Origin of the sequence: Mycobacterium sp., assembly GCF_046091765.1 — a bacterium.
Taxonomy (GTDB): domain Bacteria; phylum Actinomycetota; class Actinomycetes; order Mycobacteriales; family Mycobacteriaceae; genus Mycobacterium.
Genome location: NZ_JBJTCF010000106.1, coordinates 1 through 43,096 on the forward strand (window position 1 = coordinate 1; position 43,096 = coordinate 43,096).

The 43,096-nt window shown below is 71.6% G+C and carries 31 protein-coding genes and 1 pseudogene; 12 read left to right on the plus strand and 20 right to left on the minus strand.

From position 1 onward, the window contains the following. Positions 1–379, plus strand: a pseudogene (locus ACKOB8_RS11505) (hypothetical protein); the annotation flags it as partial. Here ACKOB8_RS11505 and ACKOB8_RS11510 read toward each other — a convergent pair. Together ACKOB8_RS11510 and ACKOB8_RS11515 are read right to left on the minus strand one after the other, a co-directional pair. After that, positions 361–1,440, minus strand: coding sequence for an acyl-CoA dehydrogenase family protein (locus ACKOB8_RS11510; RefSeq protein WP_526377345.1), 1,080 nt, complete (start codon positions 1,438–1,440; stop codon positions 361–363). The pseudogene ACKOB8_RS11505 and the gene ACKOB8_RS11510 sit on opposite strands and share 19 nt — an antisense overlap. After that, a complete protein-coding gene (locus ACKOB8_RS11515) occupies positions 1,437–2,606 on the minus strand; it encodes an acyl-CoA dehydrogenase family protein (protein ID WP_526377346.1) in 1,170 nt (389 codons plus the stop codon). The genes ACKOB8_RS11510 and ACKOB8_RS11515 overlap by 4 nt, the downstream gene beginning before the upstream one ends. Positions 2,607–2,640: 34 nt before the next feature. On the opposite strand from ACKOB8_RS11515, the gene ACKOB8_RS11520 reads away from it, so the two are divergent. Continuing rightward, a complete protein-coding gene (locus ACKOB8_RS11520; protein ID WP_526377347.1) occupies positions 2,641–3,099 on the plus strand; it encodes a MaoC family dehydratase in 459 nt (152 codons plus the stop codon). Between the two features lie 4 nt (positions 3,100–3,103). On the opposite strand, the gene ACKOB8_RS11525 is transcribed toward ACKOB8_RS11520, so the two are convergent. Both ACKOB8_RS11525 and ACKOB8_RS11530 read right to left on the minus strand, forming a co-directional pair. Then, entirely contained in the window at positions 3,104–4,576 is a 1,473-nt protein-coding gene (locus ACKOB8_RS11525) for an aldehyde dehydrogenase (RefSeq protein ID WP_526377348.1), read from the minus strand. A gap of 5 nt (positions 4,577–4,581) precedes the next feature. Continuing rightward, positions 4,582–5,355 carry a class I SAM-dependent methyltransferase gene (locus tag ACKOB8_RS11530; RefSeq protein WP_526377349.1) on the minus strand — a complete coding sequence of 258 codons (774 nt, stop codon included), beginning with the start codon at positions 5,353–5,355 and terminating at the stop codon, positions 4,582–4,584. A 43-nt stretch (positions 5,356–5,398) separates the two neighbouring features. On the opposite strand from ACKOB8_RS11530, the gene ACKOB8_RS11535 reads away from it, so the two are divergent. Further along, entirely contained in the window at positions 5,399–6,565 is a 1,167-nt protein-coding gene (locus ACKOB8_RS11535; protein WP_526377350.1) for a glycosyltransferase family 4 protein, read from the plus strand. Here the strand turns inward: ACKOB8_RS11535 and ACKOB8_RS11540 are convergent. Then, positions 6,549–8,228, minus strand: a complete 1,680-nt coding sequence (locus tag ACKOB8_RS11540) for an MmpA family trehalose lipid delivery protein (protein WP_526377351.1) — start codon at positions 8,226–8,228, stop codon at positions 6,549–6,551. The genes ACKOB8_RS11535 and ACKOB8_RS11540 overlap by 17 nt on opposite strands. After that, positions 8,225–9,418: a cell envelope lipid trafficking protein PgfA gene (pgfA, locus tag ACKOB8_RS11545; protein WP_526377352.1), complete on the minus strand. Its 1,194-nt coding sequence runs from the start codon at positions 9,416–9,418 to the stop codon at positions 8,225–8,227. Before pgfA ends, ACKOB8_RS11540 begins: the two co-directional genes overlap by 4 nt. A gap of 144 nt (positions 9,419–9,562) precedes the next feature. Between pgfA and ACKOB8_RS11550 the strand changes: the two genes are divergently transcribed. Continuing rightward, positions 9,563–10,687, plus strand: a complete 1,125-nt coding sequence (locus ACKOB8_RS11550) for an acyltransferase family protein (protein ID WP_526377371.1) — start codon at positions 9,563–9,565, stop codon at positions 10,685–10,687. On the opposite strand, the gene ACKOB8_RS11555 is transcribed toward ACKOB8_RS11550, so the two are convergent. Genes ACKOB8_RS11555 through ACKOB8_RS11570 form a run of 4 tightly spaced genes read right to left on the minus strand, consistent with a single transcriptional unit; the run spans position 10,653 to position 17,514 of the window. After that, positions 10,653–12,161 carry an AMP-binding protein gene (locus ACKOB8_RS11555; RefSeq protein WP_526377353.1) on the minus strand — a complete coding sequence of 503 codons (1,509 nt, stop codon included), beginning with the start codon at positions 12,159–12,161 and terminating at the stop codon, positions 10,653–10,655. The two genes, ACKOB8_RS11550 and ACKOB8_RS11555, sit on opposite strands and share 35 nt — an antisense overlap. After that, complete coding sequence (locus ACKOB8_RS11560; protein ID WP_526377354.1) at positions 12,161–13,138, minus strand: phosphotriesterase family protein; 978 nt, start codon at positions 13,136–13,138, stop codon at positions 12,161–12,163. Before ACKOB8_RS11560 ends, ACKOB8_RS11555 begins: the two co-directional genes overlap by 1 nt. Continuing rightward, positions 13,095–17,315, minus strand: coding sequence for an alpha-(1->3)-arabinofuranosyltransferase domain-containing protein (locus ACKOB8_RS11565; protein WP_526377372.1), 4,221 nt, complete (start codon positions 17,313–17,315; stop codon positions 13,095–13,097). Before ACKOB8_RS11565 ends, ACKOB8_RS11560 begins: the two co-directional genes overlap by 44 nt. A gap of 25 nt (positions 17,316–17,340) precedes the next feature. Continuing rightward, a complete protein-coding gene (locus ACKOB8_RS11570; RefSeq protein ID WP_526247907.1) occupies positions 17,341–17,514 on the minus strand; it encodes a DUF2613 family protein in 174 nt (57 codons plus the stop codon). Positions 17,515–17,659: 145 nt separating this feature from the next. On the opposite strand from ACKOB8_RS11570, the gene ACKOB8_RS11575 reads away from it, so the two are divergent. Together ACKOB8_RS11575 and ACKOB8_RS11580 are read left to right on the plus strand one after the other, a co-directional pair. Next, a complete protein-coding gene (locus tag ACKOB8_RS11575; protein ID WP_526377373.1) occupies positions 17,660–18,814 on the plus strand; it encodes a glycoside hydrolase family 3 N-terminal domain-containing protein in 1,155 nt (384 codons plus the stop codon). After that, a complete protein-coding gene (locus tag ACKOB8_RS11580; protein ID WP_526377355.1) occupies positions 18,815–19,450 on the plus strand; it encodes a TetR/AcrR family transcriptional regulator in 636 nt (211 codons plus the stop codon). Here the strand turns inward: ACKOB8_RS11580 and ACKOB8_RS11585 are convergent. Both ACKOB8_RS11585 and ACKOB8_RS11590 read right to left on the minus strand, forming a co-directional pair. Next, a complete protein-coding gene (locus ACKOB8_RS11585; protein WP_526377356.1) occupies positions 19,447–20,280 on the minus strand; it encodes a MaoC/PaaZ C-terminal domain-containing protein in 834 nt (277 codons plus the stop codon). The genes ACKOB8_RS11580 and ACKOB8_RS11585 overlap by 4 nt on opposite strands. A 1-nt stretch (position 20,281) precedes the next feature. Continuing rightward, entirely contained in the window at positions 20,282–21,634 is a 1,353-nt protein-coding gene (locus tag ACKOB8_RS11590) for a 3-oxoacyl-ACP reductase (RefSeq protein ID WP_526377357.1), read from the minus strand. A gap of 25 nt (positions 21,635–21,659) precedes the next feature. Here ACKOB8_RS11590 and ACKOB8_RS11595 point away from each other — a divergent pair, with 25 nt between their 5' ends. After that, positions 21,660–22,958 carry an acetyl-CoA C-acetyltransferase gene (locus ACKOB8_RS11595; protein WP_526377358.1) on the plus strand — a complete coding sequence of 433 codons (1,299 nt, stop codon included), beginning with the start codon at positions 21,660–21,662 and terminating at the stop codon, positions 22,956–22,958. 4 nt (positions 22,959–22,962) lie between these two features. Here the strand turns inward: ACKOB8_RS11595 and ACKOB8_RS11600 are convergent, their stop codons facing one another. Both ACKOB8_RS11600 and ACKOB8_RS11605 read right to left on the minus strand, forming a co-directional pair. Then, positions 22,963–24,171 carry an alpha/beta hydrolase family protein gene (locus ACKOB8_RS11600; RefSeq protein ID WP_526377359.1) on the minus strand — a complete coding sequence of 403 codons (1,209 nt, stop codon included), beginning with the start codon at positions 24,169–24,171 and terminating at the stop codon, positions 22,963–22,965. A gap of 34 nt (positions 24,172–24,205) precedes the next feature. Further along, entirely contained in the window at positions 24,206–26,041 is a 1,836-nt protein-coding gene (locus ACKOB8_RS11605) for an acyl-CoA dehydrogenase C-terminal domain-containing protein (protein WP_526377360.1), read from the minus strand. Positions 26,042–26,375: 334 nt separating this feature from the next. Between ACKOB8_RS11605 and pks2 the strand changes: the two genes are divergently transcribed. After that, complete coding sequence (gene pks2 / locus ACKOB8_RS11610) at positions 26,376–32,666, plus strand: sulfolipid-1 biosynthesis phthioceranic/hydroxyphthioceranic acid synthase (RefSeq protein ID WP_526377361.1); 6,291 nt, start codon at positions 26,376–26,378, stop codon at positions 32,664–32,666. A gap of 3 nt (positions 32,667–32,669) precedes the next feature. Here the strand turns inward: pks2 and ACKOB8_RS11615 are convergent, their stop codons facing one another. Continuing rightward, positions 32,670–33,896: an MFS transporter gene (locus ACKOB8_RS11615; RefSeq protein ID WP_526377374.1), complete on the minus strand. Its 1,227-nt coding sequence runs from the start codon at positions 33,894–33,896 to the stop codon at positions 32,670–32,672. Positions 33,897–34,056: 160 nt separating this feature from the next. Between ACKOB8_RS11615 and ACKOB8_RS11620 the strand changes: the two genes are divergently transcribed. Further along, on the plus strand, positions 34,057–34,950 hold the full coding sequence (locus tag ACKOB8_RS11620) for an oxygenase MpaB family protein (RefSeq protein WP_526377362.1): 894 nt from the start codon (positions 34,057–34,059) through the stop codon (positions 34,948–34,950). Here the strand turns inward: ACKOB8_RS11620 and ACKOB8_RS11625 are convergent. From ACKOB8_RS11625 to ACKOB8_RS11635, 3 genes are read right to left on the minus strand one after another with little or no spacing between them, the layout of a single operon-like run. After that, positions 34,947–36,089 carry an alpha/beta hydrolase family protein gene (locus tag ACKOB8_RS11625; protein WP_526377363.1) on the minus strand — a complete coding sequence of 381 codons (1,143 nt, stop codon included), beginning with the start codon at positions 36,087–36,089 and terminating at the stop codon, positions 34,947–34,949. The genes ACKOB8_RS11620 and ACKOB8_RS11625 overlap by 4 nt on opposite strands. A 28-nt stretch (positions 36,090–36,117) precedes the next feature. Beyond that, positions 36,118–37,032: a hypothetical protein gene (locus ACKOB8_RS11630; RefSeq protein WP_526377364.1), complete on the minus strand. Its 915-nt coding sequence runs from the start codon at positions 37,030–37,032 to the stop codon at positions 36,118–36,120. Continuing rightward, on the minus strand, positions 37,029–38,735 hold the full coding sequence (locus ACKOB8_RS11635) for a DUF5631 domain-containing protein (RefSeq protein WP_526377365.1): 1,707 nt from the start codon (positions 38,733–38,735) through the stop codon (positions 37,029–37,031). The genes ACKOB8_RS11630 and ACKOB8_RS11635 overlap by 4 nt, the downstream gene beginning before the upstream one ends. 114 nt (positions 38,736–38,849) lie before the next feature. Between ACKOB8_RS11635 and ACKOB8_RS11640 the strand changes: the two genes are divergently transcribed. Then, positions 38,850–39,497, plus strand: coding sequence for a L,D-transpeptidase family protein (locus ACKOB8_RS11640; protein ID WP_526377366.1), 648 nt, complete (start codon positions 38,850–38,852; stop codon positions 39,495–39,497). Between the two features lie 6 nt (positions 39,498–39,503). On the opposite strand, the gene ACKOB8_RS11645 is transcribed toward ACKOB8_RS11640, so the two are convergent. Then, a complete protein-coding gene (locus ACKOB8_RS11645; RefSeq protein ID WP_526377367.1) occupies positions 39,504–39,968 on the minus strand; it encodes a nuclear transport factor 2 family protein in 465 nt (154 codons plus the stop codon). 61 nt (positions 39,969–40,029) lie between these two features. Here ACKOB8_RS11645 and ACKOB8_RS11650 point away from each other — a divergent pair, with 61 nt between their 5' ends. Together ACKOB8_RS11650 and ACKOB8_RS11655 are read left to right on the plus strand one after the other, a co-directional pair. Further along, positions 40,030–41,277, plus strand: coding sequence for a hypothetical protein (locus ACKOB8_RS11650; RefSeq protein ID WP_526377368.1), 1,248 nt, complete (start codon positions 40,030–40,032; stop codon positions 41,275–41,277). Between the two features lie 88 nt (positions 41,278–41,365). Further along, positions 41,366–41,806 (plus strand): Rv0313 family protein, encoded by a 441-nt coding sequence (locus ACKOB8_RS11655; RefSeq protein ID WP_526377369.1) that lies wholly within the window; start codon positions 41,366–41,368, stop codon positions 41,804–41,806. On the opposite strand, the gene ACKOB8_RS11660 is transcribed toward ACKOB8_RS11655, so the two are convergent. Beyond that, positions 41,724–42,833, minus strand: coding sequence for a PE-PPE domain-containing protein (locus ACKOB8_RS11660; RefSeq protein WP_526377370.1), 1,110 nt, complete (start codon positions 42,831–42,833; stop codon positions 41,724–41,726). The two genes, ACKOB8_RS11655 and ACKOB8_RS11660, sit on opposite strands and share 83 nt — an antisense overlap. Between the last annotated feature and the right edge of the window lie 263 nt (positions 42,834–43,096).

Genomic DNA, 43,096 nt, shown 5'->3' on the forward strand with positions numbered 1-43,096 from the left:
GTTCGGCGGCAGCGGGGGCCGCGGCGGTAACGGGGCGGCCGGGGCGATCGGTCAGGCCGATGGCGCCGCCGGAGCGGGCGGGGACACCGGACTCTTCTCGGTGTGGGGCAGCGAGGGGACCGGTGGTGTCCCCGGCGACACCGAAGGCGATCCTGGCGGCGATCCCGGCGGCGACCTCGTGGGACCGGACGAGGGCGACCTGGAGGGATTGACCGGTCTCGGCGAGGCCGACGCCGGGGCACTGGCCAGGGACAGGGGCTACGTGGTCCGGGTCGTCGCGCGCGACGGCGAGTTCTACCAGGTGACGATGGACTATCGCTACGACCGCATCAACTTCGTGATCGAGAACGGGATCGTCGTTCAGGCCAGCATCGGCTGACCGACGATCACGTCCCACGGGTCGGCGGCGGAGAGCGCCATCCGGCCCAGTCGGCACGCGTAGTGCGCGGTGTCGCCGAACTCGTCCATCCAGCTGCGCGCCCGCATGGTGGCCAGCCACAGCCGGTGCTCGATGGTCGCCCCGATCGCGCCGTGGAGTTGATGCGCCGAGGTGGCCACCCGGGGCACCACCTGACCGAGGGTGACTTTGGCCACCGTGACCGCGTAGTCCGCCTGCGGGCTGGCGAACCCGTGCTCGGTGGCGGCGGCGACCGCCAGTTCGGCTGCGGCCCGGGCCCGTTCGACCTCTCCGGCCATCGTCGCCAGGGTGTGCTGGACGGACTGGAACGCACTCAGCGGCCGGCCGAACTGCTCGCGTTCGCGGGTGTGCGCCACCGAGAACTCGACCGCCGCGTCCAGGGCGCCGACCGCCTGCATGCACCGCGCCCACGCGCCGCGTCGGATCAGTTCGACGGTGCGGCCCTCGACATCGGTGAAATCCGCCACCGCCCGGTCGACGGTGACGCTGTCGCGGGGCTCTCCACCGCCGTTATGGCCGGGCTGGATCGACAGTTCGGCGGGATCGGCGACGGCCACCCGCAACAGTTCCCCGTCGCGCACCGCCAGCACCACGGCATCGGCGACTCCCGCGTAGGGCACGGCGGTCAGGGTGGCTGTGAGGCGTCCGCCGGCGGGGGAGGCCTCGCCCAGGGCCAGCGTCACCGGACCGGACTCCGGCACCGCGAGGCCGGCCTGCGCCGCCAGCCAGCAGCCCAGCAGGTCGGTCTCGGCCAACGGCACCGTCACCGCGTGGCGGGCCAGGCAGCGCAGGATCAGCGCGACTTCGGTGGGGCCGCCGCCGGATTCGGCCGTGCTGTCCAGACGGGTCAGACCGGACTCCTCAAGATTGCACCAGGCATCGCGGTCGAAGGCGTCGGGAAGCGAGCGGTGCCCGATCCGGGCGTCGAAGGAGCGCGCACCGATGTCACCCACCAGCGCCCGCAGGTCGCCCAGATCGTCGTCGGGAGCGGTGAAGACGCCGCCGCGCAACGCGGTGCTCACCGCAGCCCCATGCCCCTGGCCACCATGCCGCGCAGCACCTCGTTGGTGCCGCCGCGCAACGTGAACAGCGGCGCGTGCAGCCGCGCCACCTCCACCAGTGCCGCCACCTCCGCCCGGTCCTCGCCGGCGCGAGCGAAGCTCAGCAGCGCGGCGGCGAGTTCGACCGACTCCTGCTCGAAGCGGGTGCCCAGGTCCTTGACCAGAGCCGCCTCGTTGACCGGGGCGTGCCCGTCGGCGAGCGCCCGCGCGACCGACACCGACAGCTGGCGCAGCGAAATCAGTTGCGCGAGAATCTCTCCCACCGCCGCCGCGGTGTGATCGGCCACATCATCCTGGGCGGCCAGGAGTCGCACCAGTGCGGTGAGCAGCGGCGCGGTGCTCAGGATCCGCTCGGGCCCGCTGCGCTCGACCGACAACTCGGTGGTCACCTGCCGCCATCCGTCGCCGATCTCGCCGAGCACGTTGTCGTCGTCGATGAACACCTCGTCGAAGTGGACCTCGTTGAAGTGGTGTTCCCCCGACATCAGCACGATCGGGCTGATGTCGATCCCCGGCGAGTCGGTCGGCACGATGAACTGGCTGAACCCGGCGTGCCGGTGTGCGGCATCCGGCGCGCCGGTGCGGGCCAGCACCACGATCTGGTGCGCCAGGTGCGCGCCGCTGGTCCACACCTTGGTGCCGGACAGCACCCAGCCGCCGTCGGTGCGGGTGGCCCGCGCGGCGGCGGCCGCCAGGTCCGATCCGGCCTGCGGCTCGCTCATCCCGATCGCCGAGAAGTACCGGCCCGCGGCGATCTCCGGCAGCAGCCGGCGGCGCTGTTCCTCGGTGCCGTAGGACAGCAGGCCCGGACCCACCTGCCGGTCGGCGATCCAGTGCGCGGCCACCGGCGCCCCGCAGGCCAGCAACTCCTCGGTGACCACGTAGCGGTGCAGGTGGCCCAGCCCGCGCCCGCCGTACTCGGGCGGGATGGTCAGGCCGAGGAACCCGGCCGCACCCAACCGGGCGCTGAACGCCTCGTCCCAACTGGACAGCCACGCATCAGCCTTCGGCTGCCAGCCGAACTCCGCGCGATCGGCGACCAGGAACTCCCGAAGCTCCCCGCGCAGTTTCGCCAACTCCGCGTCGTTGGCGCACAGCGCGGCGAAGTCGTCCTGCTGCGGGTGCATGATGGGGATCATATTCCGCTGACGGGAGCCGAACATGAAGGTGATCAACTCCATCGACGAAGCCCAGGCGCTGCTCGGCACCGAACTCGGCGTGAGCGACTGGATGACGATCGACCAGCAGCGGGTCAACGATTTCGCCGAGGTCACCGGCGACCGCCAGTGGATCCACATCGACGTCGAGCGGGCCAAGGCCGAGAGTCCCTACCGGACCCCGATCGCGCACGGGTTCCTGACCCTCTCGCTCATCCCCGCGTTGAGCAAGGACAACTTCAGGTTCGGCAACGCGAAGATGGCGATCAACTACGGACTGAACAAGGTGCGCTTCCTGGCGGCGGTCCCGGTGGGGGCGCGCATCCGGGTGCGCTCGGAGCTGGCCGACGTCACCGCGGTCGATGCCGGCACCGTCAACCTGACCGTGCGCCACACCGTCGAGATCGAGGGCGCCGACAAGCCCGCCGCGGTCGCGGAGATGATCGCGCGGGTGCTGTTCTGAGCCCTCAGCTCGCCGGGGTGTAGCCGAACGGCAGCAGCACGCTCTTGTGCAGCACGTACTCCTCGATGCCCTCCAGCCCGTTCTCCCGGCCGATGCCGGAGTTCTTGAAACCGCCGAACGGCGCGCCCGGGTCGAACGCGTACATGTTCACCGCGTAGGTCCCGGTGCGGATCTTCGAGGCGATCTCGACGGCCTTGTCGTAGTCGGTGGTCCACACGCTGCCGGCCAGGCCGTACTCCGAATCGTTGGCGATGCGGACCGCGTCCTCCTCGGTGTCGTAGGGGATGATCGAGAGCACCGGCCCGAAGATCTCCTCCTGCGCGATCGTCATGGCGTTGTCGACGTCGGCGAACACCGTCGGCTGCACGTAGTAACCCGAATCCAGGCCCTCCGGCCGCCCGCCGCCGGTGACCAGCCGGGCACCCTCCTCGACGCCCTTGGCGATGTAGCCCTCGACGCGCTTGCGCTGCGTCTCGCTGATCAGCGGTCCGATCATCGCGCCCGGGTCGTCGGGCAGGCCGACCGGCATCCCCGCCGCCGCGGCGGACACCTTGGCCACCACCTCGTCGTAGCGCGACCGCGGTGCCAGGATCCGGGTCTGGCCCACGCAGGCCTGCCCGCTGTTCATCAGCCCGGAGAAGATCAGCATCGGCAGGGTGGCGTCGAGATCGGCGTCGGCGAGGATGATCGCCGCCGACTTGCCACCGAGTTCCAGCGTGCACGGCTTGAGATGTTCGGCGGCGCGCATGCCGATCTCGCGGCCCACCGAGGAGCTGCCGGTGAAGGTGAGCTTGTCGATGTCGGGGTTGGCGGTCAGCGCCCGGCCGGTCTCCGGGCCGCCGGGCACGACCGACAGCACACCCTCGGGCAGGCCCGCCTCGGCGAACACCTCCGCCAGCGCGTTGGCGCACAGCGGGGTCTCGGAAGCCGGCTTGAGCACCACGGTGCATCCGGCCAGCAGCGCGGGCCCCAGTTTGTTGCACGCCAGGAACAGCGGCACGTTCCAGGCCACCACCGCGCCGACGACACCGACCGGCTCGCGCACCACCAGGGTCTGGCCGTAGATGCCGTCGCGGATGTCGCGCCAGGTGAACTTGTCCGCCGCACTGGCGTAGAACTGCAGCCCGGACACCGAGGCGCCGTACTGCATCATGTCGATGATCGTCGGCGGCTGGCCGGTCTCGCTCCTGAGCAGGAACTTGAACAGGTCGGCGCGGTCCTCGATCAGTTTGACCGCGTTGGCGATGACGGCCTGCCGTTCCTGCGGGGTCATCCGCGGCCACGGGCCGGAGTCGAAGGCGGCGCGGGCCGCCGCGCACGCCTCGTCCACGTCGGCGGTGACCGCCAGCGGAACCCGGCCGACGTATTCGCCGGTGGCCGGTGAGTGCACCTCGATGACCTCGGAGGTCGACGGTTCGACCCACCGGCCGCCGATGAAGAGCTTGTCGTACTCGGTCTTGTAGGCCGTCTGTGTCATGGCTGTCACACTACCGACGGCGAGAGCACCAGGACCAGATTGCTCACCAGGAACTCGCGCACCCCGGGTACCGACGTCAGCCACCACGCCCACCGGGGGTGGTAGCGGGGGAACGCCGCGACCAGGGTTCCGGTGCCCGCCGCCCACCGCAGGCCCTCGGCCGCCGACACCGCGAACAGCGACGACCCGTAGTCGTTCTTCGGCCGGTGGCCGTGGCGGCGGGTGTAGCGGTCGGCCGCGCGGGCGCCGCCGAGGTAGTGCCACAGCCCGGTCTCGTGGCCGCCGAACGGGCCCAGCCACACGGTGTAGGACAGGATCGCCAGCCCGCCCGGCCGGGTCACCCGCAGCATCTCCGCGCCCAGCTGCCAGGGCTGCGCGACGTGCTCGGCGACATTGGAGGACAGGCACACCTCGACGCTGTGGTCGGCGAACGGCAGCGCCAGTCCCGAGCCGCGCACGAAGCTCCCCGGCCCGTGCGCCACGGTCCGGCCGGCGGCGTGCATCTCCGTCGGGTCGGGTTCGACGCCGACGTAGCGCCAGCCGGCATCGGCGAACGCCGCCGCGAAATAGCCGGGCCCCCCGCCGATGTCGAGCACGGTCAGCCCACGCACGTCGCCGGGATGTCGCGCCCGCCACAGGTCGGTGACCAGCGCGGCGGTGTCGGTGGCCAGCGCGCCGTAGAACCGGGCCGGGTCGGATTGTTCGAACCGGAACGCGGCCAGCAGCCGCGCCGAGCGGCCCAGCGTCGCCCGTCGCGCGAACAGGTCGGTGGCGGACACCGTGTCCACTGTAAGAGTCCGGCCGCACGATAGGGTTGCCCGAATGTCTGGTCCGTCCGCGCCGGTGCGCTCGGTGTTGCTGCTGTGCTGGCGCGACACCGGGCACCCCCAGGGCGGTGGCAGCGAAACCTATCTGCAGCGCATCGGGTCCCAGCTGGCCGCGGCCGGTCTGCGGGTCACCCTGCGCACCGCGCGCTATCCGGGGTCCGCGCGCCGTGAGGTGGTCGACGGCGTCGAGGTCAGCCGCGGCGGGGGCCGGCACACCGTCTACCTCCGCGCCGGGCTGGCGATGGTGGCCGCCCGGTTCGGCCTGGGACCGCTGCGGCGGGCACGCCCGGACGTGGTCATCGACGCCCAGAACGGGGTGCCGTTCCTGGCGCGGCTGGCCTACGGGCGCCGCGTCGTGGTGCTGGTGCACCACTGCCACCGCGAGCAGTGGCCGGTGGCCGGCCGGCTGCTCGGCCGGTTCGGCTGGTTCATCGAGTCACGGTTGTCCCCGCGGCTGCACCGTCACAACCAGTACGTGACGGTCTCGCTGCCCTCGGTCCGTGATCTCGCCGACCTCGGGGTGGACGGCAGTCGGGTCGCCGTCGTGCGCAACGGACTCGACGACGCGCCGCCCGCCACGCTGTCCGCCGCCCGCTCGGCCACCCCGCGGGTGCTGGTGCTCTCCCGGCTGGTCCCGCACAAGCACATCGAGGACGCCCTGGAGGCGGTCGCCGTGCTGCGCCAGCGGGTGGCGGGCCTGCACGTGGACATCGTCGGCGGCGGCTGGTGGCTCGAGCGCCTGGTGCAGCATGCGGCGCAACTGCACATCTCCGACGCGGTGACGTTCCACGGCCACGTCGACGACACCACCAAACACGCTGTGGCGCAACGCTGCTGGGTGCATGTGCTGCCCTCGCGCAAGGAGGGCTGGGGGCTGTCGGTGATCGAGGCCGGTATGCACGGCCTGCCGACGATCGGCTACCGGTCCTCCGGCGGCCTCAACGACTCAGTCGTCGACGGCGTCACCGGGATCCTGGTCGAGGACCGCGCCGAACTGACCGACCGCCTCGAGCAACTGCTGGGCGACCCGGTGCTGCGCGCCGAACTCGGCGCCAAGGCCGCCGCGCGCAGCCGCGAGTTCTCCTGGCCGCAGAGCGCCGCCGCGATGCGCGCCGTGCTGGAGTCGGTGCACGCCGGCTCCCGGGTCAGCGGCGTCGTCTAGCGAGCAGCCCGGCCGCGCCGAGAGCGCCGGCGGACCCCAGCAGCAGTCCCGCCCACACCAGATGCGCCAGCAGCACCGCCGTCCGCTGCGGCGGCGTGGGGTCGGCCCGGGGATCGGGGACCCGGTAGAGCGCCAGGTCGCCGTCGCGGTAGACCTGCGGCAGCCGGGTCAGTTGTTCGCCACCCTCGGCGACCACCCAGCCGACCCCGGCGGCAGCCAGTGCGGCCGGGTCGGCGCCGTCGATCAGCAGCTGCTGGATCCGGCGGGCCCGGGTGCCCTCGCCCGCCACGGTGCGCCCCGCGACCACCAGGTCGCCGGTGGACAGCACGTCGGCCCGCAGCCAGCGGGGCAGCGGGTCGAGCACCGGCGCCGGCCCGGCCCACGCGAAGCGGCGGACGATGTCCGGCGGCAGCACCGCGACGGTGTGCGGGTCGGCGTTGACGGCCGCGGCGACCGCGCTCCAGCCCGGCGGGTAGTGCACCGGGCGCAGCTTCCCGCCGACGCCCCAGGCGAGGTCGGGCAGCACGGCGATCACCGCCGCGCAGAGCAGCGCGGCCGCGACCGGCGGGCGCAGCCGGGCGCGCAGCGTCACCAGCGCGCCGGCCCCGGCCAGCGCGTAGCCGGGCATCGCGGCGGCGACCCATTTCTGGCCGTCGCGCAGCACCGCCAGCCCGGGCACGGCGTCGACGGCGCGGGCCAGCAGGGCCAGTCCGGGTTCGGTTGCCAGCGCGGCGGGCAGCAGGACGCTCGCCGCGGCCAGCGCCAGGAACGGCACCGCCGCCGGGCGCCGAATCAGCGCCGGCACCCCGAGGCCGACGACGGCCAGCACCACCAGCGTGGCGGGCAGCGCGAACAGGGTGGTCCGCGACAGCGGCACCGCGTCGGCGTTCCAGATCCCGCCGAGACCGGCCAGGCTGCCCAGCACGCCCAGGCCCGGCTCGGCCCGCGCCGCGAACGCGGCCAGCCCGTCGCCGGACTGCGGCGAGTCCAGCGCGGCACCGAGCAGCGCGGCGCTCAGCCACGGCAGCGCGGCCAGCGCCGCGAGGCCCAGCGTCCCTGCCGCGCACCGCGCCCGGGGCAGGCCCGGGCCGGGCACCGCGACGGCGCTCAGCGCGACGATCGCCGCCAGGATCAGCCCGGTGGGTGTCAGCCCGGCCAGCGCGATCCAGAACGCCAGCGCCGCCCACGCCCGCCACCGGGGCCGCGCGGTCGGCTCGGTGCGCATCCGCACCACGACCGCGGCCACCCACGGCAGGCAGCCGTAGCCCAGCAGCAGGCTCCAGTGGCCCTGCAGCAACCGCTCCGCGACGAAGGGGTTCCACACCCCCAGCGTGCAGGCCAGCAGCTGGCCGGGCAGCCCGCCCTGCGGCAGCACCAGCCCGGCGAGTCGCCCCGCACCCCAGCCGGCCAGCAGCAGTCCGGCGATCAGCAGCGTCTTGACCACCACGCCGCCGTCGACCAGCGCTGAGAGCGCGGCCACCGCGAAGTCCTGGGGTACCGCGCGCGGCGCGGCTTCGGCGACGCCGAGCGCGGCGTCGGTCAGATACGACCGCGGGGTGGAGACGGCGTCGCGCACCACCAGGTAGCCGGGCGCCGTCAGCGGCGCGGTCACCGCGATCGTCAGCGCAGCGGCGTAGGCCGGCAGCACCCCCCGAGGCGTCACCGGCCGGGAGGCGGTGGCTCCGGTCGCCGGGTGGGGATCTTCTCCGTCACCGCCTGCGCGGCGGGCATCGGGCCGGTCTCGTCCTTGCCGAACAGTCCCAACTCGATGTCGTCCTGGCCCTGCTCGCCGAGCACCGTCTCGACGCGGGTGCTGAACAACCCGAGCAGGGTCCCGCCGACCAGGGCGACCACCCCGGCGGCGGCAAGACTGATCGGCAGGATGCGCGACCACAGCGCCAGCCGGTCGCGTTCGTCGCGGGCCGCCGCGACCTGGGACTCGACGGTCTGCTCGGTGGAGGTCACGGTGTAGTCGGCCACCGCGACCTCGGGCGTGAGCGGATCCCGCGCGTAGTAGTGGTTGGCGCGCTCCTTGACCCGAACGATGGTGCCCGACACCGGATCCACCCAGAAGGTGCGCTGCGCGGCGTAGAAGCGGGTCATCGTGATGGATTCCTCGGGGTCGCCCTCGACGCCCCACAGCGACGCCGGCGCGGTGACCTCGCCGTCCTCGTTCTTGTCGTAGAGCGAGGCGTACTTGATCGGCTCGACGAGCTTGCCGTCGGCGTCGTAGCCGACGTTCTGGGTGAAGCGGTAGGTGGTCAGTCCGTTGACGTCGTCTTCGCCGTCGTAGTTGGCCTCGAAGGCCTTCTGCGCGATCGGATCGAAGTACGGGTAGGACTTCTTCTCGGTGTAGTAGGGGAACCGGTAGGACAGGCCCTCGTGCGGTAGCGCGATGCTGGTGGCCGGTTTGTCGTCGGTGATGGTCCGCGGCCGCTGCAGCGACCCGCTGGGGCGGTCGGCGTCCGACACCGCCTCGGCGGTGCGCCGGTCGAGGGTCACGGTGTCGACCATCGCCAGCAGCAGTCCGTTGTCCTGCTGCTTGTCGCTGCGCCGGACGCTGGTGCCGACCTGGAAGGTCACCACCTCGGCGTTGGCGGGGGTCTCGACCGTCATCGCCTGCTGGGAGACCATTGGGACGTCGGGGTCCACCACGTACTTCTCGCCCAGCAGCGAGGCGGGGTCGAGGGCCGCTCCGCTGCCGGTGCTGGACAGCGTCTGGTCGATGTCGAGCGGGATCTTGGCGATCTTGCCGGAGGTGTAGGTGGACAGCAGCAGCGCGGCGATGAGCAGCGCGGCTCCCAGGCCCAGGATGCCGCATGCCGCGAGACGCAACGTGCTTGCGCGGTTCACGCTGCCCGGGCCTCCTTCCGCTCGCCGGTAAGCCGGTCTGACCCTAACAGCACAGGCTGGGGCACACTGGCTGCTGTGTCCGGCGCGCAACCCAGGCCAGAACCGGTCGGCGGGACCCGCGGCTTCCTGCCCGCCGTCGAAGGCATGCGCGCCTGCGCGGCGATGGGGGTGGTGCTGACCCACGTCGCGTTCCAGACCGGAATCTCGGGCGGGGTGCACGGCCGGCTGCTGCACCGGTTCGATCTGGCGGTGGCGGTGTTCTTCGCGCTGTCCGGGTTCCTGCTGTGGCGCGGTCACGCCGCCGCCGCCCGCGGGCTGCGGCACCGCCCGCCGACCGGGCACTACCTGCGCTCGCGGCTGGTTCGCATCATGCCGGGCTACCTGGTGGCTGTGGTGGTGATCCTCACCCTGCTGCCCGAGGCCAACCGCGCCAGCCTGACGGTGTGGCTGGCCAACCTCACCCTGACCCAGGTGTACGTGCCGCTGACCCTGACCGCCGGGCTGACCCAGATGTGGAGCCTGTCGGTGGAGGTCAGCTTTTATCTGGCGCTGCCGATCCTGGCCCTCGCGGCCTCCCGGCTGCCGGTGCGCGCGCGGGTCCCGGCGATCGCCGCGGTGGCGGTGGCCAGCCTCGGCTGGGGGCTGCTGCCGATCCACACCGCGGAGGGGGTGAACTTCCTGAACTGGCCGCCGGCCTACGCGTCCTGGTTCGCCGCCGGGATGCTGCTGGCGGAGTGGACCGTCAGCCCGCTGGGCTGGGCGCACCGGCTGGCGCGCAACCGGTGGGCGGTGGCCGCCGTCGCGGTGGTCGCCTACCTGATCTCGGCCTCGCCGCTGGCCGGGCCCGACAATCTGGTGCCCGCGACGCTGAGCCAGTTCGTGGTGCGCACCGCGATGGGCGCGATCGTCGCCTGGGCGCTGCTGGCCCCGCTGGTGCTCGACCGTCCCGGCACCGAGCACCGCATTTTGGGCAGCCCGCTGATGGTGACGCTGGGCCGGTGGTCCTACGGGCTGTTCGTCTGGCACCTGGCCGCGCTGGTGATGGTGTTCCCGATGGTGGGCACGTTCATGTTCAACGGCGACCTGCCGGTGGTGCTCGTCCTGACCCTGGTGCTGGGCTACGCGATGGCCGCGGTCAGCTACGCGCTGATCGAGTCGCCGTGCCGCAACGCGTTGCGGCGCTGGGAGTACCGGCGGGGTTCCGGGCATCCCGTCCCGCCGCTGGACAGCTCGGTCACCGACGCGCCGGAGCCTGCGGTGGCCCGCTGAGCCGCGCGATGACCTCGTCGCGGACCGCGCTGCGCCGCGCCTTGCCGGCGTCGTCGCGCAGCGGGGTGTCGACGAACTCCACGCTGCGCGGCACCTTGTACTGCGCCAGCCGCTCGGCCACGAACGCCTGCACGCCGGCCTGGTCGAGGCCCTCGGCCTGGACCAGCGCGTGCGGCACCTGGCCGAGGTCCTCGTGCGGAACCCCGACGACCAGGCAGCTCAGCACGGCGGGATGCTCGGCGAGGGTGTTCTCGATCTCTGCCGGGTAGACGTTGCGGCCGCCCACCGTGAACATGTCGACGCGGCGGTCGGCGAGATAGAGGTAGCCGTCGGCGTCGAACCAGCCCAGGTCGCCGAGTGAGTCCCAGGCGCCCAGCGCGTCGGGGCGTTGTTTGGCGGTGCTGCCGATGTAGCGGTAGGTGGGACTGGACCCGGGGCGCGGCCGCAGGTAGACCTCCCCGACCACGCCGGGCGGACATTCGTTGCCGTCGTCGTCGAGCACTGTCATCTCGCCGGAGACCACCCGGCCCACCGAGCCGCGCCGCTGGAGCCACTCGGTGCCGCTGATGAACGTCAGCGCCTGAAGTTCGGTGCCGCCGTAGAGTTCCCACACCGTCTCCGGGCCGAGGATCTCGATCCAGGCCTCCTTGACCGACGGCGGGCAGGGCGCGGCCAGATGCCACAGCCGGCGCAGCGAGGACAGGTCGTAGTCACCGGCGCGGTAAACCGGCAGCAGCCGCTGCAGGATGGTCGGCACGCAGGCCAGGTAGTTCACCCGGTGCTCACCGATCAGCCGCAGGAACTCATGCGCGTCGAAGCGGGGCATCAGCACCAGGTGCTGGCCGGTCAGCAGGGCGATGCTGGCGGAGGTGAACCCGGTGTTGTGGCTCAGCGGCACCGGCACCAGGTGGGTGTCGGTGGGCAGGTTGCCCATCATCTCCGCGACCAGTCCGCCGTCGTAGCGGCCGTCGACGCCGGCCTCGATCAGTTTCGGTCGCCCGGTGCTGCCGCCGGAGGCCATCGACTTGACCGACGGCGAGACCGCCGGCGGCAGCGGCGCATCCGACACCTGCGGCCCCGGCGTGAAGTCCCCGGGCACCGAGGCGACGATGCCGCGCGGGTCGGGCCGGCCGACCAGCAGCGCGCGCGGCCGAAGATCGAGCAGACCGGCGTACTCGGCGTCGGGCAGCCGCGCCGACAGCGGCTGGGGCACCGCGCCCAGCTTCCAGACCGCGATCGTGGCGGCCACCCACTCGATCGAGTTGGGCAGCGCGATGGTGACGTAATCTCCCTGTCGCACACCGAGTTCGGCGTAGGCGCGGGCCAGACGATTGGTGGTCGACTCCAGTTCGGCGCGGGTCAGTGTGCGGCCGTCGCAGGTCAGCGCGGGCCGGTCCGGATCCTCGGCGGCGAGCTGGCCGAGCCGGGTGCCGATCGGCGGGATGTCGGCGCGAGGGGGAACCCGGCCCCGCATCAGTAGGCGCCCTGCACCGAGAAGATGTTGCGCGGATTGTCGACCAGCATCGTGGTGATCTGCTCCTCGGTGACACCGCGCTCGCGCAGCGCCGGCAGCACGTCGTTGTGGATGTGAAGGTAGTGCCAGTTGGGCAACACCACCGGCAGCGCGGCCTCCGGCAGCCAGTCGATGTAGCAGGACGCGTCGTGGGCGAGGACCAGTTTGGACGCGTGACCGCGTTCGCACATCCTGGCCACCGTGTCGACGCGCTCGGCAAAGCTCAGGATGTTGTCCAGACCGAACCGGTCCATGCCCAGGTACGAGCCGGCCGCCACCAGTTCCTCCAGGTAGTCCAGGTCGGTGGTGTCCCCGCTGTGCCCGATGATCACCCGGCTCAGGTCGACGCCCTCCTCGGCGAACACCCGCTGCTGCTCCAGGCCGCGCCGGCTGTGCGCGTGGGTGTGGGTGGTGATCGGCACCCCGGTGGCGCGGTGGGCCTGGGCGACCGCGCGCAGCACCCGCTCGACGCCGGGGGTCAGCCCGGGTTCGTCGGTCGCGCACTTGAGGATGGCCGCGCGCACCCCGGTGTCGGCGATGCCCTCGGTGATGTCGCGGACGAACATCTCCACCATCGGCTCCGGCCCGTTGAGCGCGGTGCCCGGTCCGGAGAAGTGGAAGTACATCGGTACGTCGTTGTAGGTGTAGACGCCGGTGGCCACGACGATCTTCAGCTCGGTGCGGGCCGCGATCCGGGCGATGCGCGGAATGTAGCGCCCCAGCCCGATCACCGTCGGGTCCACGATGCTGTCCACGCCCGCGGCCTTGAGGGCGTTGAGCTTGTCGACCGCGCTCTGCTCGCGGGCGTCGTCCTCGCCCCAGCCCTCCGGGTAGTTGTCCATGATCTCGGGGGACAGCACGAAGACGTGTTCGTGCATGAGCGTGACGCCCAGATCAGTCGTCGCGATCGGGCCGCGTACCGTCTCGACTTCGGCCATCGCGGTCAACCTTACGCGGAAGCGCGGCCAGCACGGCCACGGCGATCAACGCCGGAAGCTGCACCCAGGGTGAGTGGCCGAGGTAGCCGTCGACCGAGCGCCACGGGTAGCGCGACAGCAGGGCCCCGGCGAGGATCAGCGCGCCCGGCACCACCGTGAGGATCAGCCGGTCGGGTGCTCGCAGCCGGGACGCGAGCGCCAGCGCGCCGCCGAACACGACCGCCCCGACCGCCCCGGAGATCAGTGCGCCCACCACCAGCAGCCCGGCCGCGGCCGCCAGCCGCGGCGCCCACGGCCGCGGCGGCGGACCCGGCGGCGCCCGCCGGCCGCCCACCGCGGCGAGCAGGGCCAGCACCGGAAGCAGTGCCAGGCCCGCGAAGATCCCGGTGCGGTAGGCGGCGTTGGCGAGAAAGCTCAGCGTGATCTCGCCCGGCGCGCCGGCGGGCACCACCCAGCCCTGCTGCCAGCCGTTGACCGCGACCGCCGTCAGCGTCGCACCGTCGGGGGTGCGCGCGACCCAGCCGGGGTTGACGCTCTCGGGAATCACCAGTACCCGCGCGCGGGCCGACCTGCCGACGCTGAGCCCCCTGCGGTCCGGCGTCCAGTCGGTGATCGCAGCGGGAGTGGTTGTCGCCGTGCGTAATTTGGCCGCGAGCGGACCGCCGAGGTCGATGCCGTCGGCGATGAAGGCCGGGCCCGGACTGATCAGCAGCTCCTGGTCTCCGGCCGGCAGCGCGATCGGGGTGGCGTCGCAGGGCCGCGCCACCAGCGGCGTGGCGTCGAGCAGGTCGGCCACCGTGGCGGTGACCGAGGTCTGCACGAAGCGCCCGGACACCGCGACCACCGGTCCCTGCCCGCAGCCGATCTCAAGGATGCGGGAGCGATTGGCGGCCGCGTCGGCGGGGGCGATCGGCGCACCGTCGGCGCCCAGTGCGCTGAGCTCGGCCAGCCCCGGAGGCTTGAGCTGATCGAAACCCAACGCGGTCCGGTCGATGACGTCCACCCAGTCCAGCAGGCTGATCCGGACGGTGTCGGTCACCCGCGGACGCAGCGCGACCGTCTGGGCCCCGGTGTTCTCGCCGTCCTCCAGCCGGCGCACCTGCGGTCCGTCACCGAGGTCGATGGCGACCAGCCGCGGGTGGGCCGGCAGTGCCGAAGCACTCGGCGTCAGCCGCAGCGCCGTCACCGCGGCCGCACGGGGCAGCCGCAGCGTCAGCGTGGGTGCCGAGCGGTGCTGGACCACGCCCTGCGGTGCGGTCCACGCGGTGCGCGGATCGCCGTCGGCCGCGGCGTACGCCGAGCCCTCGACGTCGATCAGGTCGGCATCCCCGGACGCGGTGGTGGTGCCGGGCTGGGTGATCAGTTCGGCCAGCCGCGGACCCTGCCGGGCGCGCACCCACACCGTGGGGTCGACCTCGATCGGCGCGGGCACCCCCAGCGTGCGGCTCAGGGTCACCGGTTCCTCGGGCGCCAGCGCCATCGAGGCCGCGCAGTGCACGCCGTCGGGGGAGTCCGCGCAGCCGGTGCGGCCCAACAGTTCCGAACCCAGATCCCAGCCGGTCACCGCCGAGCCGGCCGGCGGGGCGGGGACGACCACGGTGTGGCGCAGGTCGACCGGGCGGGCGAATCCCGACGCGTCGTACTGCGTCACCGCGAGGTCGGTGATGCCGAACTGCACCCCCGAGGATCCGTCGTCGGTGCCGACCGCGGTGATCCGCAGCCACGGGGTCTCGCCGACCGGCAGCGCCACCGTCAGCGGCACGCCCGGTTGGTCGAAACCGAGCGTGGAGGTGCCGTTGCTGGTGGACACCTGCAGGCGGCGCACCTGGGCGCCGACCGCGGTCGCGCTCGGGGTGAGCGTGAGCACCGCGTTGGTGACCGGCCGGGCGAAGTCGATCTGCAGCCACTGGCCGATCGCCGGCTGCAGTGAGTTGGACACCCATGCGGTGGTCGGGTCGGAGTCGACGGCGGCCACCGGGCTGCTCGCCGGGGACACGTTGGGCAGCGCGGTGGCGTCCGACGACGAGCTCGACGCGCTCAGCCGTCCGCCCGACCAACGGCCCTGCGCCAGCGGCGCCCCCGGCACCGGGTAGTCCGCGACCCGGTTGAGGGTGTTGCGCCGGTCGCCGGGCGCCCGGACCGCGGAGGAGTGGTCGTCGACCCGGCCGTAGTCGGTCTCCCGGTCCACCGGGGTGTCGGTCACGATCACTCCCCGCCCCGGGGGTGTGGGCAGTCCGGCCCGGCGCGCGTCGGAGGTCAGCAGGACCGGGCCCAGCGGGGGCAGGCCGAGCAGCCTTCGGCGTTCGGCGATGCGCAGCAGCGACTCCGGCCCGCCGGCGACGCGGGCCAGGTCCGTGGCGTCGGCCAGGTACGGCGCGCCGGGGTCCCCGGGGATGTCGACGCGGTAGATCTGGACCGCCGGAAAGCGCGGGCGCAGCCCGCTGTCGGTGATGAACCCCTCGACGGCGCCCGGTCCGACCGGTTCGCCGAACTCGGCCACCTTGCGCAGCCCGGGGGAACCGTCGACGGCCCGGTGCACCAGAAGCGGGCGGGCCGACCGGGAGGTGTCGGGGTCGAGGTCGTTGCGCACCACGACGTAGGAGATGCCCTGCCGGTGCAGGGTCTCGGCCAGGCCCGCCGACGGCCGGCCCGCCGCCAGCAGTCGCTGCACCGAGTCCAGCGCCCGGATGGTCTGCGGCGGGTTCAGCGGGATGGAGTCCCGCACGCCCCACGCCGAGCGCCCGAGCACCTGCAGCGGCTCGTCGCGGGTGTTTCCCCAGAGCTGGATCGCGAACGGTGCGCCGGGCGCCACCAGCACCCGGCCGCCGGGTCCGGCGTCCGGCCGGTCCTGCTCGGTCAGCCAGTCGGCGGCCTGCTGCCAGTAGTCGGGGATCGCGCGGAACGCCCCCGGCGGGGTGAGCCGCCCGGTCCAGGCCAGCGAGGTGGCCACGGCCAGCGCGGTCAGCACCACGATGCCCACCGCCATCCGGCGATCCCGCTCGGGGTGGGCCAGCGCGCGCAGCCACACCGGCCGCGGTGCGCTGCCGGGCATCGGGATCCGGCCCAGCAGGTGCGCCAGCCCCAGCGCCACCGGAATGCGGATCAGCGGCTCCAGCTTCTGCACGTTGCGCAGCGGCGCACCGGCCGCGTCGAGGAACGCCTGCACGTACGGCGCCAGCGGCGAGCCCAGACCGCCGCCGTAGCCGACCGTCAGCAGCACCAGCCCCGCCAGCAGCATGACCACCAGCCGGCCCCGGGCCGGCATCGACCGCAGCGCGAGTCCGGCCAGGCCGCCCGCGGCGACCAGGGTGGTGGCCAGTACCGCCACCGGCTGGGTGACCAGCGACGCCGCCGCGGTGGCGTCGGGCGCGACGAACGGGGTCCAGCTCGAGGTGCCCCGCAGCACCTCGATGAGCGAGTTCCACCCCGTGGTCACCCCGGCGGACTCGATGAAGTCCAGGAACGGCGGGCTGATCCGGCCGAGCTGGATCAGCGCCGGCGCCCACCACGCCACGGCCAGCGCCGACGCCAGCGCCCACCACCCGGCGAAACGCCGCCACACCGGGTTGGGCCGGTGACAGACCAGCCACAGCACCGCCGGCAGGCAGGCGGTCAGGCTGGCCACGGCGTTGACCGCCCCCATCAGGGCCAGTGCCGCACCCGAACGCGCGGCGAGGACCCGCAGCGATCGCCGCGGATCGGGCCCGAGTGCCTCGATCACCGGCAGCAGCACCCACGGCGCCAGCATCATCGCCCAGGTTTCCGAGGAGATCGACCCGAGGGTGGTCAGCACCCGCGGGGACAGCGCGAACGCGGCCGCGCCGACCATCCGGGAGCTGCGGGTGCCCACGCCCAGCGCCTCGGCCACCCGCACCATCCCCCAGCAGCCGACGGTCAGCAGCAGCGCCCACCACAGCCGCTGGGTCACCCATCCGGGCAGGCCGAGCTGATCGCCCGCCAGGAAGAAGGCGCCGTGCGGGAAGAGGTAGCCGTAGGCCTGGTTCTGCGCCTGCCCGAACGGCAGGTCGCTGTTCCATAGATTCGCCGCCCGCGCCAGGTAGCTGGCGGGGTTGGCGGTCTGGTCGAGGGTGGGGTCGGGGGCGGTCAGCGCGGGCGCCTGCTCGAAACACCGCGCGCGCGCGGCCGCGGCGACGCCGGCGAGCCAGCGGCGGGACAGCGGCGCGGTGCGCGGAGTACTCAGGCTAGCCGCGGTTGCCGTACTCAACGCGATTGAGCACCGACGAGGCGGGATCGCCCGGCTGCAGGGCCGGCTTGGTGTCCTGCTGGATCATCAGGCTCACCCCGAACACCGACGCCGCGCCCAGCAGCAGGCCGACCACGACGCTGGCGGCGGCGGGCACCCCGAACCGGGTCATAGGTGGGTACTCCTTGCGCTGGGCTGCGGCGATGCTGCGGGTCAAACTAGCACGCCAGCTTGGACCCGGGCCCGGGTCATGACAGCATGGGCGGGTGATTTTCCGAGTACGCGTCCCGGCGGCGATCGTCCCCGTCGTGGCCCTGATGGCCCTGACGGGTTGCTCGTCGCCCGCTCCCCGGACCCCCGCCGCCACCCCGTCGGCGACGGCGGTTTCGGGCGACAGCGGTGTGGCCCCGCTGGCCGGCCCGGTTCCGGTCCCGGCCGCGCCGGCTCCCCCGGCCTGCGGGGACGGCGCAGCGATGCTCGCGGCGATGTCGACCCGCGACAAGCTCGCGCAACTGCTGATGGTCGGCGTGCGCAACGGCGCCGACGCGCGCGCGGTGGTCGGTGAGCATCACGTCGGGGGCATCTTCATCGGCAGCTGGACCGATCTGACGATGCTGACCGACGGCACGCTGAACGACATCGCCAACCTCGGCCCGCTGCCGCTGGCGGTCAGCGTGGACGAGGAGGGCGGCCGGGTGGCCCGGCTCTCCGCCCTGATCGGCCCCGCGCCCTCGGCGCGGACCCTGGCCCAGACCCAGACCCCCGACGAGGTCTACCAGCTGGCCCTGGCCCGCGGCCGGCAGATGCGCGGTCTGGGCATCACCATCGACTTCGCCCCGGTGGTCGACGTCTCCAGCCAGCCCGCCAGCACCGTCATCGGCGACCGTTCGTTCTCCGCCGACCCCGCCACGGTGACCGCCTACGCCGGCGCGTTCGCCCGTGGCCTGCGCGACGCCGGCGTGCTGCCGGTGCTCAAGCACTTCCCCGGTCACGGTCAGGGGTCCGGCGACACGCACACCGGTTCGGTGAGCACGCCGCCGCTGGCCGAACTGCAGAACACCGATCTGGTGCCCTACCGCACGCTGGCCGGGCAGGTGCCGGTCGCGGTCATGATGGGCCACATCGAGGTGCCGGGACTGACCGGCAGCGACCCGGCCAGCCTCAGTCCGGCGGCGGTGGGTCTGCTGCGCAGCGGCGGCTACGGCGGACCGGCCTTCAACGGCCCGGTCTTCACCGACGACCTGTCCAGCATGGCCGCCATCTCCGGGCGGTACGGCGTGGCCGAGGCGGTGTTGCGGGCCCTGCAGGCCGGCAACGATGTCGCCCTGTGGGTGACCACCGACCAGGTGCCGGCGGTGCTCGACCGGCTCGAGCAGGCCGTCGGCAGCGGGGAACTGGCGATGGCGGGCGTGGAGGGCTCGGTGCTGCGGATGGCCGGCATCAAGGGTCCCAGCGGGCGCTGCGGCGGCTGAATGGCGGGCGGAACCGCTGGGGGTGCCAAGCGATTGCCGCGTGCGGTCCGCGAGCAGCAGATGCTCGACGCGGCCGTGCAGATGTTCTCGGTCAACGGCTATCACGAGACCTCGATGGACGCCATCGCCGCGCAGGCGCAGATCTCCAAGCCGATGCTGTATCTCTACTACGGCTCCAAGGAGGAACTCTTCGGCGCCTGCCTGAGCCGTGAACTGAGCCGTTTCATCGACGCCGTCCGCGCCGACATCGACGTCATGGACGCGCTGCGGCAGAGTCCGCGTGAACTCCTGCGCCGCACCATCCTGTCGGTGCTGAGCTACATCGACGCCAACCGGGCGTCGTGGATCGTCCTCTACACCCAGGGCACCAGCTCCCAGGCCTTCGCCCACACCGTGCGGGAGGGACGCGAGCGGATCATCGACCTGGTCGCCCGGCTGCTGGAGAGCGGTACTCGCAACCCGATGCCCGACAACGACTTCCACATGACCGCAGTGGCACTGGTCGGCGCGGGTGAGGCGGTGGCCGCCCGGGTCAGCGCCGGTGACGCCGACGTGGACGAATCCGCCAGGCTGCTGATCAATCTGTTCTGGCGCGGCCTGAAGGGGACGCCGGCGGAGAAGTCCGAGTCGGCCTAACCCGCCGCCCGCACCGTCGCGGTCAGGTGCGGATACCCCTTGGTGAGGTGGCGCAGCGCGAGGTCCCAGCCGCCCGCCGCCCGGTCCACGTAGAGCCCGGCGGTGGCGGGCAGCAGGACGGGTTTGGCGAACCGCACCGAGTACTGCACCTGTTCGGGCAGCTGTCCCTCGATGTTGGCCAGTACCGCCGCTGCGCTGAACATGCCGTGCGCGATCGCGCTCGGGAATCCGAAGAGCCGGGCGCCGACGGCACTGGTGTGGATCGGGTTCGCGTCCCCGCTGATGGCCGCGTAGCGGCGGATCTGCGCTTGAGTGATGCGCAGGATCGCGTTGGGCGGTTCGGGCCGGGGGACCTTGGGCGCTGCCGCCTTGGGTTCATCGGACAGACTGGTGCGCTGCTGGTGCAGGTAGGTCGACACCTGCTGCCAGGCCGGCTCGCTGCCGACGCTGACCTCGGTGATCAGGTCGACGAGCAGTCCCCTGCGGTGCTCGCGCAGATTCGCCGCGCGGGTGGTGAAACCGACCGTGTCGGTGACCGCGATCCGGCGATGGGCGGTGATGCGGTTGTCGACGTGGACCGCGCCGACGGCCGAGAACGGGAAGTCGAAGCCGGTCAGCATCGACATCACCGTCGGGAAGGTGAGCACGAAGGGATAGGTCAGCGGGACCGTGTCGGCGTAGCGCAGTCCGGTGACCGACGCGTAGGCCGCGACGTGGGCCCGGTCGATCGGCAGTTCGTCGACGCGCAGCACCCGGTCGGGCAACCGGTCGGCGCGGGGGAGGAACGGCAGCGCGCCCGCCGCCGCCCGGGCGAGGCTGAACAGTCCCACCTCAGGCGCCCAGCATGGCCTGGCCGCAGACCCGGATGACGGTGCCGGTGACCGCGTTGGACGCCGGGCTGGCGAAGTACGCCACCGCCTCGGCCACGTCGACGGGCAGGCCGGCCTGATACAGCGAGTTCAGCCGGCGCCCGACCTCCCGGGTGGCCAGCGGGATCGCGGCCGTCATCGCGGTCTCGATGAATCCCGGGGCCACCGCGTTGATGGTGACGCCGCGATCGGCGAGTGCGGATGCCAGCGCCTCGGTGATCCCGATCATTCCCGCCTTGGTCGCCGCGTAGTTGGTCTGACCGCGGTTGCCGGCGATCCCGGCCATCGAGGACAGCCCGATCACCCGGCCCCCGGCGCCGATGCTGCCGTTGTCGACCAGCCCCTCGGTAAGTCGAAGCGGGGCAAGCAGATTCACGGCGAGCACCGCGTCCCAGCGGGCGTCGTCCATGTTGGCCAGCAACTTGTCGCGGGTGATCCCGGCGTTGTTGACCAGGATGTCGGCCCGGCCCCCGTGATGTTCGCGAAGATGGGCGGTGATGCGCTCGACGGCGTCGGCGGCGGTGACGTCGAGGGTCAGCGCGTCGCCGCCCACCCGGGCGGCGGTCTCACTCAGCGCCTGCGCCGCCTGGTCGGTGTCGATGGCGATCACCCGGGCGCCGTCGCGGGCGAACACCTCGGCGATGGTCGCCCCGATGCCGCGCGCGGCACCGGTGACGATGCCGACCTTGCCGGCCAGCGGCCGGTCCCAGTCCGCGGGCGGGTCGGAATCGGCGGGACCGACGTGGAAGACCTGCCCGTCGACGTAGGCGGACTTGGCCGAGAGCAGGAACCGCAGCGTCGACTCGCACCCGGTGGCGGCCGGCTTGGCGGCGGGGGAGACGTACACCAGCGACACGGTCGCGCCCCGGCGCAGTTCCTTGCCCACCGAGCGGGTGAAGCCCTCCAGGGCGCGCTGGGCGATCTGGGCGTGGGGCGTGTCGGCCTGTTCCGGTGTGGTCCCCAGCACGACGAGGCGCGCGCACGGTCCGAGGTTGCGCAGCAGCGGGGTGAAGAAGTCGTGCAGCGCGCGCAGGCCCGCCGGCTCGGTGATGCCGGTGGCGTCGAAGACCAGCCCGCCGAAGGTGTCCGCCCAGCGTCCGCCGAGATTGTTGCCGACGACCTGGTAGTCGCCGGCCAGCGCGGCCCGCACCGGCTCGGCCAGCCGCCCCGCACCGCCGATCAGCAGCGAGCCGGCCAGCGGGGGTTCGCCGGGGCGGTAGCGCCGCAGCGGTTCGGGCGCGGGAACGCCGAGTTGCCTGGCCAGAAACGAACCCGGCGCGGAGTTGATCACCTGGGACACCAGATCGGGAGCCACGCACCGAACTTACTAGGATCGGCGCATGCCAGCCGGGGAGTACCGCCGGGTCGCCGTTCTGGGCGGAAACCGCATCCCGTTCGCGCGGTCCGACGGCGCCTACGCCGAGGCGTCGAACCAGGACATGTTCACCGCCACGCTGGCCGGGCTGGCCGAGCGCTTCGGCCTGGCCGGCGAGCGGCTGGGCGCGGTCATCGGCGGGGCGGTCCTCAAACACAGCCGCGACTTCAACCTGATGCGCGAGTGCGTCCTGGGCAGCCCGCTGGCCCCGGACACCCCGGCCTTCGATCTGCAGCAGGCCTGCGGGACCGGTCTGCAGGCCGCCATCGCCGCCGCCGACGGCATCGCCGCCGGCCGCTACGAGGTGGCGGCGGCCGGCGGGGTCGACACCACCTCGGACGCCCCGATCGGGTTGGGCGACCCGCTGCGCCGGCGGCTGCTGGCGGTGCGGCGGTCACGGTCCACGCTGGACCGGCTGCGGCTCGTCGGCGGTCTGCCGGCCGCGGTGGGCGTGGAGATCCCGACCAACGGCGAGCCGCGCACCGGGCTGTCGATGGGCGAGCACGCGGCCGTCACCGCCAAGGAGATGGCCGTCTCGCGGCGCGATCAGGACGAGTTGGCGGCGGCCAGCCACCGCAAGATGGCGGCGGCCTACGAGCGCGGGTTCTTCGACGATCTGGTGACGCCGTTCCTCGGGCTCTACCGCGACGACAACCTGCGCCCCGACTCCAGCGTCGAGAAGCTGGCCGCGCTGCGACCGGTATTCGGCGTGCGGGCCGGCGACGCGACGATGACCGCGGGCAACTCCACGCCGCTGACCGACGGCGCCTCGGTGGCGCTGCTGTCCAGCGAGGACTGGGCGCAGGCCCGCGGGCTGCGTCCGCTGGCCTATCTCACCGACGCCGAGACCGCCGCGGTGGACTACGTCAACGGCGCCGACGGACTGCTGATGGCCCCGACCTACGCGGTGCCGCGGTTGCTGGCCCGCAACGGACTGTCGTTGGCGGACTTCGACTTCTACGAGATCCACGAGGCGTTCGCCTCGGTGGTGCTGGCGCACCTGCAGGCCTGGGAGTCCGAGGAGTACTGCAAGCAGCGCCTCGGTCTGGACGCGGCGCTGGGGCCGATCGACCGCGCCCGGCTCAACGTCAACGGTTCCTCGCTGGCCGCGGGCCATCCGTTCGCCGCCACCGGCGGCCGGATCGTGGCGCAACTGGCAAAGCAGCTGGCCGAGAAGAGGGCCGAGACCGATCGTCCGGTGCGCGGGCTGATCTCGATCTGCGCGGCCGGCGGTCAGGGCGTGGCTGCCATCCTGGAGGCGTGACGGCTCAGGCGGCGTCGGGCGCCTGGCGTCCGGCGATCAGACCGGACTGCGCCAGCGCGGCGTCGACGTAGCGCTGAACCGGCCTGGCTTCGAAGAATCCGGTGTGCCCGCCGCGGTACCAGCCGATGTCGGGCCGTCCCCAGTGTTCCCACAGCTGCATCACCTGTTCGCGCGGGTGCACGATGCGGTCGGCCACGCCCGCGTAGATGAAGCGGCCCTGCGGCGGCACCTTGGGCTGCATCGACAGCGGCGACACCATGCGCCCGATCGGGCCCGCCAGTTCGAGGGTTTTCCGGCGCGGGTCGTCCACGGGCAGACCCGCATGGCGGCCCAGCAGTTCCACCAGGTTCGCCGGCGGCACCCCGAGGATCGCGCAGGTGAGGTCGTCGTCGAGGCTGGCGACCAGCCCGGCGATGTAGCCGCCGAGCGAGATGCTGTTCAGCCCGATCCGGGCACCGGGCTGCTCGGAGCGGATCCAGGCCAGGATCCGGCGGACGTCCCAGACGGCCTGGGCGGTCCCGTGCACGTCGTCGAGCACGTTCTCACCGGGGAACACCGCTCCCCGGGGCAGCCCCCTGGCCCGCGGCCCGTGCATCGGCAGCACCGGCAGCACGACGTTGAGTCCCAGATCGGTGTGCAGGTGCCAGGCCCGGAACAGGGTGAGATCCAGTCCGGCGCGGCCCATCTCGGTGCCGTGCACGCAGACCAGCCAGGGCCGCGGCTCGGGGTGGCGCAGCACCATCGCGTACTCGCGGCGGTTACCGGTGTAGTCCATCCAGCGTTGCGCGCCGGGTTCGTCGGGATGCGGCGCGTAGCCGCTCTCGAAGGTGATCCGTTCGTGGCCGCGGTCGGCCCGCTTTCCCCGGAAGGACCGCACCGCGACGTCGGTGGGTGCCGGCGGTGCGGGGAAGAAGTCCTCCGGCCGCTCGAGCCATCCCTGCCGGCCGTAGAAGTCCACCGCCTCGCCGATCTCGCGGTTGATCTGGTCGTAGGCCGCCGGGTCGCTCAGGGGGCGCCGCCACAGCAGCCCGACGAGCACGATCTCGTCGCGCAGCGCGTGGGTGGCCAGCGACAGAGTGGGGCGGGCCAGGGGCAGGCCGCCCTGCTTGCCGCCCTGCTTGCCACCGAGGTAGGCGCCCCACGAGCGGGCGTAGTAACTGCCCGCGCGGGTGAACGGACCCACGACCCGGCCCAGGGGACTGGTCTGCGGCACGCTGTCTACGGTAGCGGCCGGGTGCCCGCTGGCCTCAGAAGGCCGCCTCGTCGAGTTCCATGACGTCGTTGTCGATCGTCTCGATCACCTGACGGGTGCTGGTCAGCAGCGGCAGGAAGTTCTTGGCGAAGAACGACGCGACGGCGACCTTGCCCTCGTAGAAGGACTTGTCGGGGCCACTGACCCCGGCGTCCAGGGCCGCGGTGGCCACGGCGGACTGGCGCACCAGCAACCAGCCGATGATCAGGTCGCCGACGCTCATCAGGAAGCGCACCGAGCCCAGACCGACCTTGTAGATGCTCTTGGGGTCTTCCTGGGCGGCCATCAGGTAGCCGGTCAGCGCGGCGGCCATCGCCTGCACGTCCTCGAGGGCCTTGGCCAGCAGGGCGCGTTCGGTCTTCAGCCGGCCGTTGCCGGACTCGTTGGCGACGAACTCCTGGATCTGGCCCGCCACGTGCGCCAGGGCCACGCCCTTGTCGCGGATGATCTTGCGGAAGAAGAAGTCCTGCGCCTGGATCGCGGTGGTGCCCTCGTAGAGGGAGTCGATCTTGGCGTCGCGGATGTACTGCTCGATGGGGTAGTCCTGCAGGAACCCCGAACCGCCGAAAGTCTGCAGGCTCTCGGTCAGCTTGGCGTAGGCCTGTTCGGAGCCCACACCCTTGACGATCGGCAGCATCAGGTCGTTGACCTTGACCGCCAGGTCGGGCTCCACACCCTGCACCGCCTTGGCCACCGAGGGATTCTGGTAGGTCGCGGTGTAGAGGTACAGCGCGCGCAGACCCTCGGCGTAGGCCTTCTGGGTCATCAGGCTGCGCCGCACGTCCGGGTGATGGGTGATGGACACCCGCGGGGCGGTCTTGTCCATCATCTGGGTCAGGTCCGCGCCCTGCACGCGTTCCCGGGCGTACTCCAGCGCGTTCAGGTAGCCCGTGGACAGCGTCGCGATCGCCTTGGTGCCGACCATCATCCGGGCCTGCTCGATCACGTCGAACATCTGCGCGATACCGTCGTGCTTCTCGCCGACCAGCCAGGCCTTGGCGGGCACGCCGTGCTGGCCGAGCGACAGCTCGCAGGTTGCCGAGACCTTCAGGCCCATCTTGTGCTCGACGTTGGTGACGAAAACGCCGTTGCGTTCACCGAGCTCGCCGGTGGAGAAGTCGAACAGGAACTTCGGCACGTAGAACAGCGACAGTCCCTTGGTGCCCGGCCCGGCGCCCTCCGGGCGGGCCAGCACCAGATGGAAGATGTTCTCGAACAGGTCGTCGGAGTCCGCGGAGGTGATGAACCGCTTCACTCCCTCGATGTGCCAGGAGCCGTCGTCCTGCTTGATCGCCTTGGTCCGGCCCGCGCCGACATCCGAGCCGGCGTCGGGCTCGGTGAGCACCATGGTCGAACCCCAGCCGCGCTCGCTGGCGATCTTGGCCCAGCGCTTTTGCTCCTCGGTGCCCAGGTCGGACAGGATCTGCGCGAAGCCGGCGCCGCCGGCGTACATCCAGATCGCCGGGTTGGCGCCGAGGACGTGCTCGTGCAGCGCCCACACCATCGCGGTGGGCATCGGCATGCCGTCGAGTTCCTCGTCCAGGCCGACCTTGTCCCAGCCGCCCTCGATGAAGGCGCGGACCGACTTCTTGAACGAGTCGGGCAGGGTCACCGAGTGGGTGTCGGGGTGGAAGACCGGCGGATTGCGGTCGCCCTCGACGAACGATTCGGCCAGCGGCCCCTCGGCGAGGCGGGCCATCTCCTGCAGCATCTCGCGGCAGGTGTCGGCGTCCAGATCGCCGAAGTCACCCGAGGCGAACGCCTGGTCTATGCCCAGCACCTCGAACAGGTTGAACTCTTGATCGCGGACATTGCTTTTGTAGTGACCCATGATTCCTCCTCGAGAACCATTCGGTTGGGTACTCGTAGGAAAGTTACCCACCGGTAACTTTAACGATATACCCGGTTTCGGCGGGGATGCAACTCACTGTGACCAGATCCACGACCAGACCCACGACCGGACCCACGACCAGACCGGAATTGTTTGCCTGAACAGCGCAGGGGCGGCGCTCGGCCGGGCTTGCACTGTTTGCGTTGGCTACCGGTGGCTGACTAGACTTCGGGCCGCGTAGCCCGAACGTTTCGCGGCTGATCAGCAGGCGTGATCCGCCCGACCGGTCGCCGTCAAGACCGGGCGACGCCCCCTCGGCGAGTAAGGAACTTTCTTGCGCATCGCACCCGCGACCCCCGTAGCTGTCATCGGTATGGCCTGCCGCCTCCCCGGCGGCGTCGACTCCCCCCAGAAGCTGTGGGAGGCGCTGCTCGAGGGCCAGGACTTCGTCACCGTGGTCCCCCTCGACCGCTGGGACGCGGACGCCTACTACGACCCCGAGCCCGGGGTGCCCGGACGCTCGGTGTCGCGGTGGGGCGCGTTCCTCGACGACGTCGCCGGCTTCGACTGCGACTTCTTCGGGATGACCGACCGGGAGGCCACCGCGATCGACCCCCAGCACCGGCTGCTGCTGGAGACCTCGTGGGATGCCGTCGAACACGCCGGCATCGACCCGGCCGACCTCGCCGACACCCGCACCGGCGTCTTCGTCGGCCTGACCCACCGGGACTACGAGCTGCTCTCCGCGGACTGTGGTGCGGCCGAGGGTCCCTACGGCTTCACCGGGACCAACGACAGCTTCGCGTCCGGGCGCGTCTCCTACGCGCTGAGCCTGAACGGGCCGGCGATCACCGTCGACACGGCGTGCTCCTCAAGCCTGTACGCGATCCACCAGGCCTGCCGCAGCCTGCACGAAGGCGAGAGCGACCTGGCGCTGGCGGGCGGGGTGTCGATCACCCTCGAGCCGCGCAAGTCGGTGTCCGGCTCGCTGCAGGGCATGCTGTCGCCGACCGGGCACTGCCACGCGTTCGACGTCGCCGCCGACGGCTTCGTCTCCGGTGAGGCAAGCGTCATGCTGCTGCTCAAGCGTCTGCCCGACGCCGTCCGCGACGGCGACCGGGTGCTGGCGGTGCTGCGCGGAACGGCCTCCAACCAGGACGGCCGGACGGTCAACATCGCCACCCCGTCGGAGAAGGCCCAGATCGAGGTGTACCGCGACGCGCTGGCCGCGGCCGACGTCGAGGCGGACACCGTCGGGTACGTCGAAGCCCACGGCACCGGAACCCCGGTCGGCGACCCGATCGAGTTCGCCAGCCTGGCCACGGTGTACGGCCGGGAGCAGCCCTGCGTGCTGGGTTCGATCAAGACCAACTTCGGTCACACCCAGTCCGCGTCGGGCGCGCTGGGCCTGATGAAGGCGGTGCTGGCGGTCCAGCACGGGGAAATCCCGCGCAACCTCTACTTCACCCAACTGCCCGAGAAGCTCGCCGAAGTCGAGACCAATCTCTTCGTTCCGGAGAGCACCACCTCGTGGCCGTTCAACGGCGAGGGACCCCGCCGGGCCGCGGTGTCGTCCTACGGAATCTCCGGCACCAATGCCCACGTGCTCGTCGAGGAGGCGCCGGAAAGCGCCCCTGAGTCGGCCGCGGCGGCAGCCGAGGGCCCGCTGCTCTTCGCGATCTCGGCCACCTCCGCCGAGGAGCTTCGGGTCACGGCGGCCCGGCTCGCCGAGTGGGTCGACGGCCAGACCGACCCGAACCATCCGCTGAGCCTGCCCGACCTGGCCTACACGCTGGCCCGGCGCCGCTCGCACCGGCCGGTGCGCACCGTCGTCTCGGCGAGCACCGCGGCGGAGTTGAGCGCAGCCCTGCGCGAGGTCGCCGACAACGAGATCCCCTTCCCGACCGCGGTGGGCCGTGGCGATCGCGGACCGGTCTGGGTGTTCTCCGGCCAGGGCTCGCAGTGGGCCAAGATGGGCGCCGACCTGCTGGCCAACGAGCCGGTGTTCGCCGCCACCGTCGCGGAGATGGAACCGATCATCGCCCGGGAGTCCGGCTTCTCGGTGACCGAGGCCATGACCGCGCCGGAAACCGTGACCGGCATCGACCGCGTCCAGCCGACGATCTTCGCCATGCAGGTCGCGATGGCCGAGACACTGAAGTCCTACGGCGTGCGCCCGGGCGCGATCATCGGCCACTCGCTGGGCGAGTCCGCGGCCGCCGTCGTCGCCGGCGCCCTGTCGCTGGAGGACGGGCTGAAGGTCATCTGCCGTCGCTCGAAGCTGATGAAGCGGATCTCCGGCAGCGGCTCGATGGCCGCGGTCGAGTTGCCCGGGCCCCAGGTGCTGTCCGAACTCTCGGTTCGCGGCATCAACGACGTCGTGCTCTCGGTGGTCGCCTCGCCGACCTCCACGGTCGTCGGCGGCGACACCAAGTCCATCCGCGAGCTCGTCGAGGCCTGGGAGAAGAACGACATCATGGCCCGCGAGGTGGCGGTCGACGTGGCCTCGCACTCGCCGCAGGTCGAGCCGATCCTCGAGGAGCTGATCGAGGCGCTCGCCGATCTGCAGCCGCGCGACCCCGAGGTCCCCTACTTCTCCTCCACGCTGTGGGATCCCAACGACAAGCCGAGCTTCGCCGCCGACTACTGGGCCGACAACCTGCGCTACACGGTGCGGTTCGCGTCGGCCGTGCAGGCCGCGCTCAACGACGGCTTCCGCGTCTTCGGCGAGTTGGCGCCGCACCCGCTGCTGACCCACGCCGTCGACCAGAACGCCGCCAGCCTGGACATGCCGATCGCCGCGCTGGCCGCGATGCGCCGCGAACAGGAACTGCCGCTGGGACTGCGTGGCTTCGTCGCCGACCTGCACAGTGCCGGGGCGAAGGTGGACTTCGCCGAGTTGTACCCGGGCGGGTCCCTGGTCGACGCGCCGCTGCCCACCTGGACGCACCGCGAACTGATGCTCGACCGGGAGGGTCAGGAGCACCCGGCCCAGGGCAGCTCGGTGCTCGCCGTGCACCCACTACTGGGCGCGCACGTGCACTTGGTCGAGGAGCCCGAACGCGACGTCTGGCAGGGCGAGGTCGGCGTCGACGCCCATCCCTGGCTGGGTGACCACCAGATCCACACCATCGCCACGCTGCCCGGCGCGGCCTACTGCGAGATGGCGCTCTCGGCGTCGCGCGCGGTGCTCGGCGACGACGGCGAGGTCCGCGACATCCGCTTCGAGCAGACCCTGCTGCTCGACGACGAGACCCCGATATCGGTGTCAGCCGTCGCCGACACTCCGGGCAGGCTCGACTTCGTCGTGGAGACCAACGAGGAGGGCGGCCGGACCCGGCGTGCCAGCGGCGTGCTGCGTGTCACCGACGACACGGCGGAGCCGCCCGCCTACGACGTTGCCAAGCTGCTTGCCGAGCACCCGGTGCGCACCGACGGTGATGACGTCCGGAAAGCCTTCGACAGCATCGGGATTCAGTACGGCCCGGCGTTCTCCGGACTTCGGGCGGTGCACGCCGCCGAGGAAGACGTCACCACGCTGTTCTCCGAGGTGGCCCTGCCGGGTTCGATCCGTTCCCAGCAGTCCGCCTACGGCATCCACCCGGCGCTGCTCGACGCCTGCTTCCAGTCCGTCGTGGTGCATCCCGCGGTGCAGGACGCCGGCCTGGGCGGCCTGGTGCCGGTCGGTGTGCGCCGGTTGCGGCTGCACCACCAGGCGCGCAATGCGCACTACTGCTTCGTTCGCGCCTCGCTGACGTCCGGCGGTGACCTCGAAGCCGACATCGACGTGTTGGACGAGGACGGTGTGGTGCTGCTGACCCTGGAAGGTCTGCAGCACAGCTCCGCCACTGCCGGCGGCGCGCAGGATCAGCGCACGCTCAACGAGCGGCTGCTGAGCATCGAGTGGAACAAGCGCGAGCTGTCCGACAGCAAGAGCGAGTCCGGGCCGTGGCTGGTGCTCACCGTCTCGGATGCGGCCGAGCCGCTGGCGAAGCGGCTGATCGACGCGCTCAACGCCGACGCCGCCGAGACCGGCGCGATGCCGCCCGCGCGGCACGAGCGGTTCACCGACGCCGCCGAATTCGCTCGCGTGCTGGCCGCCCCGAGTTTGGGCGAGGGCTTCACCGGCGTGCTGTTCGTGACCGCGCCGCCGGCCGGCGGCGCGGACGGGGCGTCGGCGCGTACCGGTCGGCAGTATGTCGGGGAGCTCGTGGAGATCGCCCGCGTGCTGGCCGACATGGAGGGCGAGCCGCCGCGGCTGTTCCTGCTGACCCGCAACGCGGCCACCGTGCACCCCGAGGAGAAGGCCAACCTGGAGCAGGCCGGCCTGCGCGGGCTGATGCGGGTGATCGACTCCGAGCATCCGCACCTGCGCAGCACCACCATCGACTGCGACGAGATCACCGACGTCGCCCACATCGCGCAACAGCTGCGCAGCGGCACCGAAGAGGACGAGACCGCCTGGCGCGGCAACGACTGGTACACCGCACGGCTGCTGCCCGGCCCGCTGCGCGCCGAGGATCGCCGGACCACCGTGCTCGACCCGGCCAGCGACGGGATGCGGCTGGAAGTCCGCACGCCCGGCGACGTCGAGTCGCTGGAATTCAGCGCGTTCCGGCGGGTGCCGCCGGGACCCGGCCAGATCGAGGTCTCGGTGACCGCGTCGAGCATCAACTTCGCCGACGTTCTGGTCGCGTTCGGCCGCTACCCGACGTTCGAGGGCTACAAGCAGCAGCTGGGCATCGACTTCGCCGGTGTGGTCACCGCGGTCGGGGCGGACGTCACCGACCACAAGGTCGGCGACCACGTCGGTGGCATCTCGCCGAACGGCTGCTGGGCCACCTTCGTGCTGTGCGACGCCCGGCACGCCGTCACGCTGCCGTCGGGGGTCCCGGTCGAGGAAGCGGCGGCGATCCCGGCGGTCGCCGCGACGGCCTGGTACAGCCTGCACGATCTGGCCCGGATCACCGCCTCGGACAAGGTGCTGATCCACTCCGGCAGCGGCGGTGTCGGCCACGCGGCCATCGCGATCGCCCGCGCGGCGGGGTGCGAGATCTTCGCGACCGCCGGCAGCCCCGATCGCCGACAGGTGTTGCACGACATGGGAATCGAGCACGTCTACGACTCCCGCAGCCTCGACTTCGCCGACGAGATCCGGCGCGACACCGGCGGCTACGGCGTCGACGTGGTGCTCAACTCGCTGCCCGGCGCGGCTCAGCGCGCCGGACTGGAGTTGCTGGCCTTCGGCGGGCGCTTCGTCGAGATCGGCAAGCGCGACATCTACGGCGACACCCGGCTGGGGCTCTTCCCGTTCCGCCGCAACCTGTCGCTCTACGCGGTGGATCTGGCCCTGCTCAGCCACAGTCACCCGGAGACGGTCCGCAACCTGCTCACCACGGTCTATCAGAAGACGGCCGAGGGAGTGCTGACCATTGCGCCCACCACGCACTTCCCGATCAGCGACGCCGCCACGGCGGTGCGACTGGTCGGCGGTGCCGGGCACACCGGCAAGGTGCTGCTCGACGTGTCCCATCACGGCCAGACCGACGCGGTGCTCCCGCCGGAGCAGGTGCCGGTGTTCCGGTCGGACGGCTCCTACATCGTGACCGGCGGTCTGGGCGGGCTGGGCCTGTTCCTCGGCGGCAAGATGGCTGAGGCGGGCTGCGGCCGCATCGTGCTGAACTCACGCTCGGCGCCCAGCGCCGAGGCCGAGCAGGCCATCGAGGCGATGCGCGCCCGCGGGGCGGACGTGGCGGTGGTGTCCGGCGACGTCGCCGACCCGAAGATCGCCGAACTGCTGGTGTCGGTGGCAACCGAGACCGGGCTGCCGGTGCACGGGGTGATGCACGCGGCCGCGGTCGTCGAGGATGCCACGCTGGCCAATGTCACCGACGAACTGATCGACCGGTGCTGGGGCGCAAAGGTTTACGGCGCCTGGAATCTGCACGAGGCCACCGCAGGACAGCCGCTGGACTGGTTCTGCCTGTTCTCCTCGGCGGCCGCACTGGTCGGATCGCCCGGCCAGGGTGCCTACGCGGCGGCCAACAGCTGGCTGGACTCCTTCGCCCGCTGGCGGCACGCCCAGGACTTGCCCGCCACCTCCATCGCCTGGGGCGCCTGGGCGCAGATCGGCCGCGGTGTGGCGCTGGCCGAGGAGGCCGGCGTGGCGATCAGTCCGGACGAGGGTGCGCACGCCTTCGAGGAACTGCTGCGCTACGACCGCCCGTACACCGGTTACGCGCCGCTGATGGGAACGGCGTGGCTGACCGCGTTCGCCAAGCGCAGCAAGTTCGCCGAGGCCTTCCAGTCGGCGGGCGGCGGCGGAGGCGACGGCGGGAAGTTCCTCTCCGAACTCAAGGCCGTGCCGCGCGACGAGTGGCCCGGCACGATCCGGCGGCTGGTGTCCGACCAGATCAGCCTGCTGCTGCGGCGCACCATCGACCCCGATCGTCCGCTGTCCGACTACGGGCTGGACTCGCTGGGCAACCTGGAACTGCGTACCCGCATCGAGACCGAGACGGGCGTGCGGATCAGCCCGACTCAGATCACCACGGTGCGCGGCCTCGCCGAGCACCTGTGCAAGGAGATCGAGGAGCGCGAGGGTCTGTCGGGCGGCGGCGGCTGACCGTCAGTCGCTCGGTGCCGCCCGCAGCGCGACGACCAGCGCGGCGGTGGCGATCATCACCGCGCCGATCGCCCACAGCCCGGCCTTGTCGGTTCCGGTCGCATCGTTGAGCGCGCCGGTGGCGTAGGGCGCCACGAAGCCGCCGAGGTTGCCGACCGAGTTGATCAAGCCGATCCCGCCGGCGGCCGCGGCGCCGGTGAGAAACCGTGCGGGCAGCGCCCAGAAGCTGGGGATCGCGCTGTACACCCCGACCGCGGCGAGGATCATCGGCACCATCGCCAGAATCGGGTTGCCGAGGTACAGCGCGACCGGGATCGCCGCGCCGCCGAGCGCGAGCGGGAGCGCGACGTGCCAGACGTGCTCGCCGCGACGGTCGGCATGGCGGGACCACAGATACATGGCCACGGCCGCGACGCTGTAGGGGACCGCGGTGATCAGACCGACCTGCACGATGGACAGCTGCCCGGCGGACAGCCGCAGATCGGAGATGATCGAGGGCAGGAAGAAGGCCAGCGCGTAGAGCCCGTAGGCGATGCCGAAGTACACCAGCGCCAGCGCCCAGATCCGGGGGCTGCGCAGCGCGCGGCGTAGCGGATAGCAGTAGCGGTCGCCGATCGCGCGCTCCTCCTCGGCGAGCACCCCGATCAGCCACCGCCGCTCGTCGGGCGCCAGCCAGCCCGCATCGGCGGGCCGGTCGGTCAGGTAGAACCAGCAGATCACGCCGAGCGCGACGGCGGGCAGACCGACCGCGATCATCATGAACCGCCACCCCGACAGCCCGAACACGCCCTCGCCGGTCTCGATCAGCCAGGCGGCCAGCGGCGTGCCCACCGCCGCCGCGACCGGGCTGGCCACCATGAACAGGGCCACCACCCGGGCGCGATAGGCCTGCGGGAACCAGCGGGTCAGATAGAAGATCACTCCCGGGAACAAGCCGGCTTCGGCGACGCCGAGCAGGAACCGCAACACCAGAAGGGTGGCGGCGTTGGGCGCGAACCCGATCGCCGCGGCCACCAGCCCCCACGAGACGGCGATGCGGGCCAGCCAGCGGCGCGCCCCGAAACGCTCCAGCGCGAGATTCGACGGGATCTCCACCAGGACGTAGCCGATGAAGAAGATGCCGGCGGCCAGGCCGAACATGGTCGCCGACAACTGCAACTCCGCGCTGATGTGGGTGCGGGCGATCCCCAGGTTGGTCCGGTCCAGGTAGTTCACGAAGTACAGCACCATGACGAAGGGCAGGATCCTGATGCTGACCCGTCGCAGGGTGCGCGCCTCCAGTGCGGGGCTATCGGCGGACGCGTCGCCCTCCAGCCGCACCTCGCTCACCGCGCCATCTTGACACCGCCGCCACCTTGACACCACGGGTTCCCGGGCGACAATGGCGCCCATGGAGGTGGTGGAGCGCCCGGTCAGCGCGTCGTCGGGGTCGGTGCCCAGTCTGCGGGGCCCGCGATGGCTGCCGTGGCGGGCGGGGATCGAGGACGGGCTGATGGGCGTGGCCCTGCTCGCCGGACCTGCCAACGTGATCATGCAGCTGGCCCGGCCCGGCGTCGGCTACGGGGTTCTGGAGAGCCGGGTGGAGAGCGGACGGGTCGACACCCATCCGATCAAGCGGGCGCGGACCACCTTCACCTACCTCGCGGTGGCCACCCGGGGAAGCGAGGAGCAGAAGCAGGCCTACCGGCAGGCGGTCAATCAGGCCCACGCCCAGGTGTATTCGACGGCGGAAAGCCCGGTCCGCTACAACGCCTTCGACCCCGATCTTCAGCTGTGGGTCGCCGCCTGCCTCTACAAGGGGGGCGTCGACGTGTACCGCATGTTCGTCGGCGAGATGGATGAGCAGACGGCCGACCAGCACTACCGCGACAGCATGTCCCTGGGCACGATGCTGCAGGTGCCCCCGGAGATGTGGCCGGCCGACCGCGCGGCCTTCGACCGGTACTGGCAGCAATCCCTGGACAAGGTGCATATCGACGACACGGTCCGGGACTACCTCTATCCGATCGCTGTGTCGCGGGTCAAGGGCGTGCGGCTGCCCGGTCCGCTGCAACACCTCGGCGAGAGCGTCGCTCTACTGATCACCACCGGCTTCCTGCCGCAGCGTTTCCGCGACGAGATGAAACTGGACTGGAACGCCGACAAACAGCGGGAGTTCGATCGGCTGATGGTTGCCCTCCGGCTCGCCAACAACCTCGCGCCGCCCTTCGTGCGGGCGTTCCCGTTCAATGTTCTTCTGCACGAACTCGATTGGCGGGTCCGCACCGGCCGACCCCTGGTTTAGCCCTCCGCGAACATCAGCGGCTGCAGAAAGCGGTTGGTGCGGCGCAGGTAATCGGGCTGACTGATGTGCAGCACATGATTACCGGGGAACCAGTGCAGGGCGCAGTGATCCCAGTGCCGCCAGAGCGCGACCGCGTGATCGGGCGGTGCCAGCCGGTCACCGAGACCGGTGATGATCAGTCGGCGCTCCTTGTCGATCTGCGGCCGATAGTTCAGCGGCGAGTGGTAGGCGAACCCGGAGAACGACTCCTCGCGGCTGATACCGGCCAGCGAGCGACCCAGCCGGAACAGCCAGCTGGCCGGCCACCACTCCTCGATGGCGGATTCGGGTGTCACCACGGGCACGTTGGGGATGACCGCCTCCAGTCGGTCATCGGCCGTGGCCACCAGGGCCGAGGTGTAGCCGCCGAGCGACAGACCGGTCAGGGCGATGCGGTCGACCCCGGTGTGCTGCAGCCAGTTGAGGATGGAGCGGAAGTCGTAGACCGCCTGCCCCATCGCCTCGGCGAACCCGGTCATCCCGTAGCCGAAGAAGCCGTAGCCGCTGAACGGGGCGAGCCGCTCGGCCCGCCGGCCGTGGAACGGCAGGGTGTAGAGCACGACGTCATAGCCCGAGCGGTAGAACCACGGCAGCGCGAAGAACAGGCCGTTGAGCAGATACGGCGAGCCCATGAATCCGTGGATCAGGCACAGCGTCGGCCGTGGTCCGTCGTCATGGCGCCAGTGCTGGAAACGCACGATGCTGTTGCGGTGCAGTCCGCGCCAGCGCGCGCGCAGCGCGGGGTTGATCGGCTCGAAGGAACTCGCGAACGAACGGTTGTGGACGCGTCCCCTGGCGATGTACTCCGCGATCGGATTCGCCAGCCGTGAGGACACCTCGGGAACGCCGACGGGTGCGGGGAACGACAGTGCGGCATCGCGTTTCGCGGCGAGGTCGGCGTAGAAGGACAGGTTGTCGCGTTCCTCGCTCCACCCCTCGCGGCGCAGGGTCGAGCCGACGATGGTGGGCAGCATTGCCGCACCGACCAGCGTGGAGACTCCGGTCCGCAATCCGATGTCGGCGGCCGCTGACCAGTCGACGACGGTGCGCTGCAGCCGGGTCAGCTCGGATCGCCGGGGCAGTCCGCGGGGGTCGGTCACCTCGGGATGCTAGCGCCTCTGCATCCCGCTACGCCGGATGCTCGGGCGGGTCGGCTGGCGAGTTCACCCGCCGTGCGGCGACCGGTTTGCCGTCGAGGCTGCGGGTGACGCCGACCACCGGCGGCACCATCGTGACCCGGCCCTGGACCGGGGACCCGTTGCGCACCGGCGGGACCGCGACGCGTTTAGCCTCGGTCTTGGTGTCCTTCTCCTGGCCCGCGCCGCCGGCGCCGCCCGCGACGGGAGGGACGAGGGGCATGCCCGCCATACCGGGAGTCAGGCTCGGTGCGGGTGGCACGGTCACGGCGGTGGCCGCCGGCCCCGGCGCCGCCGCCGCCGGTGAGGTCGCGGGGATCACCGGCGGGCCGAGCGCGGCGGCCGGTCCGGTCAGCGACGCCCCGGAGCCGAGACCGCCGGACACACCCGGGCCGACGCCGTTATCGATACCGGGATCGACGCCGTCAACGATGCCGAGATCGACGCCGTCATCGATACCGAGATCGACACCGGGATCAACGCCGTCCGACTCGCCAGACCCGAGGGCCTGCTGGGCCGCCTGTGTCAGCTGCTGGGGTATCTGGCCGAGCGGCTGCACGATACCGGCCACCGCCGCGCCCCATGCCGACATCACCGCCGAGATCATCTGCGGCACAGCTTGATTGAGTTGACCCAGTGCGGCCATCTGCTGTGCGGCGGCCTCGTCGTCAGCGCCGAACCTCTCGGCGGCCGTGACCGAGGCCCGGTCGCGCTCCGCGTACGCCTCCATGCCCTCGAGTTCGTCGCGCGGGTCGTCGGCGTTGGCGGCAAGTCCCAGAACGCGCAGCAGTTGCTCGGCCGGACTCAGGCCGGCGACCAGCGGATCGGACCCGACCGGGGGCGGGGGCGCGTTGAGTGCCGCGGTCTGCAGGTAGTTGTCGATGTCGGCGGTGAACGGGTCTGTCATCGGAACCAGGCGAAGTGGTAGTCGGCGAGTGGCGGTTCGCCGGCGAGCAGGGCGCTGATCGTGGCCAGCAGCTGCCAGGAGCCCACCGCGGCGGGATCGACGGTGTCGGGATAACTGTCGAGGACCTCGGTGGCGACCGCGCGCAGGTGCTCGTTGAGCAGGTCGGCTTCGGAGTCCAGCCACCCGGTCCCGGCGTTGACCGCCACGGCCAGGGTGTGGGCCAGCCGCGGAAGCCCGTCGTGGCATCGCGTCGCCCGGCACAGGTGCCAGCCCAGATCGGGGACCGGGGCCGTCGCGCGTGCGGTGGGCGACAGCGCACCGGGCTCGCCGGGCGGCAGCGGGTGGCCCGGCAGGTAGCGCTCGGTGGTGACGATCGGGCCGAGCAGTGCGACCGCGTCGCCCCTGCGGGCGGGTGGTGCGATCAGCTCGAGAGGAGCGGGGATGGCGATGTGCGGGGGAATCCAGCCGCCGGCGAGGTCGGTGGCCAGCAGGATCCGGCCGTCGGTGCCGATGCCGACCGCCCAGCACAGGCCGGGAGCCTGGCGCGCGACCGCCTCGAGCAGCCGACGCAGCCATTCGCCTGCCGGTTCGATGCCGGCCGCCGCCGCCGCCGTCGTTGCGGCCTTCGGGCTGACTGCCGCGGGGCGGGGGGTTGACCGCGATGCGGATGCCACCGTCGACGTGCCGAACGCGGCGGCCGACACCGGAGCCGATGCCGGTGCCGCGCGGAGCACCTGTCCCGGGCGCGGCGGGGCTGTCGGGGCCCGGGGGGCGGAGCGTTCGGAACCGTAGGCGGGCAGCCGCCCCGGGGTGCCGGCCGAGCGCGGATGCGCAGCCTGCAGGTGCGCGACGCCCGGGGTGAGCCCCGCACCGCCGGGGACGCGGGTCGAGCCCGGTCCCGGCTGAGCCGGTGCGACGGCCCCGCTGAGCGCCGCGGCGGCTGCGCTGTGCGGGGCGGGGTTGCCCGGAACCAGCGCGCCGACCACGGTGCCCGTCGCCGGCGGGCAACCGTTCATGTCCTCGCCGACGTCGCGGTCCCGGCTCGCGGCGGGTGCCGTCCCGGTGCCGTCCATCAGCGCCCCGACGTCGGCGCGAACGAGGTCGCGGGACGGTGATCCGAATGCGGCGTCGAGGTGGACTCCGTGGGAGCGGGCGAACTCGCGTGCCGAGGTACCCGCGTCCCGGCTGTCCAGCACCTGCTGGATGGCACCCAAAAGATTTGCACCGCACTGCGCGGCCTTGATGTTGGCCTGTTCGCGCGCCTGGACGACGGTGTCCACGAGCGCGGTGAATTTGAGTTCAGCCGGCGCCTCGGAGTCGAGGATCTGCCGGATCGCCGAGTTACCCGATGCGGCAATGGTGTCCAGTTCGTCCCGCAGGTTGGCGACCCAGTGCCGGGCGGACTCGTAGCAGCCTTTCTTGACGGTGTTCTTGGCGCAGACCCCGCGTGCGTGGACTTCACCGCGACGGAACGCGGCGGTGGCCGCGTCGGCGCTGATGCCGTTCTGCCTCTCGGCGATCTCCGCGTGCAGCGCGCGCAACGTCTCGGCGTATCCGTCGTGCGCGGACCCCAGCGCCGAACGGTTCGCCGCCGCCCCCGCCAGCACCGCCAGCGCGGCGGCACCGGGCCACTGGTGGCCGACCAGCAGGTGCGACCACTGGCCGGCGGGCAGGTCGGCCGAAGCCGGGTCAGACAGGGGCATCGGTCGGCGATGGTAACGGCGGACGCGTCGTCGGGCTATTCAGTGGGCTGGTCAGCGCTGACTTGACTCAGTTGTGACTTGACCGGGCCCGAAGGATCCGCCGACGATGATCGGGTGCGCAGACCCCTCGGCGCGGCCGCGGTCGCGGTGCTGCTGGCCGCCTCGGGCGCACCGCCCGCCGGCGCCCAACCGCCGTGGTTCGCCGCCACCGTCGGCCCGGCAACCCAGGTCCTCTCCGTCGTCGGCACCGGCGGATCCACCGCCAAAATGGACGTCTGGCAGCGCGGGCCCGAGGGCTGGCAGCCGATCGGCACGGCGATCCCGGTCCGCATCGGCGCCAACGGCATGGTCGCCCAGGCCCGTGAGGGCAACATGGCCACCCCGATGGGTGTCTACTCGCTGGACTTCGCGTTCGGCACCGAGCCCGATCCCGGCGGCGGGCTGGACTACGTGCAGACCACACCGGACTACTGGTGGTCGGCGGACGGCCCCACCTACAACACGATGCAGATCTGTGAAAAGCAGGACTGCCCCTTCGACACCTCACCGGCCAGCGGAACCGAGAACCTCTACATCCCGCAGTACGCGCACGCCGTCGTGATGGGAGTGAACAAGCAGCGCATCCCCGGCGGCGGCAGTGCGTTCTTCGTGCACTCCACCGATGGCGGGCCGACCGCGGGATGTGTAGCCCTCGACGACGCGACGCTGGTGACCATCATCCGGTGGCTGCAACCCGGAGCGGTGATCGCGATCGCGCAGTAGCCGCGATCAGGCCAGTGCCGGACCGGGTTTGAGCCTGAACTGCAACCCCTCCACCGTCTGGGTGGCTTCGTAGGTGCGCTCGTATCCGGTGGCGCAGATCCGCCAGCCGTCGGCGGTGTTGCGGTAGCGGTCGTGATAGAACGCCGCCCCGAACAGCATGAAGTTGTGCTCCGGGACGATGACGCGGTCCTGCAGGTACCAGGTGGCTTCCGCCTCGTCGCCCTCGACGGTGATCTCCGGATGGGTCACCCGGTGTTCGGTGATCACCCCCGCGGGCATGGAGGTCCGCATGAACTCGACGAGCTCCGCACGGTTGGTGAAGTGGTACCGCTTGCCCAGCGACGAGCCGTAGTCGCCGACGATGTCCTCGGTGAGGGTGTCGGCGAAGTCGTCCCAGTGCTTGGTGTCCAGTGCCCGCAGATACCGGTACTTCACTCGTTTGATCGCCTCGATCTGCTCGTGCTCGGCCATGACCGACATTGCAGCACACCCGGCGAGGGTCTCGACTAGGTTTCACAGAGTGAGCCAGTCGGTGAGCCGGACGGTAGGCAGGCCCGCCAGCCGCTACGCGGGCTTCTCAAGGTCCGAACTGGCGCGGCTGGTGCCCGAACTGCTGCTGATCGGCCAGCTGATCGACCGGTCCGGAATGGCTTGGTGCATCCAGGCTTTCGGTCGTGACGAGATGGTCCGGATCGCGATCGAGGAGTGGGCGGGCTCCAGCCCGATCTACACCAGGCGCATGCAGAGGGCCCTGAGTTACGAGGGCGACGACGTCATCACCATTTTCAAGGGTCTGCAGCTCGACATCGGTGCCCCGCCGCAGTTCATGGACTTTCGCTTCACCGTCCACGATCGCTGGCACGGCGAGTTCCAGCTCGACCACTGCGGGGCGCTGCTCGACGTCGAGCCGATGGGCCCCGACTACGTCACGGGCATGTGTCACGACATCGAAGACCCCACCTTCGACGCGACCGCGGTCGCGACCAATCCCAAAGCCCAGGTGCGGCCGATCCACCGGCCGCCCCGCCAGCCCGCCGACCGGCATCCGCACTGCGCCTGGTCGGTGCGGATCGACGAGTCCCATCCGCCGGCCGCCGCCATCCCCGCTCTGGAGCTGGTCGCCGCGAGCAGGGCCGCGGGGTGGGAACTGGCGCCGATCGACACCGGCGAGGAGGGCGCCGCCGATTATTCCGGCCCGCTGCTGTCCGACGTCGACTTCGCGGCCTTCTCCCACTCGGCGCTGGTGCGCATCGCCGACGAGGTGTGCCTGCAGATGCATCTGCTGAATCTGTCGTTCGGCATTGCCGTGCGGGCACGCGCCGGGAATGACGCCGCTCTGGCCACCTCGATCTGCACCCGTCAGCTCACCGGTATCGCCGGGGTGGCGGCCGGACGCATCCGACAGGCGCTGGCGCTCCCCGGCACCGTCGAGGGCCTGGAGCGGGTGCTCGCCGCGCACCCGCTGTTCAACCCGGCCGGATACGTGGTGGCCGACATCGGGGGCGGGTCGCTGCGCGTCGAGCCGTCACCGGCGCACGACGACCGCTCCTGGATCGCGCTGTGCTCACCGGCTTCGCCGCAACCCGTGCAGGCGATCGCGACCGCCGTCGACCCGCACCTGGTGGCGCGTCTGCACGGGACCGATACGCAGTGGACTGCGGAGTTCGACCGCAGCGAAACGCCGCTCACCGAGGCGGTCGAGGTTCAGGTGACCAGGGTCAGCGGTGGCGCCTCGTTCGTCTTCGCGCCGCGCCGCTCGCTGCCGCTGACCGTCCGCTAGCAGCCCCGGGCGTCCGCGTCACGGCTTTCGCTGGAGGCGAACCGGCAGGGGTCGACATCACCAGCAAACCCGGAGCACACTGTTGGGTATGGAGAACAACGGGCCGTTCGGCTTCGACCCCGAGGAATTCGACCGCGTCGTGCGGGAGACCGGCGAGGGTCTGCGCGACGCGTTCGACCGGGTCGGCCGATTCCTGGGCACCCCGGGCGACCGGGGAGGTTTCGGGTCGCTCTTCGACCAGTTCGTGCGGCCCACCCCGCGTCCTCGCCCGCAGCCCGAAACCGCGGGCGAGGCCGGCGACGGGGTGTGGGCGATCTACATGTCCGACGCCGACGGCAAGGCTCACGTGGAGCAGGTCTACAAGACCGAACTCGACGCGTTGCGGGCGAACAAACTCAACACCGACCCGAATCGCAGCGTCCGTTTCCTGCCCTACGGGATCGACGTCAGCGTGCTCGATGGGGACGCCGGACCGGGCCGGGATGGCCCGGGTCCCGATCTGTCCGAGCTGCCCGAACAGCCCGAGTAGTCCGGGCCTTGTCCGTCGGCCGCAGGGTCGCGGTTCCGCCGACCGTGCTTGGGCGGACCGGTGGAGTGAACCGTGCGGTGGTCGGTGTGCCCGGGTCGATCGACCGGTCGTAGGCGCTGTCGATGACCGCCGTGAGTGCCGGTTCGATCACGTCGAGCAGTCGCCCTGGCACTCCCGCGTCCTCGAAGGGCATGAGCAGCGGCAGGCGAGGCGGTTCCAGGGTGATGTAGGTGACCGCGCCGACGGTGGTGTCGGGGAGGGCCCGCGGACCGTCGATGTCGGCATCGAGGTAGTCACTGTGCAGATAAAACCCCGCGACCAGTGAGTTGAGTACGGCGAGCAGGTTGAGCGGGTAGAGCGGGAAATCCGATGCGGGGTCGTACTCCCAGCTGATGTCGGTTGTCCGGTAGGGGGTGTTGGTGGGTGTGGAGCCGTCCATGGGTATATCCACGAACGGGATGTAGGCGCCCGAGAAACGTTGCAGAACACCGCCGTTGGGCCGGTTGGGGTTTCCGACCAGAATGAACGACAGCTGTTCGTCGGCGGGGCGATCGGCCTGGTTCTGCAGGGCACGCATCTCTCGAACCATCACGTTGGCGCTCGAGGAGTACCCGAGAGCGACGATCTGCTCCCCGGCGGCGAGGGACGGAAGCACCGCGTCGAGCGTCGTGGCGAAGTTGCGCTGGCCCTCCCGCTGGGCCGGTTCGTACGCCCAGTTGCCAAGGATCGGCAGCCAGATCTGCGCCGGCCACTCGATGACGTCGAAGTCCCATCCGTAGAACGGCGAATCGGGGTTTCGCCGGGTGTTCACCAGGCCGTGGGTGGACTCCGCGGTCCGCTGGTCGCCGCCGAGCAGCAGTCCCATATCCGGGGTCAGACCGGTCGGATTGGTGTTACCGCCCATCGCCAGCAGCGTGTTGCTGACCAGCCCGATATCGGCGCTGACCAGCCCGACAGCGGGCCTGCTGCCCGGCATGGGGCTCGCCAGTAGCAACGCGGCGGTCGCCGCGACAGCCTGGACGGTCACCAACACGCGAGTTGGCGACTCTCTCCGCGGCGTACGTCTCAGCTCCCCTGAGGCATCTCGGCCTTTGGCCAGGCTAATCGGCGGTTTTCCAGGGCATGGAGCTTCCGGTTGTTTGACCGGCCGCAGCGGGGCTTTATCGTATGGAGTCATGGCTGAGTGTGATCGCCGCAGTGCGATGTTGATAGCGGGCCTGGGAGTCGCCGCGGTGGCGCTTCCCGCGCCGCGAGCCGGTGCGAACCCGGTGGGCCCCGAGCCCCCGGCCC

What these genes read in the sequence shown, in the direction of transcription:
- ACKOB8_RS11515 (WP_526377346.1), bottom strand. Translation starts at nt 2,606, where the DNA reads ATGCACCCGCAGCAGGACGACTTCGCCGCGCTGTGCGCCAACGACGCG.
- ACKOB8_RS11520 (WP_526377347.1), top strand. Translation starts at nt 2,641, where the DNA reads ATGAAGGTGATCAACTCCATCGACGAAGCCCAGGCGCTGCTCGGCACC.
- ACKOB8_RS11525 (WP_526377348.1), bottom strand. Translation starts at nt 4,576, where the DNA reads ATGACACAGACGGCCTACAAGACCGAGTACGACAAGCTCTTCATCGGC.
- ACKOB8_RS11535 (WP_526377350.1), top strand. Translation starts at nt 5,399, where the DNA reads ATGTCTGGTCCGTCCGCGCCGGTGCGCTCGGTGTTGCTGCTGTGCTGG.
- ACKOB8_RS11550 (WP_526377371.1), top strand. Translation starts at nt 9,563, where the DNA reads ATGCGCGCCTGCGCGGCGATGGGGGTGGTGCTGACCCACGTCGCGTTC.
- ACKOB8_RS11555 (WP_526377353.1), bottom strand. Translation starts at nt 12,161, where the DNA reads ATGCGGGGCCGGGTTCCCCCTCGCGCCGACATCCCGCCGATCGGCACC.
- ACKOB8_RS11560 (WP_526377354.1), bottom strand. Translation starts at nt 13,138, where the DNA reads ATGGCCGAAGTCGAGACGGTACGCGGCCCGATCGCGACGACTGATCTG.
- ACKOB8_RS11570 (WP_526247907.1), bottom strand. Translation starts at nt 17,514, where the DNA reads ATGACCCGGTTCGGGGTGCCCGCCGCCGCCAGCGTCGTGGTCGGCCTG.
- ACKOB8_RS11575 (WP_526377373.1), top strand. Translation starts at nt 17,660, where the DNA reads ATGGCCCTGACGGGTTGCTCGTCGCCCGCTCCCCGGACCCCCGCCGCC.
- ACKOB8_RS11580 (WP_526377355.1), top strand. Translation starts at nt 18,815, where the DNA reads ATGGCGGGCGGAACCGCTGGGGGTGCCAAGCGATTGCCGCGTGCGGTC.
- ACKOB8_RS11595 (WP_526377358.1), top strand. Translation starts at nt 21,660, where the DNA reads ATGCCAGCCGGGGAGTACCGCCGGGTCGCCGTTCTGGGCGGAAACCGC.
- ACKOB8_RS11605 (WP_526377360.1), bottom strand. Translation starts at nt 26,041, where the DNA reads ATGGGTCACTACAAAAGCAATGTCCGCGATCAAGAGTTCAACCTGTTC.
- ACKOB8_RS11615 (WP_526377374.1), bottom strand. Translation starts at nt 33,896, where the DNA reads ATGGTGCTGTACTTCGTGAACTACCTGGACCGGACCAACCTGGGGATC.
- ACKOB8_RS11620 (WP_526377362.1), top strand. Translation starts at nt 34,057, where the DNA reads ATGGAGGTGGTGGAGCGCCCGGTCAGCGCGTCGTCGGGGTCGGTGCCC.
- ACKOB8_RS11630 (WP_526377364.1), bottom strand. Translation starts at nt 37,032, where the DNA reads ATGACAGACCCGTTCACCGCCGACATCGACAACTACCTGCAGACCGCG.
- ACKOB8_RS11635 (WP_526377365.1), bottom strand. Translation starts at nt 38,735, where the DNA reads ATGCCCCTGTCTGACCCGGCTTCGGCCGACCTGCCCGCCGGCCAGTGG.
- ACKOB8_RS11645 (WP_526377367.1), bottom strand. Translation starts at nt 39,968, where the DNA reads ATGGCCGAGCACGAGCAGATCGAGGCGATCAAACGAGTGAAGTACCGG.
- ACKOB8_RS11655 (WP_526377369.1), top strand. Translation starts at nt 41,366, where the DNA reads ATGGAGAACAACGGGCCGTTCGGCTTCGACCCCGAGGAATTCGACCGC.